The sequence below is a fragment of the Actinomadura violacea genome (assembly GCF_017573465.1).
Classification (GTDB): Bacteria; Actinomycetota; Actinomycetes; order Streptosporangiales; family Streptosporangiaceae; genus Spirillospora; species Spirillospora violacea.
Map to the genome: position 1 here is coordinate 1 of NZ_JAGEPF010000052.1, position 55,665 is coordinate 55,665.

Sequence of the window (55,665 nt, forward strand, 5' to 3'; positions counted from 1 at the left end):
CTGGTGCATCACCATCGGCGCCGCCTCCTACCTGTGGGCCAAACACACCTACAACAAGGCCTAAACCGTGAGGTGGCCGAACAGGGCCGTCAGACCAACCGGTCTGACGGCCCTAAGCCTTTTCCGCTGCCCCTGGCCCAGAACATGCTCCGGCGACGGACGATCTTTGGCCGCAGGATGTCGGCGTGGACCCGGCAAAGGGGAGGCCGCGCGTATCGCGGTGGCTCGTGTGGTCGGCCTCGCTCGCGGAATACAGCCACACCACTCGCCTGGATGTCGACGAACACAGCGAGAGGTACGACCAGCCTTGGCAGCAGCACCACGTCTATGTGGACGCGGAGGGGCGCCGGCTGGAAGCGCGACATGGTGTCCCGTACGTAGACCTCCAAGGCGCGGCCGCAGCGCCGATTCTGGCTTGCGAAAGCCAGAGCGCCCCGGCTGCTGCGCTTCCGGTCGCCCCTGGTCGCTCCCGTGCAAATGCTTGTGGCCGCCGCCCTTGGCCTGTGCGGTGTCGCCTTCGTCCTGGGTGCGGTTCCTGGGTGCTCATCGCCGTGCTCTTGGGCGTCCTCTTCGACTGACGGTCGGCGCCCCCGCGAGCGGCCGGCCACGCACCTGTCCGGCCCGGTGCGAGGACGGCGTCCTGCCACTCCGGTGGACTTGCAGGTCATCGGCCTGTACGGCCCTGGTGCGGCCGGGGTGTTCGCCTTCGCGGTCCAGGGTCGGCGCGAAGACAGCGCCGAGCAGGATCCCGAACATCAGCGAGATCGTCATGGCGCCGCCGATGATCAGCGCCATCGACTCAAGGTAGTCGTGCGACGGGGTCATGCCGCCCCACCCAGCTCGACTCGCACGATTTTCCCCTTTCCCGGACGTTTTTCCACCGTCCATCCGCCGGAAAGACAGGCCACCAGCGGCAGCCCGCGCCCTCCGAGGTCGCCGAGCGCCGGATATCCCATCTCCGGAAGCTCGTCGCTCCCGTCCCACACCTCAATAACCGGACAAGTACCGGAAAGGCGGCAAACGACCTTTATCGCGAGGTCGCCGCCGGCCTTCTCGGACGCGGTGATCGCATTGGTGACCAGCTCGGATACCACGAGGCGCGCCATGTAGTCGTCGCCCAGCTCCCAATGCGCCCACGCCACCGAGACGAGCTGCCGCGCTTCCCGTGCCGCCTCCGGAATCGGTTTGAGGCAGCACTCGAAAGCGTCCGCCAAGCCATCCACTTCCCGATCACCACCTTTTCTGCGAATCTTTCGGTGTTCCACCACAGAGTGAACGGCCGCGGCTGTGTTGGCCACGGATCTGGCCAACGAGAGACAAGATCGAATTTGGAGGAGCTGCGATGACGCGCCGAGACGAGCTCGACCCCACCTCCTCGCTGTGGGACCTGTTCGCCGTCTACCTGCACGTTCTCCGGACCAAGCACGGCCTGTCGTGCGCCGCCGTCGGCCGCGAGGTGAGTGCCGCACGGCAGACTGTCTCTCACTGGGAGTCTGGCCTGCTCCGGCCCGACGAAGACCAGATCCGCGGCCTGGACGCCCTCTACGAGACCGGCGGCCTGCTGGAATGGATCACCTTCCACGCCGAGATCGTCCATGACGCGCGGTGGCAGATGCAGCATCTGAGGGACGAGGCTCGGGCATCCATGATCCGGGTCTACGAGCGGTCGTTCATCCCAGGTCTGTTCCAAACGCCCGATTATGCCCGCGCCCTGTTCACGCTTGAGGGGGCGGTGGAAGATGTGGAGGGGGCCGTCGCCATGCGGATGGCTCGGCAGAAACTTCTCCAATCGGCGGCCCCTCCGCAGTTGTCCATGCTGATCGACGAGGACGTGATCGATCGGGTGATCGGCGGGCCGGAGGTGATGTCCGAGCAACTGGAGCGGCTACTGGAGATCTCGGAGAGGCAGCACGTCATCCTGCAGATCGTCCCTCGCAGTCAGGGTTTCCATCACGGGCTCGTCGGTCCCATGAAGATCATGACCATCGGTCGTGAGCTGATCGGCTTCACGGAGGCACCGCTGGGTGGAAAACTGATGCGAGGTCCCAAGGAGATCCGCGAACTCGCTCTGCGGCTCGACCGCATCGGTGCGGACGCGTTGAACCGCGCCCAGTCAAGGGACGTCATCCGACGGGCATTGGAGTCGTTGACATGACAGCTCAGTGGTGCAAGTCCAGTTACAGCAACGGAACCCATGAGGGAAGCAACTGCGTCGAGGTGGCCGCATTGGTGAGCGGTGTCGGAGTCCGAGACAGCAAGGACCCGGGCGGCGGACAGGTCACCGTGGGGCGCGCGGAGTTCGGGGCGCTGCTCGCCCGCATTCGTTCCGGCGCCCTCGACCTCCGGTAGGAGTTGCGCGCTCGCCGAATGCCGGACGTCGTCCGACGAGCATCGGAGTCGCCGGCGCGGCGGCGGACGCGTCCGCCTCAATCGTTGAGTGGCGGCGTGTCGGCCTTAAGAGCCGCGTTATGAGGCCGACACGCCGCCAGTGAACGTGGTTCGGTCGCGGGGTGGGCTGACCGGCGAACCGCACCCGGCGGTCGGACGAGAGCGGGATGCCGGGGAGTGCCTGCCTGGACGACCCCGCCGGTTCGCCGTTCAGTCGAGCCAATGCTCGAACTGTTCGGGGGTGCTCACCCCGGCCGCCAGGACCGCTTCGTAGATCATGGCGCTGGTGACGGTGTCGCGATAGCGGGGGTCCGCCCAGTAGGCGGCCTTGATCTCAATGATGGCGGTCCGCGACTCGGGTGTGAGTCGGGCGACGAACGCCTCCGCGCCGCTGCGGATGTGCTCGAAGGTGGCGGCGTCCACGGCCCACAGGTCGAACTTCCACGCCCCCTGGCGCGGGTCGCCCTGCTTGAGGCCGAGATACAAGCCGGGCGGCAGTCCGGTGTCGGCTCCGTCCCGGTTGTCGCGAAACGACGCCTTGCGTGCGCCTACGCGTTGCGCGACCCGGCCACCGAACGCGAAGTACTCGGCCACGTCGACTTCGGGAGCCTTCAGGTAGATGTCCAGGTCACGCCAGGTCATCAGGTCGGAGTGGTAACTGCCTCCGACGAACGTCTCACCGACCTCGTCGGCCAGGGCCAACAGGCCGCGTGCATGGAGAAGTTCGTCGGCTTCAAGCCGGACGCCGTCAGACACGGCGTACAGTCTCACACACCTGAAACGCGCCCCAGGATCCGTTCGGGCGCCGGAGCTGGGCGGCGGCATAAAGTTCGCGTGGTGGATACGGGAGCGGGAGACGGGATGGTCGCCGTCCCGCCGGGGCGGGTGACGCTGTCGGACCGGCGGACGCAGAGCAGTTGGGCGGTCGAGGTCGCGCCGTTCCAGATGGGCGCGTTCCCGGTCACGCAGGCGCAGTACGCGCAGGTCACCGGCCTGTGGCCGAGTAGTGCCCGAGGCGACCGGCTGCCCGTTGAGGGTGTTTCGTGGTGGGACGCGATCCGGTTCTGCGACGCGTTGTCCCGCAGCGAGGGGCTGACGCCCGCGTATCACCTGGATGCCGACGCCGAGACGGCCGAATGGGACACCTCGGCGGACGGGTACAGGCTGCCGACCGAGGCCGAATGGGAGCATGCCTGCCGTGCGGGCACCACCGGCCCGCGGTACGGGGAACTCGACGAGGTCGCCTGGTACCAGGGCAACTCGTACGGGCGGATCCAGCCGGTGGGCGGCAAGCGGCCGAACGCGTGGGGCCTGTACGACATGCTGGGCAATGTCTGGGATTGGTGCTGGGACGTCTACGACGCCGAGGTGTACGGCGCCTATCGCGTTCTCCGTGGTGGCGGGTGGGCCGACGAGCACTGGAGCTGCCGGGCGTCGGTGCGGCGGCGCAGCCATCCGACGTTCCGGATCGACGACGTGGGGTTCCGCGTCGCACGCTCTGGCGAAAGTGGCCGCGGCTTGGTTGATCGGTGACCCGCGGCGAGCGCATGATCTCGGTCATGGCCGAGGTGCCCGCTCGCTTGACCGCCGTGACGCTCGGCGCCCGGAGCATGTCCGGGCTGCGCCGGTTCTACCGGGATCTGGGGTGGGAGGAACTCCCGTCCAGCGACGACGGGTGGGCGGGCTTCCTGCTCGGCGGGGTGCTGCTCACGCTGTATCCCGCGGATCAGCTGGCAGCGGAGGCGGCGGACGGTGCTCCGGCACCCGCCGGGTGGTCGGGGATCACGCTCATCTGCAACGTGGACGAACGTGAGCAGGTGGATTCCGGCTTCGCGGCGGCGGTGGCGGCCGGCGCCACCGCGGTGCACGAGCCGGTGGACCGGTCGTGGGGCGGCCGTTCGGCGTACATCGCCGACCCGGAGGGCAACCGCTGGGAGATCGCGTGGGCGCCGGGCCTGCGCCTCGACGCCCGCGGCGCCGTCACCGGCCTGGGCGGCTGAGCGCCCGCCGCGACGACCCGTCCCGGAGAGCGGGATCTTGGGGTGGGGTGGAGGGTCGGGCGCGCAGACTCGGGGCTCATGGGTGCGCAGCGGAGCGAGTGGGCTGATCGGCAGGAGATCCACGAGGTCGTCCTGCGGTACTGCCGGGGGATCGACCGGCTGGACTTCGGGCTGGTCCGGTCGGCGTACCATCCGGACGCCGTCGACCATCACACCGGCTTCGACGGGACGCTGGACGAGTACATCGCGTGGGTCGAGCCGAAGCTGCGGGCGCGGCGCGGCGGGACGATGCACATCGTCGCGAACCACCTGGTCGAGCTGCTCGGCGACACGGCGATCAGCGAGACGTACGGGACGTCCGTGCACTGGGGCGAGCCCGCCGACGATCCGCGGGCGAACTTCACCAGCGGGGTGCGGTTCGTCGACCACATGGCCCGGCGGGACGGGCGGTGGGCGATCGCGGAGCGGTGGGCGGTGCGGGAGTGGACGAGGTCCGACGCCGGACGGCTGATGCCGAAGGAGGGCGCGGGCCCGGCCGGGACGAGGGACGGCGACGACCCGCTCGTCCGGCTGCAGCGGGCGCTGCGCGGGACGGGGGCGGGCGCGTGAAGGTCGGGATCAGCTCGCCGATCGTGGCGCTCGCGGGACGGCGCCCGGCGTGGGAGGCGGCGGCCGGGACGGCCGAGCTGGTCAGGGTGGCGGAGGCCGCCGACCGGCTCGGGTATGCGTTCATGACCTGCCCGGACCATGTCGCGGTCCCGCCGGGGCTGCCGCGCGGGGAGCGCTTCTACGATCCGCTGGCGACGTTCGCGTTCCTGGCGGCGCGGACCGGCCGGCTCCGGTTCTTGCCGTACGTGCTGGTCCTGCCCTTCTACCATCCGCTGGAGATCGCCAAGCGGTACGGGACGCTCGACCATCTCAGCGGCGGGCGGCTGACGCTGGCGCTGGGGGTCGGGAACCTGCGGGAGGAGTTCGACCTGCTCGGCGTCCCGTTCGACGACCGGGGTCCGCGCGCCGACGACGCGCTCGGGGCGCTGCGGGCGGCGCTGTCCGGGCGGACGGTGTCGTACGAGGGGCCGTACTACGCGTTCGAGAACATGGTGGTCGATCCGCATGCCGTGCAGGAGCGGGTGCCGCTGTGGATCGGCGGGCACAGCGAGCGGGCGCTGCGCCGCGCGGTGACGCTCGGGGACGGGTGGGCGCCGGCGCCGCAGTCGTTCGGCGGGCCGGCTCCGGAGCTGATGCGGCGGATGCTCGGCAGGTACGACCTGCCGGGCGGGTTCGACGTCGTGCTCACTCCGGGGGAGCGGCTCGACCCCGCCGGCGATCCGGGACGGTCCGCCGAGGTGATCGCCACGGCGGAGGAGGCGGGCGCGACGCAGATCAACCTGACGGTCCGCCACGAGTCCCTCGCGCACTATCTGGAGCAGCTGGAGGCGTTCGCGGAAGTGGCGGGGCTGGACCGGCGGGAGTGATGCGGCGCCCCGGCCGCTATTGGACAGGGGGTCTTCCAGTGGGCGGCGGGGCGGCGGATGATCTGGGGGCGTAGTCCCCCGGAGAGCGGAGTCCCCATGCGACGGCGCATCGCCTGCACGCTGGCCCTGGCCGGGCTGGCCTTCGCCGCCACCCCCGGCGCCTCGGCGGCCGAGACGTGGCAGCAGACGTCCCGGCAGACCTACTACCTCACCGACGCGCTGCAGCGGTCGCAGGGCATCGCGACGGACGGCACCACCTGGTACTTCTCCTGGAAGCTCGGGCTCAGCCGGGTCACCCTGGACGGCCGGACCACCCTGTTGAACAACCCCCTCGCCATCCCCGCGCAGCTCGCCGCGCAAGGCGCGAACCACATCGGCGACATCGACTACTACAACGGCAAGATCTACGCGCCGATCGAGGACGGCAGCGACTACAAGCACCCCTACATCGCGCTCTATGACGCGGCCACGCTCACCTATACGGGCACCGCGTACGCGCTGCCGCTCAGCGTCCAGCCAGACGGGGCGCCGTGGGTCGCCGTGGACGCGGCCCGTGGCTACGTCTACTCGTCGGCCTACAACCCGACGCCGGCGCTCAACGTCTACAGCCTCACCGACCTGCACCTGGTGAAGACCGTTCCGCTGAGCACCGCCATCGGCAGCGTCCAGGGCGCCAAGATCTACGACGGCGACCTGTACGCGTCCTCGAACAACGACGCCAAGTCGATCTACCGGATCGACCCGGACACGGGCCAGGTCACCGACGTGTTCGACCGGGCGTCCTCGCTGCCCTCGGGGTCGGAGACCGAGGGGCTGGCGTTCCTGCCCACGTCCGACGGCGCGCAGATGCACGCGCTGGACGCCGTGTCCGGCAGGCTCGCGACGTACCTCTACAACTACCGCCGGACCACGTCCTGAATTCAGGGGCGCCGCTCGTCAGCCGGCCGCGAGCGCCTGCTCGGCGGCCTCCAGTTCCTCCTCCGGCCTCAGCATCCGGGACAGCATCTGCAGGTCGTCGGAGCTGTAGCGCGACCTGACGTCCTCCCGCCAGGTCGCGGCGGCCAGCGTGAGCAGCTCGACGGCCTCCTCGTGGCGTCCGGTCCGGTTCAGGACGAGGCCGAGGTAGCCCGCCGTCTCGGTGCCGAACGCCTCGTCCCGCCCCTCCTCCCATGCCTTGCGCAGGTACGGCTCGGCCTCCTCGTACGCGCCGCGCTGGGCCAGGGCCTTGCCCGCCATCATCGCGTGCAGCGCGCTGCCGTCGGCGGCCGCGCGGACGAACCACCGCTCGGCCTCCTGGTAGTCGTGGTGGTGTTCGGACAGCCAGGCCATGGAGTAGCAGGCGTCGAGGTCCCCGGCCTCCGCCGCGACCCGCTTCCACCGGTCGCGCCGGGAGGGGTCGCCGAGCTCCTCGTAGAGGCGGCTGAGGCCGGCGGCGGCCTCCGCGTCGCCGGCCCGCGCGGCCGGTTCGTACCAGCGGACCGCCCAGCGCGCCGTCCCACCGCCCCAGTCGTAGAGCAGCCTCCCGTACTCGAACGACGCCCGGACGTCCCCCGCCTCGGCGCGTTCGCGCAGTTCGGGGAGCCGGCGCAGGTCCTCTTCGGGGGACGGCTCGCCGTCCTCGCGGAGCGAGGCGAGCAGAGCCAGCCTGTCGGCGATGTCATCGTCATCGGGATCGAGCAGCCCGAGCGACGCCTCCGCCTCGTCGAAGCGGCGCTGCCGCAGGCACAGGTCGGCGAGCTTCCGGCGCCCGGCCCGGTGCCCCGCCTCCGCGGCGGTCGTGTACCAGCGCTCGGCCTCGGCGAGCTCGCCGCGCTCCTCGTTGAACAGGCCGAGGACGAAGGCCGCGCCGGCGTACCCCGCCTCGTGGGAGCGCAGGAGCAGGTCGCGGACCTCGGGCCAGCGGTCGCCGGGGAGCCGCTCAAGGAGGATCGCGTGCTCTACGAGCGCCACCGGGCTGAGCGCCGCGGCCCTGCGCAGGTACTCCCCGGCCTCGATGGCGAGCCCCGGATAGTTCTTGAACTCGCCGTTCATGTCCTCCAGCGGCTCCACGGCCGCCACGGCGGCCTCGCCGTCCCCGGCCGCCTCCGCCGCGTCGAGGGCGGCGGCGATCCCGTCGAACGTCTCGCGCACGCCCTCGAAGAGCTGCACCCACCGGAAGACCGCGATGTCGCCGAGCCCGGTGTCCTGCATCAGGAACGCGGCCGCCTCCGCCGGCTTCCCCTCGGCGGCGAGGAGCTTGCCGAGCTCGATCTTGCAGTCGAGGCGGCCCATGTCCCAGCCCTCCTGGAACCAGCGGGCCGCCTCCGGGTCGTCGTCCTCCTGCAGCAGGACGCCCAGGCCGTACGCGCAGCCGGCGTCCCGGTCGGCGGCGAGGCGGTAGAGCCGCTCGGCCTCCGCGCGGTCGCCGCGGATCTTGCGGTAGCGGGCGAGGGTGAAGGCGGAGAAGGCGTCGCCCGCCTCGACCGCCCGCTCCCAGTAAGGGATCCCCTCGTCGATGTGGTGGCCGAACACGAAGTAGTCGGTGAACCCGCGGGCGGTCTTGGCGTCGCCCGCGAGGGCGGCGGCGACGAGGTCCTCGCCGAATTTCCGGATGGTCTGGGTCTCGTCCTGATCCATGTCCAAGATCGTGGCATCGGTCCGCGGGCGTGTCGTCCCGCGTGCGCCGCCCGTGACGGGGGTCACGGGCGGCGCGCGTCATGCGGGGCCGGCGGGCGGGTCGCCGGCGCCGGTGCTCAGTTGACCGGGTTCGTGGTCCAGTTCGCCGGGTCGGGGCCGAACACCGTCATCCTGCGGAACAGCCCCGCGACCCCGCCGGTCTCGTCGACCTTCGCCAGGACGGAGCCGGACGCGTCGATCCGCACGTCGAACCCGTTCACGCCGTACACCAGCACCCAGCTCGGCGCCTGGTAGGCCGGGTATCCGCGCAGCTTCGTGTTGGGGCGGGGCAGGCCCTTGACGGGCTCGCCGGGCTTGCCGGGCGCGGCGGTGCCGATGGTGCCGTCCGACTTGGTGACGCTGATCCCCAGGCTGGACGACGGCCCGCCCGCGTAGTACCCGACGATGGCGCCGACCTCGCCGTGCGCGCCGTTGTTGAGCACCGTCCGGTCCGGGGTCAGCCCGGCGGGCACGCCGTCGACGTGCAGGGGCATCGCGATCGGCCGCGTGCCGCCGAACGTCGCGGCCCCGGCGATCCGGTACGCCGTCCTGGTGAGCGCGGCGGCGTCCCCGCGCAGGCCGTCGCCTTCGAGGTCGGCCCAGGCGCCCTGGGCGTACTGCCAGCGCAGCTTGAACGACGACTGCCCGGACGGGCTCGGCTTGAAGATCCAGTAGGCGCTGTGGCCGTTGACGGCGGCGGCGGGGATCCGCTTGGCCGGGACACCGCCCGGGAGGTACCCGAGGGACGGTTCCCCACCGCGGTCGTACGCGGTCAGGGTCACGCTGCCCCCGCTCTTCCCGTTCTCCGCGACGACCTGGAAGAACTTCTCGTTCTGGTGGTCGGAGACGTAGCCGTTGGCGTGCAGGCCGCCGGGCAGCCAGCCGAAGGCGGCGCGCTCCACCAGCGGGTCGGCGTACTTGACCGACTGGGCGGCGGGCGCACCGTGCAGCGAGACGGGGGAGCCGTCCGCCTGGACGGCGACGACGGCGGCGGCACCGGCGGCGACGGCGGCCAGCCCGCCGGCGAGCAGCACGCCCCGGGCGCGGCGTCGCGGCTGTGCGGCGTGCGGTGCCGCGGACGGGGAGTCGATGGCCGCGAGCAGCCGGTCCCGGCCGCTGTCGAGGCGCTGCCGGGATGGGATGGGCGCGTCGGCGCGCATCGTGCGCACCAGATCGAGGTCGTTCACGGTCGGCACCTCAGCCTTCATCTGCGACGAACAGGGGATCCGCGTCACCGAGCGCGGCACGGACCTTCTTGCGGGCCCGGTGCAGCCGCGACCGCACCGTCCCGACGGAGATGCCGAGCGCCTCGGCCGCCTCCTCGTAGGACAGGTCGGCCCAGGCGATCAGCAGCAGGACCTCGCGGTGCGCCCGGCTCAGCCCGGCGAGGGCCGCCGCGAGCGGGCGGTGCAGGCCGGTCGCCGTCAGCCGGTCGTCGGCGCCGTCCATCTGGGTGCCGTAGGTCTGGGCGACGGGGTCGGCGCCGCTGCGGGCGAACGCCCGCAGCATCCGGGTCTCCCTGCGGTGGTGCTGGGCCATGACGTTGGCGGCGATCCCGTACAGCCACGGCCGGGCGTCCGGGCGCCCGGGGTCATAGAGCCGCCGTTTCTCGAACGCCCGGTAGAAGGTCTCGGCGGTGACGTCATCGGCGAAGTCGTCGCCCAGCCTGCGGGCGACGTACCGGCTGATGTGGGGCGCGTGCCGCTCGTACAACGCGGCGAACGCCCCGGGCTCCCGCCGGGACTGCTCGATGACATCGGCGTCGCTCACGCCGTGCCCTGTGGTCACGGTCATAAGGCTCCCGTCTCTGGCAGCCGGTCGCCCGGCCGTACGCGGTGTGCGCTTCACCCGCTTTTCCCCGATCCCGCGATCGGGTTCCCTCGGATCCGCGCGCCACCGCACCGGAGCCGCGACGGGGGTCACGGGCGCATCGGTGCCGACAAGGGATGGGGCCTCCCGGTGGACGGCGCGAGAACTCGTCTCGCACCGCGCCGGGAGGCCCCTAGGGTGGCCGACCTCGTCAGGTCAGCTGATCGTTTCCTCCTTCACCCTTCCCGTCGCCACGAGGTACCCGGGTTCACCGGGACGAATGGGAGCGGGGTCGGGGTCGAAGTGTCGCACCGCCAACTCGCTGGAGCGGGGGCTGAGGGAGCCGGTCACGTCCTCCTTGCCCACGGGCGTGGCGGGGTAGCGGATCCCGTCCACCACGTAGCCCTCGGACTTCTCCATGTACGCCGCGCAGTACGGCGCCCCTGGAGTCAGGGCTCCGAGGAAGTTGTGGTTCGCCTGCTCGTACTCCTCGGGGAGGTTCGAGAGCGACTCGGCGACCCAGAACATCGTCCCGAGAGTGAACTCGCGAACGGGAGGGCCGGTGAGAATCGATCCGGGTGTCACCTCGGTGATCGCGGCCAGTCGCTGCCGCGCCCACGCGAAGTCCCGCCCTCCGGCGAACGGGCGAACGGGCTCCCAGAACTGCTCCCACGAATCGTCGAGCCTCCTCACCTGACGGCGAAGGTAGCGGACGTTGGTGGGCGAGAACTCGAGGAGCGTGATCTTGTCGCAGAACGGCAGCATGGCCAGCGCCGGATACAGGTTGGCTCCTGCTCCGGCGTCGAATCCGTGGCAGCCCTGCGCCCCTGACCTGGCGAACCATTCCACCGTGGTCAGGAGCATCGTCCGGTCGTCGCCCCGGATGATGCGGTAGTTGTCGCCGTGGTACGCGGCCGAGTTGAACTCAGACCACGTGGCCTGAGCGTTCGAGACCGGGTGGCCTCTGTCTTTCTGCACGGCAGTCTCCTTTTGTCGGGACCGTCGACGAACGATGAACGATCGCGGGATTTCGACTCGAGCTCGGCGTGACCGAGAAGAGTTCGGGTCCGCGCGATTTTCATCCGTCCCAGGACGGTCGCCGCCGTGCCCCCCATGGGCACGGCCAATGCTGATCGTCCGTGACGACGGGGTGATGGCAACTTCGGCCCTACCTGGATGGGCGAATACAAAGCGAGGAGATCGCGGTGCCGTAGATGATCTGGACGAGTGGTCAATGGGGGCCGCGCGACTCGGATGCGGGGGCCGTGACGGGGGTCACGGGCGGGGGGCGTCACGCGGGGGACGGCGGCCGGTGTCCTGTGGGCGACACGTTGACTCCGGGAGGGAGCACCCCATGAACCTCGCGCTGTGGATCGTCGCCGGGCTGCTGGCGGCCGTGATGTTCTTCGGCGGCGTCACGAAGCTGGTCGTGCCGAAGGAGAAGCTGGCCGCGGCCCCCGGCGGCGGGTGGACAGGCGGCGCGACCGTCGCCTTCGTCAAGTCGCTCGGCGCGCTGGAGGTGCTGGCGGCGGTCGGCGTCATCGTGCCCGCCGCGGTCGGCGTCGCGCCGGTCATGGTCCCGGTGACGGCCGTCTGCTGGGTGCTGCTGATGGTCGGCGCGATGGTCACGCACCTGCGCCGCCACGAGCGCACGGCCGTCCTGGCGAACGTGACGTACCTGGTCATGGCCGCCTTCGTCGCCTGGGGCCGCTTCTGACCGGCGCGACGCGCCTAGCCCGCGAGGCGGTAGCGGTCGCGGGCGTTGGCGGAGAAGAGCGCCTGCCGCTCGGCGCCGGTCAGGCCTGCGGTGATCTCCTGGTAGGCGGCGAGCAGGTCGGCGTAGGTGCCGCCCACGCCGTCCACCGGGAAGTTGCTGGCGAAGAAGCAGCGGCCGACGCCGAACAGTTCGAGGCAGCTCTCCACGTAAGGGCGCAGGTCGGCGACGGCCGTGGTGCGCAGGGCCATGCCGAGGCCGGAGATCTTGCAGTGCACGTTCGGGAGCGCGGCGAGCCTGGCCATCCCGGCGCGCCAGTCGGCGAACGGCTCGTCCCGCTCGGGCCAGCCGGTGTGCTCGGCGACGACGGCGAGGTCGGGCGCGCCCGCGAGCAGCGGGACGAAGGCGTCCGCGTCGGCGGGCCGGATGATCTGGTCGAAGACCAGGCCGCGGTCGGCGAGCAGCCGCAGCGCGCGGGCGCTGACCTCGGCCGCCGGGTCCATCCCGGTGAGCATCCGGACGCCGCGGAACGCCGGCGCGGCGGCCTGGGCGTCGAGATCCTGCTCCAGGGTGCCGGGCGAGCGGAGCGGGTCGAGGCCGCCGATGATCCCGGCCGGGCGGGCCGGGTCGGCGCGGTGCAGCCCGTCGAGCCAGCCCGTCTCGGCGAGGTAGGCGCGCGGCGCGGAGCTCGCGGAGACGTGCACGACCGCGGTGACGTCCACGCCCGCCTTCGCCGCGTCGGCGCGGTGGTCGTCCGGTAGGTAGTCGCTGTACACCTCGGGGAAGAAGTCCTTCAGTCCCGGGTACCAGTCCTCGTTGGCGCCCAGGTCCCAGAAGTGCGCGTGCGCGTCGACGAACTCCATCGTCCCCCCAACCATATGCTTGCTTGGCTACCCGCCCACGTTACCTCTTAGCTTGGCTAATGGAATCCCGGGGCGGAGCCGGCTTCTCAGGCGTAGCCGGCGGCCTTGGCGGCGGGGGAGCGCCTCAGGTACTCCAGGGCGACCTCGGTCGAGCAGACGTGCGACGGGTGGTGGAACGGGCGCAGGTAGACGCGGCCCTCCAGCAGCAGCGAGCCCAGCCCGAAGATGTGCCCCGCCCGCACCGACCGCCGGTACGACCGGAACACGCGGCGGACCGTCACCGGCCGGGTGACCGACGGGTCGCGCCGCAGCAGCTCGAACGTCCCCGCGACGAGCGTCCGGACGAGCAGCGCCACCGCGACCGCCCAGGTCAGGCAGCGCAGCGCGTACCCGCCGCCGAGCGCCCGGTACACGTCGAAGACCACGGAGCGGTGCTCGATCTCCTCGGCGCCGTGCCAGCGGAACAGGTCGAGCATGGTGGGGTCGGCGCCGCAGGCGTCCAGCCGGTCGTTGTCGATGATCCACTGGCCGAGGACGGCGGTGTAGTGCTCGATCGCGCTGATCGCGCCGAGCTCGAACAGCAGCCGGCGGCGGAACCGGCGCTGGTCCGACTCCGCCAGCCGCGCCATCAGCGCGGCGCGCTCGGCGAGGCCGCCGAGCGCGCCGTCGATGATCGGCCGGGTGTCGATGCCGTCGCGGGCCAGCAGGTCGTTCAGGACGCCCTGGTGGCTGCGCGAGTGCACGGTCTCCTGCCCGACGAACCCCTTGATCTCGGCGCGCAGGACCGGGTCGGTGATGTGCGGCGCCGCCTCCTGCACGCACTGGACGAACCATTTCTCGCCGGTCGTCAGCAGGATCTGGAAGTAATTGATCAAATGCGAGGCGACGGGCGCGCCGGGGATCCAGTGCAGCGGCGTTCCGGTCCAGTCGAACGTCACCCGGCGCGGCCTGATCGCAGGGTGGCGTTCGTCGGTGATTCCCATGCGGCCCACGCAACCACACGGGAAAAACCCGCTTCTATTGGCGGGACGACGAAATTCCGGGGCCTGGGTGCGGTGCTTCGTGCGTTCCCGGAGTTGACTTCACGGGCGCAGGCGGGTGGCGGCCCGGCGCCCGGCCGTGATTGCGGTCATTCCACAACGGGTGGGAAAGTTCCGACCGATTCCAGCGCTCCGGGCATCTTTCGCATCCCGGGCGGCGATGACCGGTTCGCATACTTGGCGGTATTTTTACCCTGTTCTGTGCACTGTGCGGCGGGTTTACGCTTTCGCGTTGCGAGAGACAAAGATCGGGTTACGGTGGTTTTCCTGCAACTCTCATTCGGTGGGGGAATGAGTGGCCGGTATCGACGACTGCCTGGCACGGATGATGACCATCCCCGGGGCGCAGCGGGTGACGCTGATCGACTGCGCGAGCGGCCTCGCCGTCGCGAGCGCCGGCCGCGAGGACCTGGTCGACCGGCACGAGGACGCCGCCGGCGCCACCGATGTCGTGCGCGCCGTGCTCGCCTCCCCGGCGCTGAGCGCCACCGCCGCCGGCGACGACGTCGAGGAGATCATCGTCTGCGGGACCGCCGGATACCACCTGCTCGCCCTCACCGGCGCCGACCTCGACGGGCACCTGTTCGTCCACCTGCTGGTCGACCGCGACAAGGGCAACCTCGCGCTCGCCCGGCTGCGGCTGCAAGGGCTCGTCGACGAGATGGCCGGCCGCTGACATGGCCGGCGAAGCCTCCGCCGGCGACCGCGTCGCCCGCACGCTCGGCACGCTGGAACGCGACCGCGCCACCGGCGTGCTCCGCGTCGGCGGCGACGGCGCCTTCCACCTCGACCGCGGAGCCGTCACCCACGCCGAGAGCCGGCACGCGCCCGGCCCCGGCGACCTGACCGGGGCCCTCGGCGGCCCCGACCCCGAACTGCCGGCGCTGCTCGCGCTCTTCGACGCCGCCTACTTCCTGCTCGGCTCGGGGGCCGAGCCGGTGTTCGCCGGCGGGCCCGCGGCGCGGCGGCCCGCCCGGCGGATCACCGCGGCGACGCTCGTGCACGAGCGGCGCCGGCGCCGCACCCTGCTCGACGCCGCGTGGCCGGACGACGGCACCGACACCGCGCCCGTCGTGCCGGTCCGGCGCGTCCGGCGCCAGCGCGTCATCCTCACCGGGCTCCAGGCGGAGATCCTGCTCAACGCCGACGGCCGGCGCACCCCCGCCGAACTGGCCCGCGACCTCGGGCGGACGGCGTTCGCCGGCCTGCTCGCGGTGCGCGGCCTCGCCGCGGCGGCGCTCGTCCGGACGGCCGCCGGCCGCGACCCGTCCCCGCCGCCGCAGACCGCTCCGCCGCCGGAGACCGCCGCGCCGCCGGAGGACGGGCTGCCGGAGGACGGGCCGCCCGCCGAGTGGGCGCCCGCCGACCATGACCTGCTCGCACGGCTCCGGGCCGCCCTGGTGGAGCTCGGGTGACGTGCGCGACCGCTTCGGGAAACTGATCGAAAGGCTGACGAAGGTGGCCGTACCAGCCGGGACCATGACCGTGCCGACCGCCCCACCCGACGTGCTGGCGGAACTGCGGACGCTGCGCGCGCGCGTGCCGCGCCTCACCGGGAGCCTCGTCGCGTCCGCGGACGGGCTGCTCATCGCCGCGGACCTCCCGCCGTCCGTCGAACCGTCCGGCATGGCGGCGGTGACCGCCTCCGGGCTGTCCCTCGCGCACCGCATCGCGCAGACCGCGCACGGCGGCGCGTTCTTCGAGGTCGTCATCCGCGGCGTCGACGGCTACGTCGTCACCTACGCCGCCGGGCCCACCGCGTCCCTCACCGTCCTCGCCGAGGCCGGCGTCAACGTGGGCCGCCTCCACCTGGAGGCGCGCCCCGCCGCGCGCGGCATCGCCGAGCACCTCGCCCGCCCCTGACCGCGCCCGCTCACCGACCGCGCCCCGAACGAACCCGCACCGCACCGACGAACCGAAAGGGAGACCCATGTCCAACCTGGACCTGTCGCTCAAGGACATGATGACGATCGACGGCGCCCTCGGCGCGGCCGTCGTCGACTACGGCAGTGGCATGGCCCTCGGCCACCTCGGCAGCTCCAAGGCCCTCGACCTGACCGTCGCAGCCGCCGGGAACACCGAGGTCGTCCGCGCCAAGCTCCGCACCATCGAGCAGCTCGGCATCAAGGAGGACATCGAGGACATCCTCATCAGCCTGTCCGCCCAGTACCACATCATCCGGCCCGTGACCGGGCGCAAGGGCAAGGGCCTGTTCCTCTACATGGCCCTCGACCGCGGCCGCGCGAACCTCGCCCTCGCCCGCCACCGGCTCCGCGACATCGAGGAGAACCTCGAGATCTGAGCACCGGACGGCCCGGGGACGCCCCGGGCCGTCCGCACCCGCTCAGGGGGTGCCGGTGGCGCGGGCGGCGCCCTCGGCGAGCAGCCGGGTCGGCGCCGGCGCGTCCTGGCCGATCAGCCGCAGCAGCACGTCCCGCGCCGCCGGCCGCTCCCCGGGCGCGGTCCGCAGCCCCTCGCCGACCAGGGCGCGCAGCGTCCCGGACGCCCGCGCCGGGAAGTCGCCGAGATCGGCCTCCCCGCGCAGCTTGCGGTACATGATCTGCGGGATCGAGTCCGCCCCGTGCGGCGGCCGGCCCGTCGCCGCGTGCACCATCGTGCAGGCCCACGCGTACACGTCGGCGGCCGGCCCGATGCGCCCGCCCTCGAACTGCTCGGGCGCCATGTAGGCGGGCGTGCCGATCGCCTGCCCCGTGACGGACGAGCCGGCGTCGGTGATCCGGGCGATCCCGAAGTCGATGACGCGGGGGCCGTCCGGGCCGAGCAGCACGTTGTCCGGCTTGAAGTCGCGGTGCACGATGCCCGCCTCCGCGATCGCGGCGAGCGCGGTGATGGTGCCGATCGCCAGCCGGTCCAGGGCGCCGCCCGAGCGCGTCCCGTCCTCGGCGACGGCCCGCCGCAGCGACGGGCCGGTCACGTACTCGCTCACCACGTACGGCAGCTCGCCCGCGAAATCGGCGTCCAGCACCTGCGCCGTGCAGAACGACGCCACGCGCCGAGCCGCGTCGATCTCCCGCAGGAAGCGCTCGCGCGCTTTCGAATGCTCCAGCGCGACGGCGTGCAGCACCTTGACCGCGACGCGCCGCCCTCCGGGGTCCTCGGCGAGGTACACCACGCCCTGCCCGCCCTGCCCGAGCCGCCGCAGCAGCCGGTACCCGCCCAGCGTCCGCGGGTCCGCCGGCCCGAGCGGCATCCCGGTGTGCACCCCCGCCTCCTCCGCCTCCGGCTCGGGCGGCGCCTTGTCGTGCCGGACGTCCTGGAACGCGGGCACGGGTCGCGGCCGCAGCAGCCGCGCCGCCGCGCCGAGCGGACCGGGCTCCGCGCCGGTGACCTCCTCGACGGGGACGTCCAGCGCGTCGGCGACCACGGCCGCCACGTCGCCCTCGCGCAGCGCGACGCGGTCCGGCATCCCGGCCGCCTCGGTCCGCTCGACGGCCTCCGCGAGCCGCTGCTCCAGGTCGGGAAGCTCCCCGTAGAGCAGCCGCGCCGCCGTCTCCAGGTCGCCGTCGCGCTGCGCCCGCTCCGCCTCCTCCCGGACGTCCTCGACGCGGCGCCGCAGCTCAGCGGCCCGGTCCCGGTCGTTTCGCGCGCGCGACCACCGGTGTCGCAGCGCGCCCTCGTCGCGGCGCAGGCCGGCCAGGTCCCGCTCCACCTCGGCGAGCCGCGCGCGGGACGCCTCGTCGTCCTCCTTGAGCAGCGCGAACCGCTCGATCTCCAGCCGGGTGACCCGCCGCTCCAGCTCCCGCAGCTCCGCGGGCGCGTCGCTCGCCCCGACCTGCAGCCGCGTCGCGGCCTCGTCCAGCAGCTCGACGGCGCCGCCGGGCAGGAAGCGCCCCTCCAGCCGGTTCGCGAGCCGCGCCGCCGCCACCAGCGCCGCGTCCCTGATCGCGATGCGGTGGTGCTCCTCGAACCGGGTCCGCAGATGGCGAAGGATCATGGTGGTGTCCGCGGCGGACGCCTCCGGCACGGGCAGCCGCTGGAAGTTCCCGCGCAGTGCCGGCAGGTCCGCGAGCCGGTCCCGCTCCCCGGCGGGCGTCGTCGTCGCGATCACCCTCGGCGCGCCCGGGACGGTGAGCCGGCCGAGCACCGCTGGCACCGCCGAACCGGGACGCGCCGCGGCGTCCAGGTCCTCCAGCACGAACAGCACGCCACCGCGCCGCTCCGCCGCCGACACGATCCGGTCGAGCTCACCGTCCGGCATCGGCGTCAGGTCCAGCGCGACGAGGCGGGCGCCGCGCAGCGCCGCCGGCACGTCCAGCCCGGCGAGCCGCAGCGCGAGGCCCGCGACGAGCGCGCTCTTGCCGACGCCGCGCTCGCCGACCAGCAGCGCGTTGCCGCCCTCCCGCCGGGACAGGATCTCGATCAGCCGGCGGGACTCCGCGGCGAGGCCGAGCGGGGGATCGATCCGGCCCTCGAAGGCCGCGACCGTGAGGTCTCGCGCGTACGGCGACCGGACGGCCGCCTGATGCGTTCCGGCGACCAGCAGCCGATGCCGGGTCACGTCCTCGGCGCGCAGTAGCCGCCCCACCGGATCGCCCGCCGCGGCGAGCGCGACCAGCAGATGCGCCGCCGAGACCGCGTCTCCGCCGGCGTCCTTCGACGCCGCCCCGACCGCCCTGGTCAGCACGGCCGACAGGCGCGGCGGCGAAACGGACGCGCCGGACGCCACCGGGAGCCGCGCCAGCAGGGCGTCCGCCCCGTACCGCAGCGCCGCCGCGTCGATGCCCGCGGACGCCAGCAGCGCGCGCAGGTCCTCGTCGTCCAGCAGCGCCAGCAGCAGATGCGGCGGTTCGATCTCGGGATGGCCGGCGTCCGCCGCCCTTCGCAGCGCGGCCTTCACCGCCTCCTGGACCTGCTCCGAAATCCTGTGTTCCACGCGCGACGGCTCCGCTCGGGGGATGGCGACTTCCGCCGCCATTGTGCCGTTACCTGAGATGTGAGCGAATGTGAGTATCCGCTGTCCAGGTAGCCGTCGCTTGCGCGGCGGCGGTCCCGGTCTGATCCACGCGGGGCGTGGTGCCGGGTTCCTGCTTCGCGGGCGGTTGCCCGGCGGGGCCGGGTCTTACATCGCCTCCACAGGCGTTTTGTCTCTCCGCCCCACTGGCGGCGAGGTCGCGCAGGTTGATCGCGGCGTTGACGTCGCGGCCCAGCACCAGGCCGCACGCCTCGCACCGGTAGGTCCGCTCGGAGAGGGGCAGGCTTGGCTTTCGCCCACCGCATCCCGAACAGGTCTTGGAGGAGGGGAACCAGCGGTCGGCGACGGCGCGGGCGAGCCGGCGGTTGGCGAGCATGCCGGTGACGTTGAGGTCTTCGACCACGACGGTCTCATAGCGGGCGGCCAGGTGCGTGGTGGCCTTGTGCAGCGCGTCGGTGCGCAGGGCGGCGACGCGGGCGTGGTGGCGGGGGAGCCGCCGGGCGGCCTTGGCGCGGTTGGCCGACCCCGGCTGGGTGCGGGAGTGGGCTTTGCCGAGCCGCGCCAGTTTCCGCAGTCCCGCCCGCAGCGCCTTGGGTCCGGGGATCTCGGTCACGGTGCCGTGGTCGTCGACGGCGGTCAGCAGCGTGGTCACGCCCAGGTCGACGCCCACGGCGCTGCCCGGCCGGGCATGCCGCTGGGGAACGCGCCGGTCGACCTGGACGGTGAAGGACACGTGCCAGCGGTGCGCGGTCCGCGTCACGGTTGCCGACAGGATCCTCGCCGTCCCATGGTCGATCCGGCGGGCGAGTTTGCGGGTGGACTCGTGGGTGGCGATCACCCCCATGCGCGGCAGCGTCACCGTCCGCCCCGCGCACCGCATCACCCCCGAACCGAACCGGAACGAGTCACGGCACCGGCCCCGCCTCTTGAACCGCGGAAACCCCAGACGTCGCCCCTTCCGACCGCCATTGCGGGACCGGACGAACTCCCGCAGCGCCCGCTCCAGATCCCGGAACGCCTCCTGGTACACGCACTTGGAGTTCTCACCCCACCACCCCAGCCCCGGGTCGGCCTTCTTCACCCGGTTCCACAGCCGGTGCAACTCCGCACCCGACCACCACTTGCCCTCGACGTCGTAGCGGTCCCGGCAAGCCGCCAGAGCCCAGTTCCAGGCGAACCGTGCCGCTCCCGCGTGCGACCGCAACAGCCGCTCTTGCGCGGGGGTGGGGTCCAACGCGAACCGATACGCCTGCGTCACCATCACAACCCGCACCACGAGATCCCTACTTCGTGAGCGTGAGCTTCCGCTCCGGCCGCACCGTCAGCTTGTCGGCGGCCTCGTCCAGGTCGACGACCACCTCGTCGCCGTCGCGGACCTCGCCCGCCAGCAGCCCGCGGGCCAGCTGGTCGCCGATCGAGGTCTGCACCAGCCGGCGCAGCGGACGCGCCCCGTACAGCGGGTCGTAGCCGGTCAGCGCCAGCCACTCGCGCGCCGCCTCCGTCACCCGCAGCGTCAGCTGCCGGTCGGCGAGGCGGTCGGCGAGCCGGTCGACCTGCAGGTCCACGATCCGGGTCAGCTCCTCGGTGGACAGCGCGTCGAACAGGATCACATCGTCCAGCCGGTTCAGGAACTCCGGCTTGAACGAGTCGCGGACCGCGTTCCACACCGCCTCGCGCTTCGCCCCGTTCTCCAGCGCCGGGTCCACCAGGAACTGCGACCCGATGTTGGACGTCAGGATCAGGATCGCGTTGCGGAAGTCGACCGTGCGGCCCTGCCCGTCGGTGAGGCGCCCGTCGTCCAGCACCTGCAGCAGGATGTCGAACACCTCCGGGTGCGCCTTCTCCACCTCGTCCAGCAGCACCACCGAGTACGGGCGGCGCCGGACGGCCTCGGTGAGCTGCCCGCCCTCCTCGTAGCCGACGTACCCGGGAGGCGCGCCGACGAGCCGCGCGACGGAGTGCTTCTCGGAGTACTCGCTCATGTCGATGCGGGTCATCGACCGCTCGTCGTCGAACAGGAACTCCGCGAGCGCCTTCGCCAGCTCCGTCTTGCCGACGCCGGTCGGGCCGAGGAACAGGAACGAGCCCGTCGGACGGTCCGGGTCGGAGATCCCCGCGCGCGCACGGCGCACCGCGTCCGACACCGTCTTCACCGCGGTGGTCTGGCCGATGAGCCGGTGCCCCAGCTCCTCCTCCATCCGCAGCAGCTTGCCCGTCTCGCCCTCCAGCAGCCGGCCCGCCGGGATGCCCGTCCAGGAGGCGACCACGTCCGCGACGTCGTCCGGGCCGACCTCCTCCTTGACCATCGTGTCGCGGCTGTCCGCCGCCTTCGCCTCGGCCTCCAGCTGCTTCTCCAGCTCCGGGATCTCCCCGTAGGTCAGCCGCGAGGACGTCTCCAGGTCGCCGTCGCGCTCGGCCCGCTCCGCCTCGCCGCGCAGCTGGTCGATCCGCTCCTTGATCTCGCCGACCCGGTTCAGCTCCGCCTTCTCCCGCTCCCAGCGGGCGTTCAGGCCGTTCAGGTGCTCCTGCTTGTCGGCCAGGTCGGCGCGGAGGCGTTCGAGGCGCTGCCGGGACGCCTCGTCGGTCTCCTTCTCCAGGTTCATCTGCTCCATCTTGAGCCGGTCCACCGCGCGCAGCAGCTCGTCGATCTCGACGGGCCGCGAGTCGATCTCCATGCGCAGCCGGGACGCGGCCTCGTCCACCAGGTCGATCGCCTTGTCCGGCAGGAACCGGGACGTGATGTAGCGGTCCGACAGCGTCGCCGCCGCGACCAGCGCCGAGTCGTTGATCTGCACCTTGTGGTGCGCCTCGTAGCGGCCCTTCAGCCCGCGCAGGATCGCGATCGAGTCCTCCACCGACGGCTCGCCCACCAGCACCTGCTGGAAGCGGCGCTCCAGCGCCGGGTCCTTCTCGATCCGCTCCCGGTACTCGTCCAGCGTCGTCGCGCCGATCATCCGCAGCTCGCCGCGCGCCAGCATCGGCTTCAGCATGTTGCCGGCGTCCATCGCGCCCTCGGCCGCGCCCGCCCCGACGACGGTGTGCAGCTCGTCGATGAACGTGACGACCCGCCCCTCCGACTGCTTGATCTCGTTCAGGACGGCCTTCAGCCGCTCCTCGAACTCGCCGCGGAACTTCGCGCCCGCGACCATCGCGCCGAGGTCCAGCGACACCAGCTTCTTCCCGCGCAGCGACTCGGGCACGTCCCCCGCGACGATCCGCTGCGCAAGGCCCTCCACGACCGCGGTCTTGCCGACGCCCGGCTCGCCGATCAGCACCGGGTTGTTCTTCGTCCGCCGCGACAGCACCTGCACCACCCGGCGGATCTCCGCGTCCCGCCCGATCACCGGGTCCAGCCGGCCGTCGCGCGCCGCCGCCGTCAGGTCGACGCCGTACTTCTCCAGCGACTGGTAGGTGCCCTCCGGGTTCTCGCTGGTCACCCGCGCGTGCCCGCGGACCTTCTCGAACGCGTCCAGCAGCGCCGGCGGCGTCGCCCCGAACTCCTTCAGCAGCCCCGCCGCCGGGCCGCCGTCCGCCGCGAGCCCGACCAGCAGGTGCTCGGTCGAGACGTACTCGTCCTCCAGCCGCTGCGCCCGCGCGCCCGCCGTGTTGATCACCTTGCTCAGCTGCCCCGACATCCGCGGCGTCGCGACCGTCGAGCCCTGCGCCTTCGGCATCGCCGCGAGCTGCTCCTCGGCCCGCCGCCGGATCGCCTGCCAGTCCGCGCCGACCGCCTCCAGCAGCGGCACCGCGGTGCCCTCCGGCAGCCCGATCAGCGCCACCAGCAGGTGCTGCGGCTCGACCTCCGGGTGCCCCTCGGCCGCCGCCCGGCGGATCGCGACCGACACCGCCTCCTGGCTCTTCTGCGTCAGCTTGACGTCCATGTCCCCGTACTTTCCCTGAGGCCGCGACCCCAGCTTCTACTCCCGGCCGCGCTCGTGCCACACCACGACACTGGTCTGCCTGATCGGCACCAGGTCGGAGCCGGGACCGCCGCCCGGGCCCCCGTGCCGCCGCTGCTGCGCCAGGCGCGCCGCGACCGACCGGGTCGATTCGAGTTCGTTCGCGAGCTCCTCCAGGGCGGCGTGCGCCTTGGCGAGCTCCTCGCGGAGCCGCACGTTGTCGCGCTGCAGCTCCAGGATGTGCTTGATACCGGAGAGGTTGACGCCCTCCTCCTGGGAGAGCCGCTGGATCTCGCGCAGCATCACGATGTCGCGCATCGAGTACCGGCGTCCCCGGCCGGCCGTGCGGCCCGGGGACACCAGCCCCATCCGGTCATAGGTGCGCAGCGTCTGCGGGTGCAGCCCGGACAGCTGCGCCGCCACCGAGATCACATAGACCGGGGTGTCGTCGCCGAACGGATCCATGACCTCACTCCGTTCTCGCCTGCTGGAGCAGCTCGCCGCGCAGGTCGTCGCCCGCGCCCGCCTCGCGCAGCCGCTCCAGCGCCGCACGGGCCTGGTCGTCGAGCTTGTCCGGCACCTGCACGTCCACGGTGACGAGCAGGTCGCCCTTGGTGCCGTCGCGCCGGGGCGCGCCGCGGCCCCGCACCCGGAACGTGCGCCCGTTCGGGGTGCCCTCCGGCAGCCGCAGCGTCACCGGCTGCCCCTGGAACGTCGGCACCCGGATCTCCGCGCCGAGCGCCGCCTCCGGGAACGTCACCGGCACCGTCATCGTCAGGTTGTCGCCGGTGCGGCCGAACACCTTGTGCGGCAGCACCTTGATGTTCACGTACAGGTCGCCCTGCGGGCCGCCGTTCTCGCCCGGCGCGCCCTTGCCCTTCAGCCGGATCCGCTGCCCGTCCGCGACGCCCGCCGGGATGCGGGCCTGGATGGTGCGGTCGGACTGCTTGCGGCCGCTGCCGTGGCAGGTCGGGCACGGGTCGTCCACGACCAGCCCGCGGCCGTGGCACTCCTTGCAGGGCTCCTGGAAGCCGAAGTTGCCGAGGTTGCGGGTCTCGTGCCCGGTGCCCTCGCAGTTCGGGCACACCCGCGGCACCGTGCCGGCCTTCGCGCCGGTGCCCCGGCACGACGGGCACGCCGCCTCGCTGGTCAGCTTGATCGGGACGGTCACGCCGTTCATCGCGCGGCCGAACGACAGCGTCACGTCCGTCTCGACGTCCGCGCCGCGCCGCGCCCGCCGGGCCCCCGTGCCCGTCGTGCGGGTGCCGCCGCCGCGGTTGAACAGGCCGCCGAACAGGTCGCCGATGCGCTCGCCCGCGCCGCCCGTCTGCGCGCCCCCGGTCTGCCCGAAGATGTCCCCGAGGTCGAAGGGGAAGCCCCCGCCGCCCTGCTGGCCGCGGAAACCGCCCGGCATGGACCGCACCGCGTCGTACTCCTTGCGGCGCTTGTCGTCCGACAGGACGTCGTAGGCCTCGGAGACCTCCTTGAAGCGGTCCTCGGCGTCCGCGTCGCCCTTGTTGGCGTCCGGGTGGTACTTGCGCGCCAGCTTCCGGTAGGACTTCTTGATCTCCTCCTGCGAGGCCGACTTCGAGACACCGAGGACTTTGTAGTAGTCCTTCTCCAGGTAGTCCTTGGTGCTCACGGCGCCCCGCTCTCTGCTATCGCCACTTGCCTTCTGTCTTCACGTGCGGTGTCTTCACGTGCGCCGCCGGGCCCGCCCGTCCCGGACGGACGGGCCCGGCGGGTGGATCACTCGCCGTCGTCGCCGCTCTCGTCGGCGGCGGCCTCGGCGCCCGGGTCGGGCTCGGCCACCGCGACGCGCGCGGGCCGCAGGACCCGCTCGCCGATCCGGTAACCGGGCTGGAGGACGTCCGCGACGCTCGTCTCGGTCACCTCCGCCGAGTAGGAGTGCATGAGCGCCTCGTGCACGGTCGGGTCGAACGGCTCGGACTTCTCGCCGAACCTCTCCAGGCCGAGCTTGCCGGTGACCGCCTCCAGGCTCTCCGCGACGGACTTGAACCCGCCGGTGAGCTCGTCGTGGTCCCGGGCGCGGCCGATGTCGTCCAGCACCGGGAGCAGCTCGGACAGCACCTGCCCGAGGGCCTGCTCGCGGACCGCGACCCGGTCCCGCTCGACCCGCTTGCGGTAGTTGTCGTACTCGGCCTTGAGCCGCTGGAGGTCGGCCAGCCGCTCGCTCAGCTGCGTCTTCAGCGAGGAGAGCTCCTCGTCGGAGGCCCCGGCGCCGCCCTCGTCCGGGGTCTCCGGGGCCGGCGTCTCGGCCGGCTCCCGGAGCTTGCCCGTCTTCGGGTCGATGCGCCGCCTGTCGCGGATCACCGGGCCCTCCCGCTCCTCGCCCTTGTCGGGTGAGGTCACGAGGCATCACCCTTCGGCTTGTCGTCGTCCACGATCTCGGCGTCGACGACCTCGTCGTCCTGCGCGTCCTGGGCGTCGGCCGTCGGGCCGGCGTCCTCGGCGCCCGGCTGGGCGCCCTCGGGGTTCTGCGCGTACATCGCCGCGCCCATCTTCTGGGAGACCTGCGCGAGCTTCTCGGCGCTGCCCTTGATCGCCTCGACGTCGGTGCCCTCCAGGGCCTTCTTCACCTCGGCGACCGCGTCGCCCACCTCGGTCTTCAGCTCCGCGGGGACCTTCTCGTCGTTCTCCCGCAGGAACTTCTCGGTCGAGTACGCGAGGGTGTCGGCCTGGTTGCGGACCTCGGCCTCCTCCTTGCGCCGGCGGTCCTCCTCGGCGTACTGCTCGGCGTCGCGCATCATCTTCTCGATGTCGTCCTTCGGCAGCGCGCTGCCGCCGGTGATGACCATCGACTGCTCGCGGCCGGTGCCCTGGTCCTTCGCGCTGACGTTGACGATGCCGTTGGCGTCGATGTCGAAGGTGACCTCGATCTGCGGGACGCCGCGCGGCGCCGGCGGCAGGCCGGTCAGCTGGAAGGTGCCGAGCTTCTTGTTGTACGCGGCGATCTCGCGCTCGCCCTGGTAGACCTGGATCTCCACGGACGGCTGGTTGTCGTCGGCGGTGGTGAACGTCTCCGACCGCTTGGTCGGGATCGTGGTGTTCCGCTCGATGATCTTGGTGAAGATGCCGCCCTTGGTCTCGATGCCGAGGCTCAGCGGGGTCACGTCCAGCAGCAGGACGTCCTTGACCTCGCCCTTCAGCACGCCGGCCTGCAGGCTGGCGCCGATCGCGACGACCTCGTCGGGGTTGACGCCCTTGTTCGGCTCCTTGCCGCCGGTCAGCTCCTTGACCAGCTCGGACACCGCGGGCATCCGGGTCGAGCCGCCGACCATGACGACCTGGTCGATCTGGCCGACCGTGATGCCGGCGTCCTTGAGCACCGAGTTGAACGGCGCCTTGGTCCGGTCGAGCAGGTCGGAGGTCATCCGCTGGAACTCGGCGCGGGTGAGCTTCTCGTCCAGGTGCAGCGGGCCCTCGGCGGAGGCGGTGATGTAGGGCAGGTTGATCTGCGTCTCGGACGAGCCGGACAGCTCGATCTTCGCCTTCTCCGCGGCCTCGCGGAGCCGCTGCAGGGCCATCTTGTCCTTGGCCAGGTCGACGCCGTTGGCGTTCTTGAACTTCTCCACCAGCCAGTCGACGACCTTGTTGTCCCAGTCGTCGCCGCCGAGGTGGTTGTCACCGCTGGTGGCCTTGACCTCGACGACCCCGTCGCCGACCTCCAGCAGGGACACGTCGAACGTGCCGCCGCCGAGGTCGAACACCAGGATGGTGGCCTCGTTCTCCTTCTCCAGGTGGTAGGCCAGCGCGGCCGAGGTCGGCTCGTTGATGATGCGCAGGACGTTCAGGCCCGCGATCTGGCCGGCCTCCTTGGTGGCCTGGCGCTGGTGGTCGGAGAAGTACGCGGGGACCGTGATGACCGCGTCGGTGACGGTCTCGCCGAGGTAGGACTCGGCGTCCCTCTTCAGCTTCTGCAGCACGAACGCGCTGATCTGCTGGGGGGTGAAGTCCTTGCCGTCGATCTCGGTCTTCCAGTCGGTGCCCATCTCGCGCTTGACCGACCGGATGGTCCGGTCGACGTTGGTCACCGCCTGGCGCTTGGCGACCTCGCCGACGAGGACCTCGCCGTTCTTGGCGAAGGCGACGACGGACGGCGTGGTCCGCGACCCCTCCGCGTTGGCGATGACGGTGGGCTCGCCGCCCTCCAGGATCGCGACGACCGAGTTGGTCGTCCCGAGGTCGATGCCGACCGCACGTGCCATGTCTCTCGTCCTCCGTCGTTTCCGGTTGCTCTCGCCGTTTCGGGTGTTATCGCTCCCCGGTCGCCCCCGGGGTGCGGCCGGTCGATGTCTTGTCTGTCCGCAAGATTGCCCGGCCTCGGTCTCGTTGTCAAATGACTTGAGTCGACCAGACTCAACTTTGCTGACGTCCTCTACAACAGGACGTATGAGCCACCTATTCCGGTTCCCGGACCCGTGCGGATGGTTCGGTAAGAACCGGCGGGCCCGGATCACTACCCGGGTGACGGAACCCCCCGGACGAAGGGCTCGGACCTTGTCGGACCCCGAAGACATCGCCCGGTTCACGGCGCTGTACGACGCGCACCATCCGCGCGTCCACGCTTATGCCGTGAGCCGGGTCGGCGTGCAGGCCGCCGAAGAGATCACGAGCGAGACGTTCTGCGTCGCGTGGCGGCGCGTTCGCGACCTGCCGGCCGAGCCGCTGCCGTGGCTGCTCGGCATCGCCCGCAACCTGCTGCGCGAGTCGTACCGGGCGCGGGACCGGCGGGACGCGCTGGCCCGCGAGCTGCGGACGTGGGCGGCCGGGCAGCCGGCCGCGGGCGACGTCGGGGAGGCGGTGGCCGAGCGCGCGGCGATGCTGCGCGCGCTGGCCGCCCTGCCCGACGACGACCGCGAGGTGCTCGCGCTGGTCGCCTGGCACGGGCTGGCGCCGGGCGAGGCGGCGAAGGTCGTCGGCTGCTCGAAGGCGTCGTTCTACGTGCGGCTGCACCGGGCGCGGCGGCGGCTGGAGCACGCGCTGGCCGCGGAGTCGCGCGCCTCGGAGCCGGACCCCGGCGCCCGCGACCCCGGCGCTCGCGATCCCGGCCCCCGCGATCCCGCGGCCGCCGCGCGCCGCCCGTCCCTGGTCACCCCTGAGAGGAAGGTCGTCCGATGAAGCGTGACGTGATGGAGGCGCTGGCCGCGGCGCGGCCGGAACGGCTCGACCCGCCGGCGGACCCGGACGCCGCCCGCGACCGCCGGGAGCGGGACCTCGCGCGGGCGTTCCTCGCGGAGCCGGACGCGCCCGGGTCAGGGTCCGCGTCCGTGGGACGGGCGCGGGGGCGCCGTCCCCTCCGGTGGGCGGTGCTCGGCGCGGTCGCCGCCGGCGCCGCGGCGGCCGTCGGGATCGCGACGGCCGGTTCGCCGGGGACGCCCGGCCCGCCCGCCCGGCCGGGACCGCCCGGGAGCGTCGACCTGAACAGGCAGGCGGTGCTCGCCGCCGCGACGAAGGCGGAGCAGGCGCCGACCGGCAAGTACTGGGTCGCCGACACGGTCGACGGCCAGTCCTACATCATCCGCGCGAAGACCGGGACCTACGCGATCAGCGCCGCGAGCGCCGAGACCTTCCAATGGACGGGCGCGAAGCGCGGCATGGGCGAGGCCTCCTACGGCCGCGACCTCCCGGCCCACCCGGTGACCCCGCGCGACAAGGCGCTGTGGCGCAAGGCCGGGTCGCCGTCGAGCTTCCGGGTGTGGTCCAACGACCACTACTACACCTACAAGGCCAAGACGACCGGGTGGCGGTCGGAAGGCCCGGAGGTCGGCGCCGACCCGCACGGCGGCGGCGGGTTCATCGGCGCCAAGCGCGGCCTCTCCTCGCTCGACGACCTGCGGAAACTGCCGACCGACCCGGACCGGCTCGCGGAGATGTTCCTGAGCGAGAAGGCGATGGACCCGGCGATGGGACGGGCGCCGGGCCACCGGCGGCGGTTGAGCCCGGAGCAGATGGCCGGCGTCAAGTTCTGGCGGGTGTCGGCGATCCTGAGCGGCCCGGCGCCGTCCAGGGTCCGGGCCGGCCTGATCCGGGCGCTGACGGCCCAGCCGGGCGTGCACGCGATCGGGAACGCCGTCGATCCGCTCGGCCGCCGGGGCGTCGCGCTCGCCACCGACGACCGGGCGGCGACGGTCACCGGCGAGTACGGCGCGCCGAAGGCCGAGCGGGGGACGTACCGCTCCCGCACCGTGATCATGTTCGACGAGCGCACCGGCGCGCTGCTGTCCGTGCAGGACCAGCTGACCGCGCCGGGCGGCCCGTACGCGGAGATGAAGCCCGGCTTCGTCATCAACTACTCCGCCGAGCGCGCCGCCGGCTGGACCGACACCAAGCCGAAGCCTCCGGCGGAGCTGCCCTTCTGACCTCCGGACCGGGGTGACCGCCCGCCCCGCCTTCGCCCTCCGCCCGGCCGTCCCGGGCGGAGGGCGAAGGCGTTCCGGGGTTCCGGTTGAGAACGGGGTGATCCGTCCCTCCCCCCACAGCGAGGATTCGTCCATGGCACACGACCGCCCGCCGGGGCGCGAGGCCCCGGCCGGGCCCGGCTCCGACGCGGAGGTGATCGCCCGTTCGCGGCGAGAACCGGACGCGTTCGCGGAGATCTTCCACCGCCACTTCGCCGAGATCCACCGCTACGCGGCCCGCCGGCTCGGCGCCGACGCGGCCGACGACATCGCCGCCGAGACGTTCCTCGTCGCGTTCCGCAAGCGCGGCCGGTTCGACCCGGGCCACCGGTCGGCGCGGCCCTGGCTGTACGGGATCGCCACCCGGCTGATCGGGCTGCACCGGCGCGGCGAGGGCCGGCGGTACCGGGCGCTCGCGCGCACGCCCGCCGAGCACGTCCAGGACGGGCACGAGGACCGGGTCGCGGCGCGCGTCACCGCGGGCGACGCGGGCGCGGACCTCGCGGACGCGCTGGCCCGGCTGCCGCGCGGGGAGCGGGACGTCCTGCTCCTGGTGGCGCTGGCCGACCTGTCCTACGAGGAGGTCGGGCGGGCGCTCGGGCTGAAGACCGGCACGGTCGCGTCCCGGCTGCACCGTGCCCGGCGCCGCTTACGGGACGCGCTCGGCGACACCAGGACGGCACTGTTCGCGGAGGAGGCGACGGCATGAACGAGACCGATGAACTGGACGGCGTGCGACGGCTGCTGGCCGAACCCCCGGACCCGTCGCCCGAGGCGTCCGCGAAGGCGTTCGGCCTGCTCACGGACGAGATGTCGGGCGGGCGGCGCGTCCGGACGACCGGTGCGCGCCGCCGGCTACGGTCGCGGTGGCCGATCGGGCTCGGCGCCGGCCTGGTCGCGGCGGGCGCCGCGGCGGCAGTGGTGGTCGCGACGGTCGGTTCGCCGGGTTCGCCCGGCACGGGGAAGCCATCGGAGAAGATCGACCTGAACAAGCAGGCGGTGCTCGCGGCGGCGGCGAAGGCGGCGCTGATGCCGACCGGCAGGTACTGGTACACCGACACGGTCGACGGGCAGTCCTACATCGTCCGCGCGAAGACCGGGGCATACGCGATCAGCGCCGCGAGCTCCGAAACGTTCCAGTGGACGGGCGCGAAGCACGGCAGCGGCCGGGAGTTCTACGGGCGCTCCCTGCCCGCACGGCCGCTGACGCCGCGGGACGAGGCGCTGTGGCGCAGGGCCGGGTCGCCGTCGAGCTTCCGGGTGTGGTCCAACGACCACTACGGCACCTACACCCGGCGGTCGACCCCGTGGAAGGCGGACGAGCCGGAGACGGGGGCCGGCGGCCGCTGGCTCGGGGACAACAGCGTGCCCGGCAAGCCGACCGGCGGCATGACGGTCGAGGACCTGCGGAATCTGCCCACCGACCCCGAGCGTCTCGCGGCGCGGTTCTTGCGGCACCCGTCCCTGGACGCGAATCGGCGGGACGGGCTGCGGAAGGAACTGGCGGCGCGGCGGCAGAAGCCCGTCCCCGCCGACCCCGGCAAGCGGGCCGAGCGCGCCGCTGCCATCAAGGAGCTTCAGAGGGAGCTCGCGCAGACGGAGCAGCGCCTCAAGGAGGACCCGTACGGCGCCGACGGCACGGTGATGGACGCCGAGGAACTGATGATGGACGTGCCGTTCCCGCCCGCGGTGCGGGCCGGGCTGATGCGGGCCCTCGCCGCGTATCCCGGGGTGCGGGCGATCGGCGCGGTGGTGGACGGGCTGGGCCGCAAGGGCGTCGCGCTCGCCGGCCCCGACATCACCATCGACAACGGCGACGGCGACGCCCCTGGCGCCGAGCGGGGCTCCTTCGTCTCCCACCAGGAGCTGATGTTCGACCCGCGGACCGGTGAGCTGCTCGGCGGCCGGAGCGTGCTGGCCCGGCCGGGCGGCGCCTACCGGTCGCAGGCGCCCGGCTTCGTGATCGATTACGAACTGGTCCGCTCGTCCGGCTGGACCGACACCAGGCCGAAGCCCCCGCCGAAGCTCCCCTTCTGACTTCGTTGACTTGCGGCGTGTCGGCCTTAAAACCGCCTCCATAAGGCCGACACGCCGCAAGTCAACGGGGGACGCGGGCTTCGATGCCGTCCAGGAGGCAGGTCAGGCCGTAGGTGAAGCGGGACTCCAGGATGTCGCCGGTCTCCTTCGCCCAGACGTCCCGGACGTGGGCGGCGAGGCGCGGGTGGCGGTCGGTGATCTCGGCGAGGTAGGGGCCGAGCGTCCGCATCCAGTCCTCGCCGGTCGCACCGCCGTGGGTGCCCTGCCAGCTCGCCTCGCTGCCGGCCGCGCCGATGATGTAGTCGGCGACAAGCGACATCGCGTTCTCCAGGTCCATGCCGGTGAAGCCGGCCCCGTCGAACGCGATGATCACCTCTTCCAGGACGCGGGTGGCGTTCGGGCCGATCATCGGCTGGGCGCCGAACAGCGGGACCGTCCACGGGTGCCGGTGGATCATCGCGCGGAGGCTGCGGGCGTATCCGGCGACCGCGTCCCGCCAGCCGCCGTCCCCGCCGTCCGGGGCCGGGACGGCGACCTCGGCCATCACCCGGTCGAGGGCCAGCTCCAGCAGCTCGTCCTTGTTCGCGACGTGCCAGTAGACGGACGTGGCGCCGGAGTTCAGCCGGGTGCCGAGCCGCCGCATGCTGAGCCCGTTCAGGCCCTCGGCGTCGAGCAGCTCCAGTGCGGCGTCGACGATCTGGTCGCGGCTGAGCGTCGGCTGCTCGCGCCGTGCGCGCTGCGGGCGCACCCACACCGACTCCGGCGGTTTCTTCGCGCCCGCCTTGTCCGCCATCGGTCCCTCCCAGGCTCGGTTCTTCTCGTACAGAGTACCGGGACTTGAACGGTGTGCGAGTCCTGTCGTACAGTGTGCGAGTCAGCTCGAACACCGTACGAGGAGAGATCTCGTGAACGCGTCCGCCCCCGCGCCGCACCCCCGGCGATGGCAGATCCTCGGCGTCCTGTGCCTGAGCCTGCTGGCCGTCACCGTCGACAACACGATCCTCAACGTGGCGATCCCGTCGCTGCTCAAGGACCTGCACGCCACCATGTCCGACGTCCAGTGGACGATCGACGCCTACTCGCTCGTCTTCGCCGGCCTGCTGCTCACCGCCGGCGGCCTCGGCGACCGCTTCGGCCGGCGCCGCGCCATGCTGATCGGCTTCGCGCTGTTCGGCGGCGGCTCGCTGCTCGGCGCGTTCGCCGCGAACCCCGGCGAGCTGATCGCGATGCGCGCGGTGATGGGCCTCGGCGGCGCCTTCCTGATGCCCGGCACCCTGTCGATCATGGCCCAGGTGTTCGGCCCGGACGAGCGCGCGAAGGCGTTCGCGATCTGGGGCGCCGCGTCCATGATCGGCGTCGCCGGCGGGCCCGCGCTCGGCGGCGTGCTGCTGGAGCACTTCTGGTGGGGGTCGGTGTTCCTGGTGAACGTCCCCGTCACCGCCGTCGCCGTCATCGGCCTGCTCGTCCTGGTCCCCGAGTCGCGCGGCCCGCGCCGCCGCCCCGACGTCCTCGGCTCCGTCCTGTCCACCGCCGGCATGGCCTCGCTGGTGTGGGCGATCATCTCCGCGCCCGACCACGGCTGGACCGGCGCCCGCACCGTCGGCGGCCTCGCCGCCGGCGCCGCCGCCCTCGCCGCGTTCGCCGCGTGGCAGCACCGCAACCCCGAGCCGATGCTCGACCTCGCCCTGCTGCGCAAGCGCGCCTTCTCCGGCTCCGCCGCCGTCATCGCGATCCTCGGGTTCGTCCTCGCCGGGACGCTGTTCGCCCTCACCCAGACGCTCCAGCTCGTCCTCGGCTACGGCCAGCTCAAGGCCGGGCTCGCGCTGCTGCCCTGCGCCGTCGCCGCCGCGCTCGGCAACGGCCTCGGCGCCGCCCTCGAATCCCGGCTCGGCGCCCGCCCCGCCCTGGTCACCGGCCTGCTCGTCATCGCCGCCGGGTTCGGCGCCCTCGCCCTCGAAGGCCCCGGCGACGGCTTCGCCCCGATCATCACCGGGCTCGTCGTCATCGGGTTCGGCATGGGCCTCGGCTCCCCGCCCGCCTACAACCTGCTGATGGCGGCCGTCCCCGTCGAGGAGGCCGGCGTCGGGTCCGCGGTGAACGACGCGGGCCAGGAGCTCGGCAACGCGCTCGGCGTCGCCGTCCTCGGCAGCGTCGTCTCCGCCGTCTACGCCCGCGGCCTGCCGGAGGGCGCCCCCGCCGCCGCGAAGCACTCGCTCGGCGAGGCCCTCGCGCTCGGCGACCCCGCCCTCGCCCACCAGGCCCGCGACGCGTTCGTCCACGCGGTGTCCGCCGGGTCCCTCGCCGGCTGCGGCGCCACCCTCGCCGCCGCCGTGTTCGCCGCGCTCGTCCTGCGCGGCGTCCCCCGCCCGGACGCCGCGGACGCCGAGCCCGCGAAGGTCGCCGAGCCCGCGTGAAAGCGGCGCGGGGGTCCGGCGGAGTAGAAGTGACCACACCCCCGGAGGTGCCCCATGCCGGACCCCATCCCAGGGGCGGCCGAGTGACCGCCCCGCCCGACCTCGACTGGACGGACGCGGAGCTGATCGCCGCGTCCGTCCGCGACGGCGACCGCTTCACCGCCGTCTACGACCGGTACTTCCCCGACGTGCACCGCTACGTCGCCGGACGCCTCGGCCCGCAGGCGGCCGAGGACGTCGTCGCCGAGACGTTCCTCGCCGCGTTCCGCCGCCGCGCCGCCTTCGACCCGTCCCGCGGGACGGTCCGCCCCTGGCTGTTCGGCATCGCGACCAACCTCATCAACCAGCACCGCCGCACCGAGACCCGCCGGTACCGGGCGCTCGCGCGGGTCGGCGTGGACCGCGACCCCGGCGGCCACGACGAGCGCGTCGCGGCCTCGGTGTCCGCCGAGCGCCTGCAGCCGTCCCTCGCCAGCGCCCTCGCCGGGCTGTCTCGCAAGGACCGCGACGTCGTGCTGCTGAAGGCCCTCGCCCAGCTCTCCCACGAGGAGATCGCCGACGTGCTGGGCATCCCGTACGGCACCGTCGGCTCCCGCCTGAACCGCGCCCGCAAGAAGCTGCGGGCCGCGCTCCCCACCGGAACGGAAGGAATGTGACCGTGGACGAACTCCAGATGATCGCCACAATGCTCGACGAACCGCCGACACAGGAGAGCGAGGACGCGGTGCGCCACCGCGTCCTCAACGGGATGCGCGCGCCGCAGCGACCGGAGCGCCGCGCCTGGCGGCGCCCCGCCCTGTGGAGCGGCCTCGGCCTGACCGCCACCGCCGCCGCGGTCACGGGTGCGGTCGTCCTGTCGTCCGGCACGACCCCCCGCGCGCCCGACCCCGGTGCCGCCGGGCCGCAGCCGATGACGGCCAAGACCGTCCTGCTCACCGCCGCGACCAAGGCGGAGGGCGCGCCCGCGGGCCACGGACGGTACTGGTCGTCGGTGATCCGCGAGGGCGGCTATGTGGTGAGCGACTCCGGGCAGCACTACACCGTCCGCGAGATCGGTTCCTGGGACGCCGGCCCCGGCAAGGACGCCTGGGTCGCCGAGCGCGTCGTCAGCAGCCGCTACACCGGCCCGGCCCCTGCCGGTGGTCCGTCCCCGTCCGGCGGCCCGGTCAACAGCCCCAACCGCGGCCCGGTCACCAGGCCCGGCCCCGGCAAGTGGACGAAGAGCAAGGTCAAGGGCGGTGAGGCGTTCCGCCTCGCCGACTGGGAGGGCACCGACCCGCCGGACGTCCGCAGGCTCCCCGCCGACCCGCAGGCGCTGCGGCGGTTCCTGAACCGGACGCTCCCGGACCACGCCGACCCCGCCGAATGGCTGATGAGCAACGCCCAGAAGGTCGGCGCCGCGCCCGTGAAGCCGCGCGTGCTGGCCGCGATGTACCGGCTGCTCGCCGCCGCGCCGGGCCTGCGCGGCGTCGGCGCGGTCACCGACCCGCTCGGCCGCCGCGGCGAGGGCGTCGCCCGCCGGGTGCGCGCGGACGGCACCGTCCTGGACGAGCGGCTCGTGATCGACCCGGCGACGGGGCGGCTGCTCGCCCAGGAGTCCGTGCTGGTGACGCCGGGGAAGGCGTGGGCCGGCCGCAAGCCCGGCACGGTCGTGTCCTATGACGCGCTCGTGTCCTGCGGCTGGACGGACAAGGTCCCCGCCTACCCCGTCGAGAAGGCGGGCTAGCCCAGCAGGTCGGACGGGGCGGTGCCGGTCTCGGTCAACGGGAGGCCGGACGCCGCCCGTTCGATCAGCCAGCGGCTCGCGCGGTAGCGCGGGTCGAGGGTGTCGTTGTGGAGGGTCTCGAGGAGGTCGAGGACGCGGTCGGCGCCGACCTGGTCGCCCCACTCGAGCGGGCCGCGCGGGTAGCCGAGGCCGAGCCGGACGGCGGTGTCGATGCCCTCCGGGGTGCCGAGCCGCTGCTCCGCGATGCCGCAGGCCACGTTCACGACCGACGCGAAGAGCCGCTGCGCGACGGGGGCGGCGGCGTGCCGGACGACGCTGATGGAGCGTCCCGTGGTGAACAGCGCGGCGAGCGCGGCGCGTCCCGCGTCCGGGTCGAGCGCGGGGTGCACGGTGACGGTCAGCCGGGTGAAGAGGCCGAAGAACGTGTCGATGCCCAGCGTGCGCGTGGCGTCGCGGCCTTCGAGGGCCATCGCGTCGACCACGGCGACGGCGTCCGGCGACGGCCCGTCCCCGGTCTCGACGTCCACGCCGACCTCGGACAGCAGGGCGCCCAGCGTCTCCCGCAGGTCGGGGTGCAGCCAGAGCGGGCAGGGGTCCGCGTCCGGCGCGGTCGCCTCCGGCGGTTCCTGCTTGGCGCCGTCCACGTACTTGTAGAAGCCCTCGCCGGTCTTGCGGCCGAGGAGCCCCGCCTCCATGCGGGCGCGGCCGATGCGCGACGGCCGGTGCCGCGGCTCGGTGTAGAACCCGGTCCAGATCGACTCCATGACGGGGTGCGAGACGTCCATCCCGGTGAGGTCGAGGAGTTCGCACGGGCCCATCTTGAAGCCGAGGACGTCGCGGGCGATGCGGTCGATGTCGACCGGTTCCGCGACGCCCTCGGACAGGATCTGCAGCGCCTCCGTCACCAGGCCGCGCCCGGCGTGGTTGACGAGGAAGCCCGGCGCGTCCGGCGCGAGCACCGGCTCGTGGCCGAGCCGCCGGACGAGGGCCATGAGCGCGCCGGGGACCCAGTCCGTGGTCCGCGCGCCGGGGATCACCTCGACGAGCCGCATCAGCGGGACGGGGTTGAAGAAGTGCAGCCCCGCGAGCCGCGACGGGTCCTCCAGCGCCGCGCCGATCGCGGTGACCGGCAGCGAGCTGGTGTTCGTCGCGAGGATCGTGTGCGGTGCGGCGGCCTTCTCCAGTGCCGCGAACAGCTCCCGCTTGGTGTCCAGGTCCTCGCGGACGGCCTCGACGACCAGGTCGCAGCCCTGCAGCGGGGTCAGCGGCTCGCCGACCGGCTTGAGCCGCGCCTTCGCCGCCGCCGCGTCGTCCGCCGTCATCCGGCCTTTGCCGACCAGCTTGTCGAACATCGCGCCGACGTGCTCGACGGCGGCCTTCACCGCCTCGAAGCGGATGTCGGCCAGCTCCACGGTCAGCCCGCCGGCCGCCGCGAGCTGCGCGATGCCGCGCCCCATCGCGCCCGTCCCGATGACCCGCACCGTCGCGGCCCGCTCCGCCCAGTCCTGCCCGGCCTGCTGCTCCATCGCGCCTCCTCGCTCGCTCCCTGCATTCAACCGCCCGCGCGGACCGGGCCCGGACGCGGGGCGCGTACTTCGAGGTCATAACCTGCGGAGTGCCCGCCGTTCCCGGATTGAGGAGAGCTGCCATGCGCGACGCGGTGATCTGCGAGCCGCTGCGCACCCCGATCGGCCGTTTCGGCGGGGTGTTCAAGAGCGTCCAGCCCGTCGACCTCGCGTCCGCGGTGATCCGCGCCGTGGTCGAGCGCTCCGGCCTGCCGGGCGAGGCGGTCGACGAGGTGTTCCTCGGCCAGTGCTACCCGAGCTCGGACGCCCCGGCCATCGGGCGCGTCGCCGCGCTCGACGCGGGCCTGCCGATCGAGGTCGGCGGCCTCCAGGTGGACCGGCGCTGCGGCTCGGGCCTGCAGGCCGTCCTCAACGCCGCGATGCAGGTCCAGACGGGCGTCAGCGACGTGATCATCGCGGGCGGCGCCGAGTCGATGAGCAACGCGCCGTTCTACACGACGTCCGCGCGGTGGGGGCTGCGCGGGCCGTCCCTCGAACTGCACGACACGCTCGCCCGCGGCCGCGTCACCGCCGGCGGCGTCAACCACCCGGTGCCGGGCGGGATGCTGGAGACGGCGGAGAACCTGCGCCGCGAGTACGGCATCGGCCGCGAGGAGCAGGACGAGCTGTCCGTCCGCTCCCACCAGCGGGCCGTCGAGGCACAGCGGTCCGGCCGGTTCGCGGACGAGATCGTGCCGGTCACCGTCACGTCCCGCAAGGGCGACACGGTCGTGGACACCGACGAGCACCCGCGGCCCGAAACGTCCATGGAGACCCTCGGGAAGCTGCGCGCCGTCCTCGGGAAGAGCGACGCGGAGGCGACCGTCACGGCGGGCAACTCCAGCGGCCAGAACGACGCCGCCGCCGCGTGCGTCGTCACCACGCCCGAACGCGCCGCCGAACTCGGGCTGCGCCCCCTCGTCCGGCTGGTGTCGTGGGCGCGCGCGGGCGTGCCGCCGCGCACGATGGGCATCGGGCCCGTCCCGTCCACCGCCAAGGCCCTCGCCGCCGCCGGTCTCACCCTCGCCGACATCGACCTCATCGAGCTGAACGAGGCGTTCGCCGCGCAGGTCCTCGCCGTCACCCGCGAGTGGAAGGTGAAGGACGCCGACTGGGACCGCATCAACGTCAACGGCTCCGGCATCTCCCTCGGCCACCCCGTCGGCGCCACCGGCACCCGCATCCTCGCCACGCTCGCCCGCGAGATGCACCGCCGCGGCGCCCGCTACGGCCTGGAGACGATGTGCATCGGCGGCGGCCAGGGCCTCACCGCGATCTTCGAGCGGGTCTAGCCGGGCGGCCCGGCGCCGTCCCGCAGGCCCGGCAGGTCCTCCTTGTAGGCGAGGATCGCCGCCTGGACGCGGTTCTCCAGGCCGAGGCGCGCGAGGATCCGGTTGACGCGGCTCTTCACGTTCGCCTCGCTCAGCCCGAGGAGTTCCGCGATCCGCGCGTTCGCGAGCCCGCGCGCGACGAGGAGCAGCACCTCGCTCTCGCGCCCGGTGAGGCCGTCCAGCCGTCCCGGCGCCCGCTGTTCGGACGCCGGCGGTTCGGGCGCCGGCGGGGCCGCCGCGAACGCCGTGACGAGCCGCCGCGTCACGCTCGGCGCCAGCATCGCCTCCCCGGCCGCGACGACCCGGATCGCGTGTTCGAGCTGGTCGATCGGGCTGTTCTTCAGCAGGAACCCGCTCGCCCCGGCGCGCAGCGCGGCGTACACGTACTCGTCGAGGTCGAACGTGGTGAGGACCAGGACGCGGGGCCGCGCGCCGCCCTCCCACGGGCCCGCCATGATCCGCCGGGTCGCCTCGACCCCGGTCATCCCCGGCATGCGGACGTCCATGACCACCACGTCCGGACGCAGCCGGGCCGCCTCCGCGACGGCCTCCGCGCCGTCCGCGGCCTCGCCCACGACCGCCAGGCCGTCCCGCCGGTCGATCACGACGCGCAGCGCCGCCCGCACCATCTCCTGGTCGTCGGCGAGCAGCACCCGGACCGTCATCGGACGCCCTCCAGCGGCAGTTCGGCGCGGACGAGCCAGCCGCCCGCCGGGCACGGGCCGGTCCGCAGCGTCCCGTCGAACGCGGCGACGCGCTCGCGCAGGCCGATGAGCCCCCGCCCGGACCCGGGCACGGGCGTGCGGCCGGGGGCGGCGGGCCCGTTGCCGACCTCGACGACCAGCGCGCCGTCCGACGTCCGGAGCGCTATCCGCACCTCGGCCGGGCCCGCGTGCTTGAGGACGTTCGTCAGCGACTCCTGCACGATCCGGTACGCCGAGACCTGCACGACCTGCGGCAACGCGCCCGCCCCTGCGTCCACGTCCGCCCGCACCCGGCAGCCCGCCCGCTCGGCGGCCTCCACGAGCCGGCCGAGGCCGCGCAGCGACGGCTCGGCGTCCCCGTCGTCGTGGCCGGCGTCGAGCAGGCCGAGGATGCGGCGCATCTCGACCAGCGCCGTGTCGGCCGTCTCGGCGATGCGCGCCACCCCGGCGCGGCCGAGGCCCGGGTCGTCGCGGACGACGTCCTCGGTGGAGCGGGCCTGCACGGCGATGGCGCTGACGTGGTGCGCGACGACGTCGTGCAGGTCGCGGGCGATCCGGGCGCGCTCGGCGGCGACGGCCTGCCGCGCGTTGCGCTCCCGCTCGGCGCGCAGCCGCGCGTTGAGGTCGCGGAGCCGGCGGGCGTCGGCGTCGATGCGCCGCCGCGCGTGCCCGAGCAGCCACGCGACGCCGAGGAACACCGCGAACGTCGTCGCGGTGATCGGCTCCAGCGAGTCGGGGCGCGGTGCGGGGGACCGTCCGAGCGCCAGGTCCACCGCGACCGCCGCGGCCAGCGCGCCGCCGGACGCGGCGAGGCTCGCGGCGGCCGGGGCGTACCGGGCCGCCGCGTAGACGCCGAAGATCAGGAAGTACGGTCCGGGTGTCTTGCCCGGGACCGGGTCGGCCGCCTCGAAGACGACGAACGCGGCGGTCATCGTCGCGAGCACGGCCAGCGGAAGGCGCCGCCGCCACAGCAGCGGGACGGTCTGCACCCCCCACAGCGCCAGCGCCATCGGGCCGGGCGCAGGGTCGCGGGTGGCGAGCGTCACCACGTCGAACACGGTGAGGCCGCCGCCGAGCGCCGCGTCGAACAGCCACGGCCTGCCCGCCGTCCAGGCGCGGGCGCCTCGCAGTACGGACATCACGGGGGCGGTCTTCACGCAGGTGAGGCTAGTCAACGGCACCCTTCTGGAACATCGCCCAGAAGGCGCGCATCCAAAGTTGCGCACGCGCGGAGAATTGGGCCGCGCGGGCGACGCCCCGCATATACGCGCTCACTTAGCGTCCCATTCCATGAGCATTCCTCTCCTCGAAAACAGAACGCCACCGGCCGGGGCACGCCCCGCCGAGCGCGCGCGCCGGTACCGGTACGCGCTGCTCGCGGCGGGCACTATCGCCATGCTGTTCGCGGTCGGCGGGCGCTGGGACATTCCGCTCGCCGCCTGGGTCTTCCCCATCCTGCTACTGCGCTTCACCCGCACCACCGGCCCTTGGACGGGCACCACCTGGGCCTGGGCCGCGCACCTCGCCGCCGCCGCTTTCTGGGTGCAGGAGTCGGCGATGGGCTCCGGACCGGTCATCCTCGCGGGCGCGGCGGCGCTCAGCCTGGTCCAGACCGTGCCGTTCCTCCTCGACCGCCTGCTGGCCCCCGGACTCGGCCGGTGGACGGGCACCCTCGTGTTCCCCGCCTCCGTCGCCGCGGCCGAATTCCTCATCACCCTGCTGTCGCCGTTCGGGACCGCCTACGGCTCCCTCGCCGTCACCCAGCACGGCGAACTCCCGTTGCTCCAGGTCACGTCCATCGCCGGCTCCTACGGCATCGGCCTCCTCATCGCCTGGCTCGCCGCCGCCGCGAACGGGTTCTGGCAGGACCCGTCCCGCCCGGCCGCCCGTCCCGCCGCCGTCTGCGCCACCGTGCTCGCGGCCATCGCCCTCGCCGGCGGCGCGCGGCTCGCGCTGCTCCCGCACGACGGACGGACCGTGCGGATCGCCGGAGTGAGCCCCGCCAGGACGGTCGCCGACGCCGAGCACGCCGCGCTCGGCCGCATGCCCGGCGGACGGCAGGGCATCGCCGCAGCGCCGCCCGCCACCGTCGACCCCGTCACCACCGCCGTGCAGGACGACCTGCTCGCCGCCACCCGCCGCGAGGCCGCCGCCGGAGCGAAGATCGTCGTCTGGCCGGAGAACGCCGTCTCCGCGCAGGCCGCCCGCGAACCGGCGGTCATCGCCGCCGCCCGCGCCGAAGCCCGCCGCTCCCGCATCTACCTCGACATCGGCATCGCCGTCTACGACACCACCGGCCCCGCCTTCGGACGCGACGAGACCGTCCTCCTCGGCCCCGACGGCGCCGTCCTCTGGACGTACCAGAAGGCCCACCCGATCCCCGGCTCCGAGACCTACAAGCCGGGGGACAGGCACGTCCCCGTCGTCTCCACGCCGTACGGCCGGATCGCCAACGTCATCTGCTACGACGCCGACTTCCCGGCGCTCATGCGCGTCCGCGCCGACATCATGCTCGTCCCGGCCCACGACTGGCGCGAATACGGACGCCCCCACACCGACAAGGCGGGCCTGCGCGCCGTCGAAGGCGGCTACGCGCTGGTGCGCCAGGACGCGCAAGGACTCTCCGCCGCGTTCGACGCCCGCGGCCGCGTCCTCGCCACCGCCGACTACTTCGGCTCCGCCCGGCAGACGCTCGTCGCCGACGTCCCCGTCCACGGCACGACGACCCCCTACGACCGGATCGGCGACCTGTTCGCCTGGCTCTGCGTCGCCGCGATCCCGCTGCTCACGGCCCTCGCCGTGGCCCGCAGCCGCCGTCGTTAGTTAGCGTGGCGGCATGGGCGACGACGCCGATGCCGCCGTGCGGGAACAGATCGCCTACTACCGCGCCCGCGCCGGCGAATACGACCGGGTCTACGACCAACGCGCCGACCTGCGCGCCCTCACACCGCTCGTCGACGAACTGCCGATCACCGGCGACGTCCTCGAACTCGCCTGCGGAACCGGCCAGTGGACGGGCCGCCTCGCCGCCCGCGCCCGCTCGCTGACCGCCGTCGACGCCTCCCCGGAAGCCCTCGACATCGCACGCAAACGCACCGCGCCCGCCGCGGTCGAGTTCGAGTGCGCCGACCTCTTCTCCTGGCGCCCGTCCCGCCGCTACGACACCGTCTTCTTCGCCTTCTGGCTTTCCCACGTGCCGCCGGACCGGCTCCCCGGCTTCTGGCGCACCGTCGCCGACGCCCTCACCCCCGGCGGCACGGCCGTCTTCGTCGACAACGGCCCAGGCGAAGCGGCCGCCGAGGACGTCCTCGCCGACCACCCCGTCCCCTCCGTCCGGCGCCGCCTCGACGACGGCAGCGAGTACCGCGTCGTCAAGGTCTTCCACGACCCCCAGCGGCTCGTCCGCGACCTCGCCGCCCGGGGATGGACGGCGACCGTCCGCCCGGCGGGCACCGGCTTCATCACCGGAACAGCCACCCGCCCCGCATGACCCTGTAGGACGCCTCGATCGCCCGCTTCATCTCCACCGCGCCGCGCTCGACACGCACACCGATCTCGCCCGCCGCTGAATGCGGCAGCACATCGGTCGTCCAGACCAACCGTGCCCCGGCACCCTCCGCGCGGACCTCGAACGACGCATGGTGACGCTCGACCGCGGGCCGCGCTCCGTCCACCACGGCGTACGCCAGCCGCCGGGCGCCGTCGTCGACCGCGATGATCAGCTCCCGGATCACGTGCCCATCGGGAAAGGTCAGGAACCGCTGGTCGCCCTCGATCCGCGTCCCGGCGACCCGGCCGGGCAGCAGCCGCTCGTGGACGGCCCCGACATCCCGCAGCACATCCCACACATGCTCCGGCGGCGCATCGATGACGACCTCATGCCGCACCCAAGCCACCCCGCACCTCCAACGTTGACTTGCGGCGTGTCGGCCTTAAAAGGCGCCTTTTAAGGCCGACACGCCGCAAGTCAACCAGCCCCGCCCCAGCGACCGCGGTCAGAACATCGCCCGATGCCGTCCCCGGTACCTCGGCCGCCGCCGCTCCATCACCCCCACCGTGACCGCGACCGCCAGCACCGGCACCACGCACATCGCCGACGCCCACACCGCGATCACAGCCCCGGCTCCCCGCCGAGCAGCTCCCGGATCGCCGTCACCGCGTCCACGACGCGCTCCACCTCCGCGACCGGATGCCGCCACGACGTGAAGAACCACGCCCGCCCGCCGTCGTCCTCCCGCGCCCGCACGCTGATCACATCGGCCGGATGCGCCGCGCAGCACCCCGCCGCCTCCCGGTTCACGACGCGCAGCCCGTCCTCGGTCATGGACGCGTGCAGCCCGTACACCCGCAGAACCACGCCCAGCGCCTCAAGCCGCGCCCTACTCTCAGGGGTCATGGGTCGGTCGCCTCCTAGGGCAATCGATTCCTAGGCCCCGGCGCGGTGGTGGTGCACCGCACCGGGGCCGCCTCGGCACGATGGTAGGCACACGTGGACACCAATGGACACCCGTAGGACCAAAGCATCACCACGGGGTCCGTAACGTGCCTATATGGGCTTCCCATTGGACTCGCTGAAGCCGATGTACCTCTCGGTTGCGGACGAGATAGAACGCCGGATCCGGGCCGGCGAAATGCTGCCCCGCACCCGCGTGCCGTCCGCGCGCTCGCTCGCGGCGGAGGCGGGGGTGTCGACGCGGACCAGCGAGGCGGCGCTGCGCGTCCTGCGCGAACGCGGCCTCACGGTGGCAGTGCACGGCGTCGGCACGTTCGTCGCGCCCGACATACCGCCCGAGTCGGACTAGTCATACGAGTTGCGCGTCCAAGGGTCCTGAGCCGCGCTAGCGTCCCCGGGTGAGCATCGATCTCGACGGCATGGAACCCTTGTACCTCCAGGTGGCGGGCGTTCTCACGGCGCGCATCGTGGACGGCGTCTATCCCGTCGGACGCCGCATTCCCGCCGTGCGAGCCGTCGCGGACGAGTTCAAGGTGTCCGTCAACACGGCGGAGGCGGCGATCAGACTCCTGCGCGAAAAGGGCCTCGTCCAGGGCGTCCACGGGCGCGGAACGTTCGTGATTGCCAAGCCGTCGAACGTCGGGGAGAAGGACGGCTGACCGTCCGAGGGGCGGCGATGAGTTCTCGGCGCCCCAGTGGTCCAAGCATCAGGCGTGCACACCTGAGAGGCGGGACCATGACGAGTTCACCTGCGCGGGGCAAGGTGCTTTGGCATCTGACCATGTCTTTGGACGGCTTCATCGCCGGGCCGGGGCACTCGATGGACTGGATGTCCGGGTTGTCGTTCACGCCGGGGATCGTCGAGGAGATGGTCGCGACGACCGGGGCGATCCTCGCCGGGCGGCGCGGGTTCGACGCGGGCTATGACGCCGAGGGCGGGCAGAACCGCAGGCCGTACGGGGGGAAGTGGGACGGGCCGATCTTCGTGCTGACCCATCACCCGGAGGACGCGCCGCCCGCCGCGGGCTTCACCTTTCTGAACTGCGACATCGCGGAGGCCGTGCGGACGGGGCTGGACGCGGCGGGCGGGAAGAACCTGGAGGTGTTCGGCGCCGGCGTCGCGCGGCAGTGCGTGGAGCGGGGCCTGATCGACGAGTTCTCCGTGCACATCGCGCCGGTGATGCTCGGTGACGGCGTCCGGCTGTTCGAGGCGCCGGGCGGTGCGCCGGTCCGCTGGGACCTGGTGCGCGACGGCGGCGGGCCCGAGGTCGTCGACCTGCGGTACCGGCCCGTACGCGAGTAGCTACGTCGGTGCGGACCCGTTCACCGGCGACCTCTTTCCGCTCAGCGCTCGGCGGAGGCGCTCGAAGAGCGGCAGGAGCAGGTAGATGACGATCGGGACCGTCAGCGTGGCCATGATCGGGGGCCGCAGGTAGGGCGGGACGTTCAGCAGCACGTGGCCGAGAAGAAGCTGCAGGCCGGTGAGGGTGGGGAGCACCGCGCACCACACCATCAGCGCCATCCGGTGCTTGGTCGAGTTCATGCCGTCAACTGTGGTGCCTCGCCGTCGCAGTAGTCCAAGATATGATTCCTCTGCTCTCCGATAAGGAACGCTTATGGAATTGCGGCAGCTCCGGTACCTCGTGGCGGTCGCCGAGGAGGGCGGGTTCACGCGCGCCGCCGCGCGGGTCCGCGTCGCGCAGCCGGCGGTGAGCCAGCAGATCGCGCAGCTCGAGCGCGAGGTGGGGGCCGCGCTCTTCGACCGCACCGGACGCCGCGTGAAGCCGACCCCGGCGGGTGAGGCGTTCCTGCCGTGCGCGCGTGCGGCGCTGGCCGCCGCCGACGCGGGGATGGACGCGGTGGCGGCGCTCAGCGGGGAGCTGGCCGGGCATCTGGCCGTCGGCACGATTCCGTGCCCTCCCGAACGGCTCCTCGAACGGCTCGGCCGGTACCGCCGCGAGCACCCCAAGGTGCGGCTCACCCTGCGGACCGGCCATCCGGAGGCGCTGACTGCGCAGGTCGGCTCCGGCGAACTGGCCGCCGCGGTGATCGGTGCCACGGCGAGCCGCCTGCCCGCGGGCCCCGCCGGCCAGGTGCTGCGCCCGACGCTGGCCTCCCACCCGGTCGAGGTCGAACCACTGGTGCTGGCCGTCGCGCGGGACCACCGGCTCGCCGGGGCGGCCGAGGCGTCGCTGGACGACCTGCGCGACGAGCCCGTCGTCACCCTCACGCTCGGTGCCGGGCTGCGCTCGGTCCTCGAGGCGGCCTGCGCCGCGGCCGGTTTCGTCCCGGACGTCCGCACCGAGACCGACGACCTCGTCCTGCTGGCGGACCTGGTCGCGCACGGGCTCGGCATCGCGCTGCTTCCCCGTTCGGCGGCCGGGCGGGCGCTGGGCGGCCTCGCCGTCGTCCCGCTGCGCGACGCGCCGGAGCGGTCCACGACGCTGATCTGGCGCCGCGACCACGTTCCCCTCCCGGTCCGGGCGCTCCTGGACCTTCTCCGCGAGTGACGCCGGGGCGCGCTAGGCGCCGCGGTCGAAGATCAGGTCGGTGGCGCGGGTGAGGACTTCGGTACGGGTGCGGCCCTCGTGGCCTGCGGCGAGGAAGTGGTGGCCGATCGCCACGCAGAAGGCGATGAGGCTGCGGGCCTCGACCTCGTCGGGGTCGGTGCAGAAGGCGCCGATCGTCTCGCGGAGCAGCGCCATGCGCCGGTCGTCGACGCGCCGCAGCCGGGCGGCGACGGCGTCGTCGCGGCGGGCCCAGTCGCGGACGGCGAGGTCGATCGGGAGGAGCCGGTCGCCGGAGAAGGTGAGCATGCCGGCGCGCCGGGCCCGGGTCCGCGGGTCGCCGCCCTCGCTCTCGACGCGGTCGATCACCGCGTCGGTGCTCTCGCGCTCCCAGGCGTCCAGCATCGCGTCGAGCAGGGCGCCGCGGTCGGTGAAGTAGCCGTAGAAGCCGCCCTTGGTGACGCCGAGCCGCTTGGCCAGCGCCTCGACGCGGACGGCGTCGGGCCCGCCCTCGGCGAGGACGCGCAGGCCCTCCTCGATCCACCGTTCGCGCGGCGTCCGGAGCGCTCCCGCCATGTGTCCCACCCCATCTATACGCATGCGTACAACTCGGGTTAGCCTGGTGTTGTACGCAACCGTATAACGAGTGGAGGCGATGGTCGTGCGGCTTCCCGACAGCGCGCACACCGGCCGGCCGTGGCGCGTCCACGATCTCGCGCCCGACTTCCGGCTGCTGGACGTCTGGTCCTTCCGCACGCCGGGCGCGGGGCCGGGCGACTTCCCCGCGATGCTGGAGGCGATGCGGACGTCCGGCGGTTTCGCCAGGCAGGCCCTTCCGGTCAAGGCCCTGTTCGCCGTCCGCTGGGGCCTCGGCGCGCTCCTCGGCTGGGACCGGCCCGGCACCGGGCTCGGCACCCGGGTCCGGCCGCTGCGCGACCGCCTGCCGAGCGACCTGCGCGGCACCGTCGAGGACGCCGGCGGCTCCCCGTTCACGCCCGTCTACCGGCTCGCCGACGAGGAAGTCCGCGAGATCGCGAACAAGACCATGCACGGCATCATGCATCTGGGCTGGGTCCCGGCGCCCGGCGGTGACCACGAGCTGCGGATGGCGGTGCTCGTCCGCCCGAACGGCGGCCTCGGACGCTTCTACATGGCGCTCATCGCGCCGTTCCGCCACCTGATCGTCTACCCGATGCTGACCCGGCAGTGGGAGCGCGCCTGGCGGGAGCGCGCCGCCGGTTCCTGACCACCTGACGGACGAGGTCGGCGGCGGCCCCGGGCCACTCCGGATGCTCGAACGCGAACCCGGCGTCGAGCAGGCGGCCCGGGACGACGCGGCGGCTCTTCAACAGCAGCTCGGTGTCCGACCGCATCGCGAGCGCTCCGATCTCGGCCATCCACGTCGTCGCCGGGAGGCCCACCGGGACGCCCCACGCGGCGCGCAACTCGCGCATGAACGCGCGCTGCGGCAGGGGAGCGGGGGCGGCGAGGTTCACCGGGCCGTCGATGTCGTCCCGGCCGATCAGGAACTCGACCGCGGCGACGAGGTCGCGCTCGTGGATCCACGACACGTACTGCGCGCCGCCCGCGACCGGCCCGCCGAGGCCGAGCCGCGCCATCCGCAGCAGCACGTCGAAGACGCCGCCGCGGTCGGGGCTCATCACCATCGCGGCGCGCAGCGCGACCTTGCGGGTGTCCGGAGTGGCGGCCCGCGCCTGCGCCCGCTCCCATTCCCTGGCGATCCGGACGCTGTACGACCAGTACCGCGGGACGCCGGGCTCGTCGCCGCCGATGATCCCGGTCGCCTCGTCGTTGGGCGCGTCGAAGCGGTGGGCGTAGATCGTGGCGGTGCTCATCTGCAGCCAGACCCGGGGCGGGCGCGCCGCCGCGGCGATCGCCTCGCCGACGACCCGCGCCGACTCCACCCGCGAGTCCATCATCTCCCGCAGGTTGGCCGGGGTGTAGCGGCAGCTGACGCTGCGCCCGGCGAGGTTGACCACGGCGTCGGCGCCGTCGAGCGCCGCCGTCCACGGGCCGGGCGTCCGGCCGTCCCAGGCCAGCTCGCGCTCGCGCGCCGGCCGCCGCGTCAGCACCACGACCTCGTGGCCCGCGGCGGTGAACGCCCGGTCCAGGATCGTCCCGACCTGCCCGGTCCCACCGGGGATCACCAGCTTCATCGCGCCCCACCTCCGCGTCTCGGCACGAGCGTAGCCCAGAAATTTGAACACGTTTAAAAACTGTGCCCGGGGTCACCCGGCGCGGCGCCTCACGCGCTCCCGCTTGCGCAGGTCGGCCGGGGGTAGGGGGCCTCCCACACGGGGGGAGAGAGCGATGATCGGCACTGTGCACGGCCGCGGGTCCGCCGCGGCGGACGGCGGGACGCCGCGGGGAGCGGGCCGTGGCCCGGCACCCGGATGACCCCGCGCCGCTGTGCCTGGTGACGGGGGCGAGCGGCTACATCGGCGGCCGGCTGGTGCCCGCGCTGCTGGACGCCGGATACCGGGTGCGGTGCATGGCCCGCTCCGCCCAGCGGCTGCGCGACCATCCGTGGGCCGGACGAGTGGAGATCGCCGAGGCCGACGCGACCGACCCCGAGTCGACCCGCCGGGCCCTGGACGGGGTGGACGTCGCCTACTACCTGATCCACGCGATCGGCGGCGGGAGCGACTTCGGCGAGACCGACCGCCGCTCGGCCCGCACCTTCTCCGCGGCGGCCCGCGACGCCGGCGTGGGCCGGCTGGTCTACCTGGGCGGGATGGAGCCGGAGGAGGACCCGTCACCGCACCTGCGGTCGCGCGCCGAGGTCGGCCGGATCATGCTGGACGCCGGCGTGCCCGCGGTGTGGCTGCGCGCCGCGGTGATCATCGGGTCGGGGTCGGCGTCGTTCGAGATGCTGCGGTACCTGACCGAGCGGCTGCCGGTGATGGTCACCCCGCGCTGGGTGCACTCGCGCATCCAGCCGATCGCGATCCGGGACGTCCTGCACTACCTGGTCGCGTCCGCCGCCCTGCCCGCCCGGGTGAGCCGGGGCTTCGACATCGGCGGCCCGGACGTGCTCACCTACACCGAGATGATGCGGCGCTACGCCGCCGTCGCCGGGCTCAGGCGGCGGCTCATCGTGCCGGTTCCCGTGCTGAGCCCCTGGCTGTCGAGCCTGTGGGTCGGGGCGATCACGCCGGTGCCGGGACGGCTCGCGCGCCCGCTGGTGGAGTCGCTGCGCAACGAGGTGATCTGCCGCGAGCACGACATCGCCCGGTACGTGCCGCCGCCGCCCGAGGGCCCGGCGGGGTTCGAGCGCGCGGTGTCGCTGGCGCTGCGCCGCGTCCGGGAGGCGGACGTCGCCACCCGCTGGTCGTCGGCGAGCGTCCCCGGCGCCCCCAGCGACCCGCTGCCCACCGACCCGGACTGGGCCGGCGGCAGCCTCTACACCGACGCGCGGACCCGCGAGGTGGCCGCCCGGCCGGACCGCCTGTGGCAGGTCATCGAGGGCATCGGCGGCGAGCGCGGCTGGTACTCCTTCCCGCTGGCGTGGCGGGTCCGCGGCGTCCTGGACCGGCTCGTCGGCGGGGTCGGGCTGCGCCGCGGCCGCCGCGACCCGCGCCGGCTGCGGACCGGGGAGACCGTCGACTTCTGGCGCGTGGAGGAGATCGAACCCGGCCGCCTGCTGCGGCTGCGCGCCGAGATGCGGCTGCCCGGCCTCGCCTGGCTGGAGCTCGGCGTCGCGGAAGCGGAACCGGACGGCGGCGTCCGCTACACCCAGCGCGCCCTGTTCCATCCGCACGGGCTGGCCGGCCACTGCTACTGGTGGGCGTTCAAGCCGTTCCACGAGCGGGTCTTCGGCGGCATGTGCCGCGGCGTCGCGCATGCCGCCGAAGAGTGAGCCGTGTCAGGGCCGCCAGGACGGGTCGCGGCCGGTGAGGCCGATCAGGCGGTCGAGAGGCGAGGCGCCGTCCGGGACGGCGACGGGCGCCCCGAACAGGCCCGGCGTGCCCTTGCCGCCGCTCTGCTCGACGGCCTGCCCCACGAACACCAGGCACTCCTGGACCTCGGCCTCGCCGCTGTCGTAGGAAAGCCCGCCGGCCTTCGCGATGTCCCAGCCGTGCACGACCAGCTCGTTCAGCGCGACGCGTCCCATGACCTCGCCGGGCATCTGCACGCCGCCGGCCTCAGTCATCCCCTCCCACGCGGACGGGTCGCGCCACGCGGCGGCGAGCGCGTCCAGCCGCTCGGGGACTCGGGTCCGCCAGCCGGGCGCGAGGCTCGCCCCGTCGGCGGACGGCGGCTGCGTCCCGCCCTCCGGGATGTCCTTGGCGGCGGCCATCGCGAACGCCAGGGACAGCCCGTCGACGTGGTCGATGAGGGTGGCGAGCGAGGTGTCGGCGCAGGGCGTCGGCGCTTCGAGCCGCTCGTCGGGAAGGGTGCCGATCAGCTCCGCGAGCCGCCGTGCCGCGGGCGCGAGGTCGGGGTTCTGGGTCATCGCCGGTGCCTCCTTCGTCGGTCCGGCGCGCCCCGCCGGGTGTACCGGTGGGCGGGAGCCGCGCTGGACGGGTCCTCATCCGGTGGTTTTGACTCGGGAACGGGCCGATACTCATCGGCGCGCCGGATACGTAAGGTATGGGGACGACGGAACCCCGTCCGCGGCCTACCGGACCCGCGGACCGGTCGAGAGGCGTGCTGACCTGCGCGTGTGACCACATAAGCTACTACCGAGTAGTATTCGGGCCCCGGATGAGATGCGGTCTGTCGCGAGCCCTACGCTGACTGCCATCGCCCGTACCCCAGGAGGACGGAACAGTGTTCTGGATCACGTTGGTCATTGGGCTCGCCGGAACGGCGGTCGCTTTGGCGCTCGCCGGCCGGCGGGTGCTCTTCCTGTACAACACGGCCATGGCCGGGCAGCCCGACCCCGACCGTGTGCTGCAGGTCAAGCGTGACAAGAAGGCCGACATCGAGGGCCAGGTCACCGAGGTCCTGGGGCAGCGCAAACTGCTGAAGTGGACGCTGGCCGGTTCCGCGCACGCCGCGGTGATGTGGGCGTTCTTCCTGCTGGCCACCGTGTACCTGGAAGCGGCGGTCGCGCTGCTGGCGGGCCTGGACAAGAAGATCCCGTGGCTGCAGACCTGGGGCCCGATCGGATTCGTCCAGGACACCATCGCGCTGGCCTGCACCCTCGGCCTGATCGTGTTCACCGCGATCCGGATCAAGAACTCGCCCAAGCGGCTGGAGCGCAAGTCCCGGTTCAAGGGCTCGCACCTGTCCGGCGCGTGGATCACGCTGTTCATGATCTTCAACGTGATCTGGACGATGTTCTTCTACCGGGGCGTCGAGTGGGCCAACGGCAACCTCGACTACGGCAAGGGCGCCTACTTCTCCTGGCTCGTCGGGCACCTGTTCGACGGCATGTCGCACCACACGCTGGACGTCCTGGAGTCCATCGGCCTGCTGCTGCACATCGGCGTCGCGCTGGTGTTCCTGGTCTTCGTGGTGCACTCCAAGCACCTGCACATCTTCCTGGCCCCGCTGAACGTCATGTTCAAGCGCCGCCCCGACGGCCTCGGCGCCGCGCAGCCGATGATGTCCGGCGGCAAGCCGCTGGACTTCGAGGAGGCCGACCCCGACGAGGACGTCTTCGGCCGCGGCAAGATCGAGGACTTCACCTGGAAGGGCTTCCTCGACATGGCGACCTGCACCGAGTGCGGTCGCTGCCAGTCCCAGTGCCCTGCCTGGAACACCGGCAAGCCGCTGTCGCCGAAGATGGTGATCCTGGAGCTGCGCGACCACGCGCTCGCCAAGGCCCCCTACATGCTCGCCTCCGAGGAGCAGCGGGAGAAGTTCACCGACGAGCAGAAGCTCGCCATGCAGGTCGACAAGGAGCTCGTCGGCGAGGACGGCGTCATCCACCCCGACGTCCTGTGGTCCTGCACCAACTGCGGCGCCTGCGTCGAGCAGTGCCCCGTCGACATCGAGCACATCGACCACATCCTCGACATGCGCCGCTTCCAGGTCATGATCGAGTCGGCGTTCCCGTCCGAGGCCGGCGTCATGCTGAAGAACCTCGAGAACAAGGGCAACCCGTGGGGCATGTCCGAGATGAAGCGCCTCGAGTGGATCGAGGAGCTGGACTTCGAGGTCGAGGTCGTCGACGACAAGGTCTCCGAGGACACCGAGTACCTGTTCTGGGTCGGCTGCGCCGGCGCCCTGGAGGACCGGGCCAAGAAGACCACCAAGGCCGTCGCCGAGCTCCTGCACATCGCGGGCGTCAAGTTCGCCGTGCTCGGCCCGATGGAGGCCTGCACCGGTGACCCGGCCCGCCGCCTGGGCATGGAGTTCGTCTTCCAGATGCTCGGCCAGCAGAACGTCGAGACGCTCAACGACGCCGGAGTGAAGAAGATCGTGGCGACCTGCCCGCACTGCTTCAACACCCTGGCCAACGAGTACCCGCAGATCGGCGGGAACTACGAGGTCGTCCACCACACCCAGCTGCTCGCGCACCTGGTCGAGGAGGGCAAGCTCACCCCGGTCGCGCCGATCGAGGAGAAGATCACCTACCACGACCCGTGCTTCCTGGGCCGCCACAACAAGGTCTACAAGCAGCCCCGCGACATCATGGCGACCGTCCCCGGCGTCAAGACGCAGGAGATGCACCGCCACAAGGACCGCGGGTTCTGCTGCGGCGCCGGCGGCGCCCGGATGTGGATGGAAGAGCGGATCGGCAAGCGCATCAACACCGAGCGCGTGGACGAGGCGCTGACCACCGACCCCGACACCGTCTCCACCGCGTGCCCGTTCTGCCTGGTCATGCTCGGCGACGCCATCAACGAGAAGAAGAACTCGGGCGACGCCAAGGAGAGCCTGGAGGTCGTGGACGTCTCCCAGCTCCTCATCCGCTCCATCAAGGGCGAAGGCACCGCCCAGGAGAAGGAGCCCGTGGCCGCCGAATAGCCCGGCCGTGACCGAGGCCCCGGAACCCGCCCGGCGGGGACCGGGGCCTCCGCCATGACCCGGTCCCACGGCCGATCACCGACGCGGCGGCAGGACTGATCCGCGGGCCGGCTGGTAAGACCAGGGGATGGCCGTCCTGGTGTCCGCCCTGGCATTCCTGATGACGCTCGCCGGCGGGCTCGCGGCGATGCGGGTCCGCGACAAGCGGCACCTCGTCCTCGGCCTCGCCGGCGGCCTGATGCTCGGCGTCGTCGCGTTCGACCTGATCCCCGAGTCGCTGGAGCTGTCGCGGGACCGGCCGTTCGGCGTCCCCGCCCCGATGATCGGCTTCGCCGTCGGGTTCCTGCTGCTGCACGTCGTCGAGCAGTCCGTGGCGATCCACCGCGCCCACGAAGGCGAGTACGCCCCGCACGTCCACGCGCACGGGCACGGCCACCCCGACGGGCCGGCCGGCGCCGGGCTGCTCGCCGCGTTCGCGCTCGTCGGGCACAGCCTCGTCGACGGCCTGAGCATCGGCCTCGGCTTCCAGACCGGCACCGAGACCGGCGCGTTCGTCGCGCTCGCCGTCATCACCCACGACTTCGCCGACGGCTTCAACACCTTCACCGCCGCCTCGCTCGGCGGCCGGGACCGCCGCCCCGCGCTCGCGCTGCTGCTCGCCGACGCCGTCGCGCCCGTCGCCGGCGCCGCGCTCACCCTGCTCGGGACGGTCCCGGAGGGCGTCCTCGGGCCCTACCTCGGGCTGTTCGCGGGCGTCCTGCTCTACCTGTCGGCCGCCGAGATCCTGCCGGAGGCGCACAGCGGCCACCCCCGCGTGATGACGCTCTGCGCCACCGGCCTCGGCCTCGTCGTGGTCATCTTCAGCGTCGGCCTCGCCGGCTGACCGGGGGAGGGGCGTCCAGAACGTCCTGAAACGGTCCAGGACGGTGCGGAAAAGGCAGAGGGCCGTCCGGTGGTTCCGGACGGCCCCCTGGCGCCTTCAGGAACGCTGGAACGTTCCCTCGGGGACGGGACGACGCATCAGCCCGTCATGGACTTCTCGAAGTCCGGGTTCGCCTTCAGCCACGCGTCCACCGCCTGGTCCGGCTTGCCCTTGTACTGGTTCTCCATCAGGTCCTCGAGGGAGCCCAGCTGCTTGTCGTCCATCTTGAACTTCTTCAGCCAGTCCGTCACCTGCGGCTCGTCCTTGCTGAAGTCCTTGCGGGCGACGGTGTACACGCCGTCCGGCTTGCCCATCGCGCCCTTCGGGTCCTGCAGGTCCCGGATCGGGAACTTCGAGTACGCCCAGTGCGGGCGCCACAGCGTGACGACGATGTCCTTGTGGGCGCTGATCGCCTTCTGCAGCTCGGCCAGCATCGCCGCCGTCGACGACGTCGTGACCGTGTACTCCTTGTCCAGGCCGTAGGCGGGCAGCATCTTCGTCTGCGACACCCGGTACAGCCCCGAGCTCTTCTCAATGCCGATGATCTTGCCGCCGTACTGCGAGCCCTTGCCCTTGAGGTCGGCCAGCGAGTGCAGCTGCGAGTAGTTCGGCACGGCGATCGTCAGCGGCGCCGACGGGTACCAGGCGCCGAGCTTCTCCAGCTTGTCGCCGTACTGCTTCCAGTAGTCCTCGTGCGTGTTCGGCAGCCACGAGTCGACGTACAGGTCCACGTCGCCCTGCGCCATGCCCGCGTACAGCGGACCGGCGTCGAGCTGCTTCACCGAGACCTTGTAGCCCTTGTCGGTCAGCATCTTCTTCCACAGCGCGGTGGCGGCCTCGCCCTCGGACCAGCCGGACACGACGCCGAGCGTCAGATCCTTGCTGTTCTTCTTGTTGTCCGAGCTGTTGCAGGCGCTCGCCGTAGCGCCGAGCGCCAGCGCCATCGCCGCCGCGGCCAGAACCTTGAACTTGGGACGCAATGCCCTTCCTTTCGTCGCCTTGCAGGGGGGTGGAAAAGATCGTGCGGGGGAGGTCAGCGCCAGGGGTTCGCCATGCCGGTCGACCAGAGCGTCCGCAGCCCGCGAGGATGCTCGCTGCCCAGCGCCCCGGTGAGCCGGTCCAGGTAGATGGCCAGGACGACCACGCCGAGCCCGGCCTCGAAGCCGCCCGCGATGTCCACCCGCTGGATGCCCTCCACGACGTCGCCGCCGAGGCCGCCCGCGCCGACCATGCCCGAGATCACCACCATGGACAGCGCCAGCATGATCAGCTGGTTGATGCCCGCCATGATCGACGGCATGGCGAGGGGGATCTGGATCCGGGTCAGCACCCGCAGCGGCGGCGTGCCGAACGCCTCGCCCGCCTCGACCATCTCCGGGTCGACGCCGCGGATGCCGAGCTCGGTCAGCCGCACGCCCGGCGGCAGCGCGAAGACCACCGTCGCCACCACACCCGGCACCGCGCCGATGTGGAAGAAGAAGATCGCCGGGATCAGGTAGACGAACGCGGGCATCGTCTGCATGAAGTCCAGGACCGGGCGCACGATCCGGCTCACCGTCTGGCTGCGGGCCGCCGCGACGCCGATCGGGACCGAGATCACCACCCCGATCACCGCCGCCACCAGCACCTGCGCCAGCGTGTCCATCGCCGAGTCCCACAGCTCCATGCTGTCGATCAGCGCGAAGCCGAGCAGCGCGAAGAGGCCGAGCCTCCAGCCGCTCAGCACCAGCGCGATCAGCGCCAGCACCACTGTCAGCCCGAGCGGCGGCAGCAGGTTCAGCAGGTCGGTCAGGTTGCCGATCGCCCAGTCGAGCGCCGACCCGATGCCGTCGAACAGCCAGCCCAGGTTGTTGGTGCACCAGGTGA

57 protein-coding genes and 1 pseudogene are annotated in these 55,665 nt (G+C 72.9%); 30 read left to right on the forward strand and 28 right to left on the reverse strand.

The genetic code is table 11. The annotated features are described in order from the left end of the window. Positions 1-543: 543 nt before the first annotated feature. Together J4709_RS50245 and J4709_RS50250 are read right to left on the reverse strand one after the other, a co-directional pair. Positions 544-795 carry a hypothetical protein gene (locus J4709_RS50245; RefSeq protein WP_208252622.1) on the reverse strand — a complete coding sequence of 84 codons (252 nt, stop codon included), beginning with the start codon at positions 793-795 and terminating at the stop codon, positions 544-546. Between the two features lie 26 nt (positions 796-821). Beyond that, positions 822-1,298, reverse strand: a complete 477-nt coding sequence (locus J4709_RS50250; RefSeq protein WP_208252624.1) for an ATP-binding protein — start codon at positions 1,296-1,298, stop codon at positions 822-824. 44 nt (positions 1,299-1,342) lie between these two features. Here J4709_RS50250 and J4709_RS50255 point away from each other — a divergent pair, with 44 nt between their 5' ends. Together J4709_RS50255 and J4709_RS50260 are read left to right on the forward strand one after the other, a co-directional pair. After that, the gene (locus J4709_RS50255) at positions 1,343-2,155 is read left to right on the forward strand and encodes a helix-turn-helix domain-containing protein (RefSeq protein WP_208252625.1); all 813 of its coding nucleotides are present in this window, start codon (positions 1,343-1,345) and stop codon (positions 2,153-2,155) included. After that, a complete protein-coding gene (locus J4709_RS50260) occupies positions 2,152-2,349 on the forward strand; it encodes a DUF397 domain-containing protein (protein ID WP_208252627.1) in 198 nt (65 codons plus the stop codon). The genes J4709_RS50255 and J4709_RS50260 overlap by 4 nt, the downstream gene beginning before the upstream one ends. Before the next feature lie 249 nt (positions 2,350-2,598). Here the strand turns inward: J4709_RS50260 and J4709_RS50265 are convergent, their stop codons facing one another. Further along, the gene (locus tag J4709_RS50265; protein ID WP_208252628.1) at positions 2,599-3,144 is read right to left on the reverse strand and encodes a hypothetical protein; all 546 of its coding nucleotides are present in this window, start codon (positions 3,142-3,144) and stop codon (positions 2,599-2,601) included. Positions 3,145-3,249: 105 nt separating this feature from the next. Between J4709_RS50265 and J4709_RS50270 the strand changes: the two genes are divergently transcribed. The 5 genes from J4709_RS50270 (at position 3,250) to J4709_RS50290 (ending at position 6,781) form a co-directional block, all read left to right on the forward strand. Further along, entirely contained in the window at positions 3,250-3,921 is a 672-nt protein-coding gene (locus tag J4709_RS50270; RefSeq protein ID WP_208252679.1) for a formylglycine-generating enzyme family protein, read from the forward strand. 26 nt (positions 3,922-3,947) lie between these two features. Continuing rightward, positions 3,948-4,388, forward strand: coding sequence for a VOC family protein (locus J4709_RS50275; protein ID WP_208252630.1), 441 nt, complete (start codon positions 3,948-3,950; stop codon positions 4,386-4,388). 78 nt (positions 4,389-4,466) lie between these two features. Then, entirely contained in the window at positions 4,467-4,997 is a 531-nt protein-coding gene (locus tag J4709_RS50280) for a nuclear transport factor 2 family protein (protein WP_208252632.1), read from the forward strand. Next, positions 4,994-5,863, forward strand: a complete 870-nt coding sequence (locus tag J4709_RS50285; protein WP_208252633.1) for a TIGR03619 family F420-dependent LLM class oxidoreductase — start codon at positions 4,994-4,996, stop codon at positions 5,861-5,863. The genes J4709_RS50280 and J4709_RS50285 overlap by 4 nt, the downstream gene beginning before the upstream one ends. A 96-nt stretch (positions 5,864-5,959) precedes the next feature. Continuing rightward, complete coding sequence (locus tag J4709_RS50290) at positions 5,960-6,781, forward strand: YncE family protein (protein ID WP_208252634.1); 822 nt, start codon at positions 5,960-5,962, stop codon at positions 6,779-6,781. An 18-nt stretch (positions 6,782-6,799) separates the two neighbouring features. Here J4709_RS50290 and J4709_RS50295 read toward each other — a convergent pair whose 3' ends face one another. From J4709_RS50295 to J4709_RS50310, 4 genes are all read right to left on the reverse strand, one after another. After that, positions 6,800-8,479, reverse strand: a complete 1,680-nt coding sequence (locus J4709_RS50295) for an SEL1-like repeat protein (RefSeq protein ID WP_208252635.1) — start codon at positions 8,477-8,479, stop codon at positions 6,800-6,802. Positions 8,480-8,595: 116 nt separating this feature from the next. Next, on the reverse strand, positions 8,596-9,705 hold the full coding sequence (locus tag J4709_RS50300; RefSeq protein ID WP_208252636.1) for a hypothetical protein: 1,110 nt from the start codon (positions 9,703-9,705) through the stop codon (positions 8,596-8,598). Between the two features lie 10 nt (positions 9,706-9,715). Further along, complete coding sequence (locus J4709_RS50305) at positions 9,716-10,312, reverse strand: RNA polymerase sigma factor (RefSeq protein WP_208252637.1); 597 nt, start codon at positions 10,310-10,312, stop codon at positions 9,716-9,718. A 231-nt stretch (positions 10,313-10,543) separates the two neighbouring features. Beyond that, positions 10,544-11,305 carry a hypothetical protein gene (locus J4709_RS50310; protein WP_208252638.1) on the reverse strand — a complete coding sequence of 254 codons (762 nt, stop codon included), beginning with the start codon at positions 11,303-11,305 and terminating at the stop codon, positions 10,544-10,546. Between the two features lie 376 nt (positions 11,306-11,681). Here J4709_RS50310 and J4709_RS50315 point away from each other — a divergent pair, with 376 nt between their 5' ends. Further along, positions 11,682-12,044 (forward strand): DoxX family protein, encoded by a 363-nt coding sequence (locus J4709_RS50315; RefSeq protein ID WP_208252639.1) that lies wholly within the window; start codon positions 11,682-11,684, stop codon positions 12,042-12,044. Positions 12,045-12,058: 14 nt separating this feature from the next. Here the strand turns inward: J4709_RS50315 and J4709_RS50320 are convergent, their stop codons facing one another. Continuing rightward, positions 12,059-12,904, reverse strand: a complete 846-nt coding sequence (locus J4709_RS50320) for an amidohydrolase family protein (protein WP_208252640.1) — start codon at positions 12,902-12,904, stop codon at positions 12,059-12,061. Positions 12,905-12,990: 86 nt separating this feature from the next. Further along, positions 12,991-13,887, reverse strand: coding sequence for a metal-dependent hydrolase (locus J4709_RS50325; protein ID WP_208252641.1), 897 nt, complete (start codon positions 13,885-13,887; stop codon positions 12,991-12,993). Positions 13,888-14,239: 352 nt separating this feature from the next. Here J4709_RS50325 and J4709_RS50330 point away from each other — a divergent pair, with 352 nt between their 5' ends. The 4 genes from J4709_RS50330 (at position 14,240) to J4709_RS50345 (ending at position 16,246) form a co-directional block, all read left to right on the forward strand. Then, positions 14,240-14,620 carry a hypothetical protein gene (locus J4709_RS50330; protein WP_208252642.1) on the forward strand — a complete coding sequence of 127 codons (381 nt, stop codon included), beginning with the start codon at positions 14,240-14,242 and terminating at the stop codon, positions 14,618-14,620. Position 14,621: 1 nt separating this feature from the next. Beyond that, positions 14,622-15,359: a hypothetical protein gene (locus tag J4709_RS50335; RefSeq protein ID WP_208252643.1), complete on the forward strand. Its 738-nt coding sequence runs from the start codon at positions 14,622-14,624 to the stop codon at positions 15,357-15,359. Positions 15,360-15,423: 64 nt separating this feature from the next. Further along, on the forward strand, positions 15,424-15,807 hold the full coding sequence (locus J4709_RS50340) for a roadblock/LC7 domain-containing protein (RefSeq protein WP_208252644.1): 384 nt from the start codon (positions 15,424-15,426) through the stop codon (positions 15,805-15,807). A 67-nt stretch (positions 15,808-15,874) separates the two neighbouring features. Beyond that, positions 15,875-16,246, forward strand: a complete 372-nt coding sequence (locus J4709_RS50345; protein WP_208252645.1) for a hypothetical protein — start codon at positions 15,875-15,877, stop codon at positions 16,244-16,246. Between the two features lie 42 nt (positions 16,247-16,288). Here J4709_RS50345 and J4709_RS50350 read toward each other — a convergent pair whose 3' ends face one another. From J4709_RS50350 to dnaK, 7 genes are all read right to left on the reverse strand, one after another. Then, positions 16,289-18,838 carry a protein kinase domain-containing protein gene (locus J4709_RS50350; protein ID WP_208252646.1) on the reverse strand — a complete coding sequence of 850 codons (2,550 nt, stop codon included), beginning with the start codon at positions 18,836-18,838 and terminating at the stop codon, positions 16,289-16,291. 49 nt (positions 18,839-18,887) lie between these two features. Further along, positions 18,888-20,150, reverse strand: a complete 1,263-nt coding sequence (locus J4709_RS50355; RefSeq protein WP_208252647.1) for an RNA-guided endonuclease TnpB family protein — start codon at positions 20,148-20,150, stop codon at positions 18,888-18,890. A gap of 10 nt (positions 20,151-20,160) precedes the next feature. After that, positions 20,161-22,758, reverse strand: coding sequence for an ATP-dependent chaperone ClpB (gene clpB / locus J4709_RS50360; protein ID WP_208252648.1), 2,598 nt, complete (start codon positions 22,756-22,758; stop codon positions 20,161-20,163). A 36-nt stretch (positions 22,759-22,794) separates the two neighbouring features. Then, positions 22,795-23,241 carry a heat shock protein transcriptional repressor HspR gene (locus J4709_RS50365; protein WP_208252649.1) on the reverse strand — a complete coding sequence of 149 codons (447 nt, stop codon included), beginning with the start codon at positions 23,239-23,241 and terminating at the stop codon, positions 22,795-22,797. 4 nt (positions 23,242-23,245) lie between these two features. Further along, on the reverse strand, positions 23,246-24,418 hold the full coding sequence (gene dnaJ / locus J4709_RS50370) for a molecular chaperone DnaJ (protein ID WP_208252650.1): 1,173 nt from the start codon (positions 24,416-24,418) through the stop codon (positions 23,246-23,248). A gap of 107 nt (positions 24,419-24,525) precedes the next feature. Next, positions 24,526-25,149 (reverse strand): nucleotide exchange factor GrpE, encoded by a 624-nt coding sequence (grpE, locus tag J4709_RS50375; RefSeq protein ID WP_208252651.1) that lies wholly within the window; start codon positions 25,147-25,149, stop codon positions 24,526-24,528. After that, the gene (gene dnaK, locus J4709_RS50380; protein ID WP_208252652.1) at positions 25,146-27,005 is read right to left on the reverse strand and encodes a molecular chaperone DnaK; all 1,860 of its coding nucleotides are present in this window, start codon (positions 27,003-27,005) and stop codon (positions 25,146-25,148) included. Before dnaK ends, grpE begins: the two co-directional genes overlap by 4 nt. 292 nt (positions 27,006-27,297) lie before the next feature. Between dnaK and J4709_RS50385 the strand changes: the two genes are divergently transcribed. From J4709_RS50385 to J4709_RS50400, 4 genes are all read left to right on the forward strand, one after another. Beyond that, positions 27,298-27,918 carry an RNA polymerase sigma factor gene (locus J4709_RS50385; RefSeq protein ID WP_232385305.1) on the forward strand — a complete coding sequence of 207 codons (621 nt, stop codon included), beginning with the start codon at positions 27,298-27,300 and terminating at the stop codon, positions 27,916-27,918. Further along, a complete protein-coding gene (locus J4709_RS50390; protein ID WP_208252654.1) occupies positions 27,915-29,159 on the forward strand; it encodes a hypothetical protein in 1,245 nt (414 codons plus the stop codon). The genes J4709_RS50385 and J4709_RS50390 overlap by 4 nt, the downstream gene beginning before the upstream one ends. 133 nt (positions 29,160-29,292) lie before the next feature. Then, entirely contained in the window at positions 29,293-29,907 is a 615-nt protein-coding gene (locus J4709_RS50395) for an RNA polymerase sigma factor (protein WP_208252655.1), read from the forward strand. Then, positions 29,904-31,235, forward strand: coding sequence for a hypothetical protein (locus tag J4709_RS50400; RefSeq protein ID WP_208252656.1), 1,332 nt, complete (start codon positions 29,904-29,906; stop codon positions 31,233-31,235). Before J4709_RS50395 ends, J4709_RS50400 begins: the two co-directional genes overlap by 4 nt. Before the next feature lie 61 nt (positions 31,236-31,296). Here the strand turns inward: J4709_RS50400 and J4709_RS50405 are convergent, their stop codons facing one another. Continuing rightward, a complete protein-coding gene (locus J4709_RS50405; protein WP_232385306.1) occupies positions 31,297-32,028 on the reverse strand; it encodes a TetR/AcrR family transcriptional regulator in 732 nt (243 codons plus the stop codon). 112 nt (positions 32,029-32,140) lie between these two features. Between J4709_RS50405 and J4709_RS50410 the strand changes: the two genes are divergently transcribed. From J4709_RS50410 to J4709_RS50420, 3 genes are all read left to right on the forward strand, one after another. Next, on the forward strand, positions 32,141-33,649 hold the full coding sequence (locus J4709_RS50410) for an MFS transporter (RefSeq protein ID WP_307802153.1): 1,509 nt from the start codon (positions 32,141-32,143) through the stop codon (positions 33,647-33,649). A gap of 83 nt (positions 33,650-33,732) precedes the next feature. Further along, positions 33,733-34,305: an RNA polymerase sigma factor gene (locus J4709_RS50415; RefSeq protein WP_208252659.1), complete on the forward strand. Its 573-nt coding sequence runs from the start codon at positions 33,733-33,735 to the stop codon at positions 34,303-34,305. A 2-nt stretch (positions 34,306-34,307) separates the two neighbouring features. Beyond that, positions 34,308-35,375, forward strand: coding sequence for a CU044_5270 family protein (locus tag J4709_RS50420; RefSeq protein ID WP_208252660.1), 1,068 nt, complete (start codon positions 34,308-34,310; stop codon positions 35,373-35,375). Here J4709_RS50420 and J4709_RS50425 read toward each other — a convergent pair. Continuing rightward, complete coding sequence (locus tag J4709_RS50425) at positions 35,372-36,901, reverse strand: 3-hydroxyacyl-CoA dehydrogenase (protein ID WP_208252661.1); 1,530 nt, start codon at positions 36,899-36,901, stop codon at positions 35,372-35,374. The two genes, J4709_RS50420 and J4709_RS50425, sit on opposite strands and share 4 nt — an antisense overlap. A 122-nt stretch (positions 36,902-37,023) precedes the next feature. On the opposite strand from J4709_RS50425, the gene J4709_RS50430 reads away from it, so the two are divergent. After that, positions 37,024-38,232 carry an acetyl-CoA C-acetyltransferase gene (locus tag J4709_RS50430; protein WP_208252662.1) on the forward strand — a complete coding sequence of 403 codons (1,209 nt, stop codon included), beginning with the start codon at positions 37,024-37,026 and terminating at the stop codon, positions 38,230-38,232. Here the strand turns inward: J4709_RS50430 and J4709_RS50435 are convergent. Together J4709_RS50435 and J4709_RS50440 are read right to left on the reverse strand one after the other, a co-directional pair. Then, the gene (locus J4709_RS50435; protein ID WP_208252663.1) at positions 38,229-38,936 is read right to left on the reverse strand and encodes a response regulator transcription factor; all 708 of its coding nucleotides are present in this window, start codon (positions 38,934-38,936) and stop codon (positions 38,229-38,231) included. The two genes, J4709_RS50430 and J4709_RS50435, sit on opposite strands and share 4 nt — an antisense overlap. Next, positions 38,933-40,132 (reverse strand): sensor histidine kinase, encoded by a 1,200-nt coding sequence (locus J4709_RS50440; RefSeq protein ID WP_208252664.1) that lies wholly within the window; start codon positions 40,130-40,132, stop codon positions 38,933-38,935. Before J4709_RS50440 ends, J4709_RS50435 begins: the two co-directional genes overlap by 4 nt. Positions 40,133-40,265: 133 nt before the next feature. Between J4709_RS50440 and J4709_RS50445 the strand changes: the two genes are divergently transcribed. Together J4709_RS50445 and J4709_RS50450 are read left to right on the forward strand one after the other, a co-directional pair. Next, positions 40,266-41,798, forward strand: a complete 1,533-nt coding sequence (locus J4709_RS50445) for a nitrilase-related carbon-nitrogen hydrolase (protein WP_208252665.1) — start codon at positions 40,266-40,268, stop codon at positions 41,796-41,798. A 13-nt stretch (positions 41,799-41,811) separates the two neighbouring features. Continuing rightward, entirely contained in the window at positions 41,812-42,465 is a 654-nt protein-coding gene (locus J4709_RS50450) for a class I SAM-dependent methyltransferase (protein ID WP_208252666.1), read from the forward strand. Here J4709_RS50450 and J4709_RS50455 read toward each other — a convergent pair. Further along, positions 42,437-42,871: an SRPBCC family protein gene (locus J4709_RS50455; protein ID WP_208252667.1), complete on the reverse strand. Its 435-nt coding sequence runs from the start codon at positions 42,869-42,871 to the stop codon at positions 42,437-42,439. The genes J4709_RS50450 and J4709_RS50455 overlap by 29 nt on opposite strands. A gap of 215 nt (positions 42,872-43,086) precedes the next feature. Continuing rightward, the gene (locus J4709_RS50460; protein ID WP_208252668.1) at positions 43,087-43,371 is read right to left on the reverse strand and encodes a hypothetical protein; all 285 of its coding nucleotides are present in this window, start codon (positions 43,369-43,371) and stop codon (positions 43,087-43,089) included. Between the two features lie 154 nt (positions 43,372-43,525). Here J4709_RS50460 and J4709_RS50465 point away from each other — a divergent pair, with 154 nt between their 5' ends. The 3 genes from J4709_RS50465 (at position 43,526) to J4709_RS50475 (ending at position 44,731) form a co-directional block, all read left to right on the forward strand. Further along, positions 43,526-43,777, forward strand: a complete 252-nt coding sequence (locus J4709_RS50465) for a GntR family transcriptional regulator (protein ID WP_232385307.1) — start codon at positions 43,526-43,528, stop codon at positions 43,775-43,777. Positions 43,778-43,826: 49 nt separating this feature from the next. Then, positions 43,827-44,087, forward strand: a complete 261-nt coding sequence (locus J4709_RS50470; RefSeq protein WP_208252669.1) for a GntR family transcriptional regulator — start codon at positions 43,827-43,829, stop codon at positions 44,085-44,087. Between the two features lie 77 nt (positions 44,088-44,164). After that, a complete protein-coding gene (locus J4709_RS50475) occupies positions 44,165-44,731 on the forward strand; it encodes a dihydrofolate reductase family protein (protein WP_208252670.1) in 567 nt (188 codons plus the stop codon). Here the strand turns inward: J4709_RS50475 and J4709_RS50480 are convergent, their stop codons facing one another. Further along, on the reverse strand, positions 44,732-44,971 hold the full coding sequence (locus tag J4709_RS50480; RefSeq protein ID WP_208252671.1) for a putative antibiotic biosynthesis monooxygenase: 240 nt from the start codon (positions 44,969-44,971) through the stop codon (positions 44,732-44,734). It abuts the gene before it with no gap. A gap of 73 nt (positions 44,972-45,044) precedes the next feature. Here J4709_RS50480 and J4709_RS50485 point away from each other — a divergent pair, with 73 nt between their 5' ends. Then, on the forward strand, positions 45,045-45,938 hold the full coding sequence (locus J4709_RS50485) for a LysR family transcriptional regulator (RefSeq protein WP_208252672.1): 894 nt from the start codon (positions 45,045-45,047) through the stop codon (positions 45,936-45,938). A gap of 12 nt (positions 45,939-45,950) precedes the next feature. Here the strand turns inward: J4709_RS50485 and J4709_RS50490 are convergent, their stop codons facing one another. Further along, a complete protein-coding gene (locus tag J4709_RS50490; RefSeq protein ID WP_232385309.1) occupies positions 45,951-46,511 on the reverse strand; it encodes a TetR/AcrR family transcriptional regulator in 561 nt (186 codons plus the stop codon). Positions 46,512-46,590: 79 nt separating this feature from the next. Between J4709_RS50490 and J4709_RS50495 the strand changes: the two genes are divergently transcribed. Further along, positions 46,591-47,181, forward strand: a complete 591-nt coding sequence (locus tag J4709_RS50495; RefSeq protein WP_232385321.1) for a DUF2867 domain-containing protein — start codon at positions 46,591-46,593, stop codon at positions 47,179-47,181. Here the strand turns inward: J4709_RS50495 and J4709_RS50500 are convergent. Further along, positions 47,093-48,112: a TIGR01777 family oxidoreductase gene (locus J4709_RS50500; RefSeq protein ID WP_208252674.1), complete on the reverse strand. Its 1,020-nt coding sequence runs from the start codon at positions 48,110-48,112 to the stop codon at positions 47,093-47,095. The two genes, J4709_RS50495 and J4709_RS50500, sit on opposite strands and share 89 nt — an antisense overlap. A gap of 221 nt (positions 48,113-48,333) precedes the next feature. On the opposite strand from J4709_RS50500, the gene J4709_RS50505 reads away from it, so the two are divergent. Beyond that, positions 48,334-49,815, forward strand: coding sequence for an SDR family oxidoreductase (locus J4709_RS50505; protein WP_307802154.1), 1,482 nt, complete (start codon positions 48,334-48,336; stop codon positions 49,813-49,815). Positions 49,816-49,821: 6 nt separating this feature from the next. Here J4709_RS50505 and J4709_RS50510 read toward each other — a convergent pair whose 3' ends face one another. Then, positions 49,822-50,412: a TIGR03086 family metal-binding protein gene (locus tag J4709_RS50510; RefSeq protein ID WP_208252675.1), complete on the reverse strand. Its 591-nt coding sequence runs from the start codon at positions 50,410-50,412 to the stop codon at positions 49,822-49,824. Positions 50,413-50,729: 317 nt separating this feature from the next. On the opposite strand from J4709_RS50510, the gene J4709_RS50515 reads away from it, so the two are divergent. Together J4709_RS50515 and J4709_RS50520 are read left to right on the forward strand one after the other, a co-directional pair. After that, the gene (locus J4709_RS50515) at positions 50,730-52,877 is read left to right on the forward strand and encodes a (Fe-S)-binding protein (RefSeq protein ID WP_208252676.1); all 2,148 of its coding nucleotides are present in this window, start codon (positions 50,730-50,732) and stop codon (positions 52,875-52,877) included. A 127-nt stretch (positions 52,878-53,004) separates the two neighbouring features. Beyond that, positions 53,005-53,760: a ZIP family metal transporter gene (locus J4709_RS50520; protein WP_208252677.1), complete on the forward strand. Its 756-nt coding sequence runs from the start codon at positions 53,005-53,007 to the stop codon at positions 53,758-53,760. A 137-nt stretch (positions 53,761-53,897) separates the two neighbouring features. Here J4709_RS50520 and J4709_RS50525 read toward each other — a convergent pair whose 3' ends face one another. Beyond that, positions 53,898-54,779 carry a glycine betaine ABC transporter substrate-binding protein gene (locus J4709_RS50525; RefSeq protein WP_232385310.1) on the reverse strand — a complete coding sequence of 294 codons (882 nt, stop codon included), beginning with the start codon at positions 54,777-54,779 and terminating at the stop codon, positions 53,898-53,900. 53 nt (positions 54,780-54,832) lie between these two features. Then, positions 54,833-55,642 (reverse strand): annotated as a pseudogene (locus J4709_RS50530) (ABC transporter permease); the annotation flags it as partial. Between the last annotated feature and the right edge of the window lie 23 nt (positions 55,643-55,665).

Coding starts and splice junctions, on each gene's coding strand:
- J4709_RS50405 (WP_232385306.1), bottom strand. CDS start 32,028: ATGGCGGACAAGGCGGGCGCGAAGAAACCGCCGGAGTCGGTGTGGGTG.
- J4709_RS50365 (WP_208252649.1), bottom strand. CDS start 23,241: ATGGATCCGTTCGGCGACGACACCCCGGTCTATGTGATCTCGGTGGCG.
- J4709_RS50270 (WP_208252679.1), top strand. CDS start 3,250: ATGGTCGCCGTCCCGCCGGGGCGGGTGACGCTGTCGGACCGGCGGACG.
- J4709_RS50255 (WP_208252625.1), top strand. CDS start 1,343: ATGACGCGCCGAGACGAGCTCGACCCCACCTCCTCGCTGTGGGACCTG.
- J4709_RS50400 (WP_208252656.1), top strand. CDS start 29,904: ATGAACGAGACCGATGAACTGGACGGCGTGCGACGGCTGCTGGCCGAA.
- J4709_RS50395 (WP_208252655.1), top strand. CDS start 29,293: ATGGCACACGACCGCCCGCCGGGGCGCGAGGCCCCGGCCGGGCCCGGC.
- J4709_RS50425 (WP_208252661.1), bottom strand. CDS start 36,901: ATGGAGCAGCAGGCCGGGCAGGACTGGGCGGAGCGGGCCGCGACGGTG.
- J4709_RS50435 (WP_208252663.1), bottom strand. CDS start 38,936: ATGACGGTCCGGGTGCTGCTCGCCGACGACCAGGAGATGGTGCGGGCG.
- J4709_RS50275 (WP_208252630.1), top strand. CDS start 3,948: ATGGCCGAGGTGCCCGCTCGCTTGACCGCCGTGACGCTCGGCGCCCGG.
- J4709_RS50320 (WP_208252640.1), bottom strand. CDS start 12,904: ATGGAGTTCGTCGACGCGCACGCGCACTTCTGGGACCTGGGCGCCAAC.
- J4709_RS50315 (WP_208252639.1), top strand. CDS start 11,682: ATGAACCTCGCGCTGTGGATCGTCGCCGGGCTGCTGGCGGCCGTGATG.
- J4709_RS50245 (WP_208252622.1), bottom strand. CDS start 795: ATGGCGCTGATCATCGGCGGCGCCATGACGATCTCGCTGATGTTCGGG.
- J4709_RS50295 (WP_208252635.1), bottom strand. CDS start 8,479: ATGGATCAGGACGAGACCCAGACCATCCGGAAATTCGGCGAGGACCTC.
- J4709_RS50260 (WP_208252627.1), top strand. CDS start 2,152: ATGACAGCTCAGTGGTGCAAGTCCAGTTACAGCAACGGAACCCATGAG.
- J4709_RS50495 (WP_232385321.1), top strand. CDS start 46,591: ATGGTCGTGCGGCTTCCCGACAGCGCGCACACCGGCCGGCCGTGGCGC.
- J4709_RS50325 (WP_208252641.1), bottom strand. CDS start 13,887: ATGGGAATCACCGACGAACGCCACCCTGCGATCAGGCCGCGCCGGGTG.
- J4709_RS50490 (WP_232385309.1), bottom strand. CDS start 46,511: ATGGCGGGAGCGCTCCGGACGCCGCGCGAACGGTGGATCGAGGAGGGC.
- J4709_RS50500 (WP_208252674.1), bottom strand. CDS start 48,112: ATGAAGCTGGTGATCCCCGGTGGGACCGGGCAGGTCGGGACGATCCTG.
- clpB (WP_208252648.1), bottom strand. CDS start 22,758: ATGGACGTCAAGCTGACGCAGAAGAGCCAGGAGGCGGTGTCGGTCGCG.
- J4709_RS50520 (WP_208252677.1), top strand. CDS start 53,005: ATGGCCGTCCTGGTGTCCGCCCTGGCATTCCTGATGACGCTCGCCGGC.
- J4709_RS50340 (WP_208252644.1), top strand. CDS start 15,424: ATGACCGTGCCGACCGCCCCACCCGACGTGCTGGCGGAACTGCGGACG.
- J4709_RS50445 (WP_208252665.1), top strand. CDS start 40,266: ATGAGCATTCCTCTCCTCGAAAACAGAACGCCACCGGCCGGGGCACGC.
- J4709_RS50280 (WP_208252632.1), top strand. CDS start 4,467: ATGGGTGCGCAGCGGAGCGAGTGGGCTGATCGGCAGGAGATCCACGAG.
- J4709_RS50305 (WP_208252637.1), bottom strand. CDS start 10,312: ATGACCGTGACCACAGGGCACGGCGTGAGCGACGCCGATGTCATCGAG.
- J4709_RS50465 (WP_232385307.1), top strand. CDS start 43,526: ATGGGCTTCCCATTGGACTCGCTGAAGCCGATGTACCTCTCGGTTGCG.
- J4709_RS50485 (WP_208252672.1), top strand. CDS start 45,045: ATGGAATTGCGGCAGCTCCGGTACCTCGTGGCGGTCGCCGAGGAGGGC.
- J4709_RS50430 (WP_208252662.1), top strand. CDS start 37,024: ATGCGCGACGCGGTGATCTGCGAGCCGCTGCGCACCCCGATCGGCCGT.
- J4709_RS50510 (WP_208252675.1), bottom strand. CDS start 50,412: ATGACCCAGAACCCCGACCTCGCGCCCGCGGCACGGCGGCTCGCGGAG.
- J4709_RS50345 (WP_208252645.1), top strand. CDS start 15,875: ATGTCCAACCTGGACCTGTCGCTCAAGGACATGATGACGATCGACGGC.
- J4709_RS50390 (WP_208252654.1), top strand. CDS start 27,915: ATGAAGCGTGACGTGATGGAGGCGCTGGCCGCGGCGCGGCCGGAACGG.
- J4709_RS50290 (WP_208252634.1), top strand. CDS start 5,960: ATGCGACGGCGCATCGCCTGCACGCTGGCCCTGGCCGGGCTGGCCTTC.
- J4709_RS50480 (WP_208252671.1), bottom strand. CDS start 44,971: ATGAACTCGACCAAGCACCGGATGGCGCTGATGGTGTGGTGCGCGGTG.
- J4709_RS50335 (WP_208252643.1), top strand. CDS start 14,622: ATGGCCGGCGAAGCCTCCGCCGGCGACCGCGTCGCCCGCACGCTCGGC.
- J4709_RS50475 (WP_208252670.1), top strand. CDS start 44,165: ATGACGAGTTCACCTGCGCGGGGCAAGGTGCTTTGGCATCTGACCATG.
- J4709_RS50450 (WP_208252666.1), top strand. CDS start 41,812: ATGGGCGACGACGCCGATGCCGCCGTGCGGGAACAGATCGCCTACTAC.
- J4709_RS50460 (WP_208252668.1), bottom strand. CDS start 43,371: ATGACCCCTGAGAGTAGGGCGCGGCTTGAGGCGCTGGGCGTGGTTCTG.
- dnaK (WP_208252652.1), bottom strand. CDS start 27,005: ATGGCACGTGCGGTCGGCATCGACCTCGGGACGACCAACTCGGTCGTC.